Raw genomic sequence first — 54,238 nt, forward strand, 5'->3', positions numbered from 1 at the left:
CGCTCCATGGCCACAGCCAGGCCACGCCCAGGCCGCCATCGGTGGCCGCATCCAGCAGGCTGTGCGAGGCACAGGCCAGGGTGATCCAACAGAAGGCCTTGAGCGGGCCGCAGCCCAGCAGGCGGCAGCCCAGTGCGCCCAGGGTTCCGCAGATTGCGGCAAACAACAGCGAGTGACTGAAACCGCGATGGCCGAAGGCGTCGGCATAGGCGATGCCGAACTTGAAGGCCAGAACGTCGGCATCCGGCAGCAGGGTGAAGAGCAACCCGGCCAGCAGCAGGCGCGGGGGAATTACCCGCGGCCCGAGTGCCAGTCCCAGGGCCAGGACCGGCAGCGGGTGGGTGATCAGCGTGGTCACGAGTGCTCGTGCATGCGCGCCAGCTGGCGCTCCAGCAGCGAGGGGTAGGGCTCGAGCAGGCGCTCGACGCAGCTCGCGCCTTCCGGGCTGGCGATGGCGCGGATGCGTGCGCGCTGGCGCAGCAGCGGGTCGTCGGCGACGCTGCGCTGTACCAGCAGCAGGTTGCGGCTGTGCTGGGCCAGAGCCAGGGCGTCCTGGGCGACTTCGCTGAGCAGCAGCTCGGCCTGGCTCGGGCTGATTTCCTCGTCGGTCTTGGTCAGGCCCAGCTGCAGCTGCAGGGTGATGCCGCTGTCAGCCACCTCGATCTGCAGGGCGTGGCCGAGGGCGCGCATCAGCTCGCCGCAGCACAGGGCGTGGGTCAGGTAGTCCTCGTCGCTGTGCTCGCTGGAGAACAGCATCAGGCTGCTGCCGTCATTGAGGGTGAACAGCTTGCCCTGGTACAGCGCGGCGGCCCGTTCCAGGCAGTCACGGTAGCGCTGCAGCAGTTCCAGCAGGCGGGTGCGCGGCAGGTGGCGTAGCTGCTCCTGGGCGCCGAGCTGGATAGCCAGCACGGCGCTGCTGACATTCTGCTCCGGCTGCGGCGGCTGGTAGGCAACCGGCGCGGGCTGTGGCTCGAGTTCAGGCTCGACGTTGGCAGGCGCGACCGGTTGCAGGTCGCGCAGGTCGGCGAACGGGTCATCTTCCTCGTGCTGGGCCACCGGCTTGGCAGCCGGAGTGGGCGGGGCGAGCTCTTCGTCGTAGTCGTAATCCGCGTCGGCGCGCAGGTTCGGCATGTCGAAGCCCGGCTCGCGGACCTCGTCTTCATGGAAGTCGTGCTCGTCGCCGAGGTCGGCGTAGTCGTCCTGTTCCTCGTACTGCGGCTCGGGCTCCGGCTTCTCCGGCACCAGACGGGCCTGCAGCTGGCGGGCCAGGTCGCCGATCTCGTCCTGGCGGCCAGCGCCGGGGGCAGGGTCGTCCGGATCGCGCAACCACACGCGCAGCTGCATCAGCGGCATGGAGATATGGCGGCCGAGGCGCAGGCTGAGCGACATGGCCAAGGCCAGCAGGATCAGGCTGAGCAGGCCCATGCTCTGCAGGCTGATGGTCATTGGCTGCTGGAACTGCTGCATGTCCAGGCTGATGCGCAGCTGGCCGGCGATCACTTCCTGGAAGGTGATGGGCGTGGAATACAGGCCTTCGGTCTCGCCGAGAATGCTCTGGGTCGGGCGCGAGCCGGCCTCGGCAAGGATGCGGTTGTCCACGCTGTAGATGGCGGCATGGGCCACCAGCGGGTTCTTCGCCAGGTTGCTGAGCAGCACGTTGAGGCTGAGGATGTCGTTGGACACCAGCAGCTCGGTGGCCGAGGCAGCGGTCTGCACGGTCAGGCTCTGGCCGAGGGCGTCGGCCTGCTGCTGCATGGCCTGCTTGAACTGCATGCCCATCACCCAGGCGTAGATCACCAGGGCCAGGGCGACCAGCAACAGGCTATGGCTGGCGATGCGCAGGGCGAGCGGCACGCGGCGCTGGCGCAGGGCATTGAACAGCAACAGGAAGAAATTGTCGGGTTTGACCTGGACGGGCCGGTTCACAGAGCGCGGCTCTTCTTGAATGGAATTGCCGCGCAGTATAACCAGCGTCCCCAGGCCGGCAAAGCGCCGCCCGTGCCCAGCGCGGCGGGAATAGGGGTAGAATGTGCGCCTTTTCGCCGACCCATTTGTACGCCTGGAGTGAAGCCTTGCGCGAAATCGTCCTGATCAACATCACCGGGGAAGATCGTCCCGGTCTGACCGCAGCCATCACCGGTGTGCTGGCGCAGGGCGGGGTGAACATCCTCGACATCGGCCAGGCGGTGATCCACGACACCCTGTCGTTCGGCATCCTGGTCGAGATTCCGGACACCGAGCGCGGCTCCTCCGTGCTCAAGGACGTGCTGTTCACCGGCTACAAGCTGGACCAGCAGGTGCGTTTCACCCCCGTCTCCGAGGCCGACTACCAGCAGTGGGTTGGCGGCCAGGGCAAGAGCCGCTACATCGTCACCCTGCTGACCCGCAAGGTCAGCGCCGAGCAGCTGCAGCGCGTCAGCTCGATCACCGCCAAGTACGGCCTCAACATCGACCAGATCGACCGCCTCTCCGGGCGCATGCCGCTGGACACCCCGGCTGACCAGGGCAAGGGCTGCATCGAGTTCTCCGTGCGCGGCGAGCCGGCCGATGTCGATGCGCTGCGCGCCGAGTTCCTCAGCGTGGCCCAGGAGCTCAACGTCGACATCGCCTTCCAGCGCGACTCGGTATTCCGTCGCAATCGCCGCCTGGCGGTGTTCGACATGGACTCGACGCTGATCGAGGCCGAGGTGATCGACGAGCTGGCCAAGGCCCATGGCGTGGGCGAGCAGGTGGCCGAGATCACCGAGCGTGCGATGCGTGGCGAGCTGGACTTCCGCGCCAGTTTCAAGGAGCGCATGGCGCTGCTGCAGGGGCTGCCGGAGAGCGTGCTGGCCGAGATCGGCACCTCGCTGCGCCTGACCGAAGGCGCCGAGGTACTGTTCGCCGAGCTCAAGCGCCTGGGCTACAAGACCGCCATCCTCTCTGGTGGCTTCACTTATTTCGCCAAGCAGCTGCAGGCCAAGCTGGGCATCGACTATGTGTTCGCCAATGAGCTGCAGATCGTCGATGGCAAAGTCACCGGCGTGGCCGTCGAGCCTATCGTCGACGCCCTGCGCAAGGCTGACCTGCTGCGCGAGCTGGCCGAGAAGGAAGGCCTGCGCTTGGAGCAGACCATCGCCGTGGGCGACGGTGCCAACGACCTGCCGATGCTTGGCCTGGCCGGTCTCGGCGTGGCCTTCCGTGCCAAGCCGCTGGTCAAGCAGTCGGCCAAGCAGGCCATCTCTACCCTGGGCCTGGACGGCATCCTCTACCTGCTCGGTTTCCGTGATCGCGACGGCCAGGACTGACTGGCGCCGTAATGAAAAAGCCCCGCTAGCGCGGGGCTTTTTTGTGCGGCTGGATCACTCGTCGCCGGCGGAGAAGTCGTAGTCCATCGACTGGCTGGGGCCCTGCAGGTAGTGGCCCTGGATGTAGTTGACCCCGGCCTGCCAGAGGGTGGCCAGCACGCTGGCGCTCTCGACGAAGGGCACGATGGTCAGCTTGGCCTGGGCGTGCAGGCTGGCGAGCAGGGTCTTCAGGGCTTCCTGATTGTCGGCGTTGGAGAGGTCCTGGGAGAAGGAGCCGTCCACCTTCACGAAGTCGACATTGAGGTGCTTGAGCGTGTTGAACGGGTTCAGTGCGCAGCCGAACTGGACCAGAGCGATCTTGCAGTGCAGCTCCGCCAGTCCCTGGGAAAGAGCCTTGGCCTGTTTGAGGTAGGTCACGGCATCGGTTTCGCTGATCTGGAACACCAGGGCGTCGGATGGCAGGCGCGCCGCTTTCAGTGCCACGCTGAGCCACGGTAGCAGGGTCTGGTCCTGCAGGCTGTTGGCCGACAGGTGCACGAACAGACGGGTGCTGTGGCCCTTGCTGCGGTGCTCGGAGAGCAGCTTGACCGAATTGAGGATGACCCAGCGGTCGAGCTTCTCGGCCAGGCCGGCGTCCTTGGCGGCGCTGAGGAACTCTGCAGCCGGCACTTCCTCGCCCTGTGGGCTGAGCAGGCGCAGTAGCACTTCGTAGTGCTCGTCGCTGTCGCCGCGCAGGCTGATGATCGGCTGGAACAGCAGGCGGAAGCTGTTGTTCTCCAGCGCCTGCTGGATCATCGCGACCAGGCTGCCACGGTTGGCCGCTGCGGCCAGTTCGTCGGCTGGGTTGTAGACCTTGATCGCGTTGCCTTCGAGTTCGTCGGCGCAGCGGTGGGCGCGGTCGATGACTTCCTGGGCCTTGCTGGTCTGCTCGCTGAGGCCGGCGACGCCGATCGACAGAGTGGTCTGCACGGTACGCCCGGCGACGTCGAACAGGTGCCCTTCGACTTTCTTCAATAGCGGCTGCAGCTGTTCCGGCAGCTGTTGCGGGGTAACTCCTGGCAGCAGCGCGGTGAAGACGTCGTCGCCGAAGCGGGCCAGCGCGACGCTGTCGCCGAAGTGGGCGCGCAGCAGGTTGGCCAGGTCGGTCAGCAGGATGTCGATGCCGGCCAGGCCGACCTCGCCGATGGCGTCGCTGTAACGGTCGAGGCGGATATAGGCGAGGCTGGAGGGCTGGCTTTCGTTGACCGCGCGCTGGGCGGCGCCATCCATCAGTTCGAGGAAGTAGGTGCGGTTGTACAGGCCGGTCACCAGGTCCTGGCTGCTGATCTCGCGCAGCTTTTCTTCCAGCTCGGCGTTGTCGCTCTCGGCGCGGATCACCGCCTGGATGCAGGGCTCGCCATCATAGGTGGCCGGGGAGAAGGACATGCGCGCCTGGAAGCGCTTGCCGTCCGGGCGCACGCCGCCGCAGCTCAGCTCGGCATTGCCTTCGTGGCTGGCGTAGCTCTTGAGGAAGTCCTTGAAGCGGGCCTGATCCTCGCTGGCGATCAGGTCGATCATCGGCATGCCTTCCAGCTCATCGGCATCCTCGTAATCGAACAGCTTGAGGTAAGCGCGGTTGGCGTAGATGTGCATGCCATCGTGGACGTAGGTGATGGCGTCGACCGAGCTGTCGAGCAATAGCTGGCAGCGCTTCTCCGCTTCGCGCAGGGCCACTTCGGCGCTGCGGCGGGCGCGGCGTTCTTCGAGGTTGGCCAGTTCGCGGTTGGCGACCAGGATCAGGCGCTCGTCCTCGCCTTGCGGCAGGGCATCCTGGGCGCCAAGCATCAGCGCTTCGGTGACGGCATCGGAGTCGTTGTCGGCGATCAGCTGGATCACCGGGATGTCCTTGGCCTGGCGGCGGATGGCACTGATCGCCTCGCTGGGCTCGAGGTGCTCGCTGCTGGGGGCGTTGATCAGCAGGTCCCAGCTCTGCTGCAGCGCTTCGGCCAGGTTGTCGCTGGACGTGATGCGATGAACGCGGGTAGCCCGTCCGGAGTTACGGAACAGGCTGACCAGGCGTTCGGCCTCGTTCTGCGAATCCTCGAGGATCAGCAGGCGTATGGTTTTTTTCTCGATGGCCATTGCAGAACTTGCTTGGAAAGCGCCGAAGAACGGGCGAAAAAAGGCGACAGATGGTCGTTTCCGGCAATCTACAGCGACTTCCAGAGTGAGTCAAAGTCTTCCTCGCCAGGCTTGGCGGGGGCTTTCGCCGCTGTGACGGAGGTCCCGGAAGGTGGCTGGGTTTCGGTCAGGGCGCGATATTCGAACTGGCTGAAGCTGCCGGTGCTGGTCTGCTTGCGGCTGAGCACCGCGCGTGTTTCGTCGCCGTTGTGATTGATCAGTACCTTGTTGCTCTCCTGGAACGGCAGGCGCGGCGTGATCACTGTGGCGGGGCGCGAGATCACGCTGATTTCCGGCAGCAGCAGGGCGCGCAAGAACTGGCTGTTCTGCTCGCTCTTGCGCACCAGTTGCACGCCGCAGGGCTGCGCATGGGGGGCGATGAGCTCGATGCCCATCTGTGTGCCGCCGCCGCGGACCTGACGAATCCAGCGCACCACGGCCACGCTCCAGGCCTGGCCGGGGCTGTCCTGCACGCCCAGCAGCTCGCCGGCTTGCAGCTGGGCCGGAACCTCGCGGGGCCAGGTCAGGCAGTAGCCGCCGGGGCTGTGGTTGACGATTGGCAGCTCGTGGCTGGGATAGCCCTCCGCCGTTTCCTCGACAGACTGTTCGCCCGGTTTGATGGCGGCCTTGTACTGGATGTCCTCCATTGGAATGCCGTGTTCCCACTGGCTATTGCGCTGGGCGTCGAAGGCGCCGGCCCAGACGTCCGGGCCAGTGCCTTCGCCAAGCTTGCTGGCCTTGAACTGGGCACTGCGGGGCACATCTTCGCGCTTGAGCACGTCGGCGAAGCTGCGCTGGCCGGCCAGGTTGAAGTGCAGCGCCGACATGCCGATGCACAGGGTCAGGCTGCCGCGTCCCGGGCTGCGGTTGAAGGTGCGTTCGGCGATGTCGCCCCAGGCCGAGGCCAGGTGCTGCAGCAGGTCGATCGACATGCCTTCCGTCACTGGCAGGCGGCGCGGCTCCTTGCTGTCCGGCGGTAGCAGTAAGTACTCCTTGATCGCGTCGACCAGGCTGTGCGGGTCCAGCCCCAGCAGACTGTGCAGCTCGGCTTCGCCGAACAGCGACTTGTAGCGGGGTGGGCCATCCAGCTGCGGTGCCACGGCGAACAGGCTGTTCGGCGCATCGGCGCGTTCCAGGCTGGCCAGGTTGCTCCAGTCTTCCAGGGCTTCGGCCAGGCGGGCGATGCTGCTCTGGCGCATCTGGTTGCAGCGCGCGCAGCCGAGCAGCAGGGCGCCGAGATAGATCTGTTGCTGGCTCAGGCTCTGGCCATTGCGGGCCAGGCCGTCGCGTACCTGGACCTTATGCAGGCCGTGCTGGCGGGCGATCAGCGAAATCTGGTGCAGCTCCAGCCAGAGGCCTTCTGGTACCGGGCAGTACAGCTGGCTGGCGCGAATCAGTGGGCCGAGCAGGGCATGGCTGGCGCGCTGCAGGCCGACGGTGAGCAGTTGCGCGCGCTCCTTGCTCAGGCGTGGCAGCTCCTGGGCGATGATCAGCTTGTAGCCGATCGCCATGTGGTTCTGCAGAGCCTGGCAGAGGTTGGCGACCTTGCGTGGGCGCTCATCGAGGACGATGGACTGGTTGAGGAAGTGGCGCTCGAGATGGCTGCACACGAACTGCACTTCCGGGCGGAGCAGTTCGAGCAGCTGCAGGCGGTTCTCGCTGGGAGTGACCAGCTGATTCAGTTCGATCAGGCCTTGATAGAGCTGACGGGCAGTCTCGCCGATGTTTGCCTTGGGCAGCCCGGCGATCCAGCGCTTCATTTCACGGGGAGTGGCCTCACAGAACGACAGACCCTGTCGGTCGGGGGTAGGTACACGCAGGAGCAGGTGAGGGCTCTGTTTTTCCATACCGGAAAGGGATCCGTAGCAGGCGGTAAGGCATCCGTGCCGCCGGGTTTTTTCGGAACTCTAGCAGCATCGCGGCAGCGTCGCAGCACGGCTGCGAACATTTGCAGAGTCTTGCCGATTTGGACTGCGCTCTCGGCGGGATGTTCCTTGCGGCCATCCCGCCGAGAGGGCGAGGTAAAGGTCTGCGAGCCTCAGCTGCGCGGCAGTGCCAGGGCCTGGCCCATGCGTACCGGGCTGCCGGCGACGAGGCCTTCGGCCCACTGTACCTGCTCAGGGCCGAACAGCACGATGGCGGTGGAGCCCAGCTTGAAGCGGCCCAGCTCGCCGCCCGTGCTCAGCTCGATTGCGGCACGCGCCGCTTCGTCGTAGCGGGTGGTCTTCAGCTCGCGCTTGGGCGGCGTGACCAGACCGGCCCAGACCGTCTCGATGCTGGCAACGATCATGGCGCCGACCAGCACCACGGCCATCGGTCCGCGCTCGGTGTCGAACAGGCAGACCACGCGTTCGTTGCGGGCGAACAGCTCGGGCACGTTCTCCGCGGTGGTCTGGTTGACCGAGAACAGGCGGCCCGGCACGTAGACCATCTCCTTCAGGGTGCCGGCCAGCGGCATGTGCACGCGGTGGTAGTCCTTCGGCGACAGATAGATGGTGGCGAAGTCGCCGCCCATGAAGGGAGCGGCGCGCTCGGCGTCGCCGCCGAGCAGTTCCAGCACGCTGAAGCTGTGGCCCTTGGCCTGGAAGCAGCGGCCCTGCTCGATCGGGCCGAGCTGGCTGACTGCGCCGTCGGCCGGGCAGAGGATGGCGCCGGGAGTTTCATCCAGCGGGCGCGCGCCATCTTTCAGGGCACGGGTGAAGAAGGCGTTGAAGTGCTCGTAGGCGGTCAGGTCTTCGACCTGGGCTTCGGCCATGTTGACCTGATACTGCTTGGCGAACCAGCCGATCAGGCGATCCTTGAACCACGCGGCGCGGCATTCGGCGGCGCAGCCGATCAGGCGCGACAGCAGGTGGTGCGGCAGCAGGTACTGGCTGAGGATAAACAGGCGTTCTTTCATGGGTGTTCCTTACATCAGTATTCGATCGGGGTGTCGGGCAGGTTGCCCCACTCGGACCAGGAGCCGGCATAGGCGCGGACTCGCGGATAACCCAGCGCCTTGGCCACCAGATAGGTGAAGCCGGAGCGGCGATGGGTCTGGCAATGGGTGATCACTTCCTTGTCTTTACTGATGCCGAGGCTTTCCAGTACCTCGGCCATGTCGGCGCGAATACGCAGCCCGCGCTGCGGATCCATGCCGGCGGTCCATTCGAAGTTGACCGCGCCAGGCACGTGCCCGCCGCGGGTAGCGAGCACCTTCTCGCCGCTGAACTCGGCCGGCGAACGGGCGTCCCACACGGCCAGGTCTGCAGCGCCCAGTCGGCTCTGCAGATAGTCGCGGCTGGCGGTGGGCTCATCATGCAGCTGCAGCTTCACGGTTCTGCTGGCCGGTGCCGGCTCGGCCTGGCTCAGCTCGCGCCCTTCAGCCATCCAAGCCTGCAGGCCGCCATTGAGGAAATGGTAATGAGGGTGGCCGATGACATCGAGCAGCCAGATGAAGCGCCCGGCCCAGCCGCCGCCCTCGTCGTCGTAGATCACATAGACGGCGTCTTCGCGATGCCCCAATTCACCGAACAGTGCCTCGAGCTGCGCCAGTTCCGGCAGCAGGCCGGGAGCGGGCGGCTGGCCGAGCTGAGTGCGTTTGCTGTCGAGCCAGCGGGCGCCGGGGATGTGGCCCTCGGCATAGCGTGCAGCCGGGCTGAGATCTACCAGGATCAGTTCGGGCGCCTGCAGGCGCGTCGCCAGGTCGGCCGGTTCTATCACCAGCGACAGGCCGGAGAAGGCAGACATGCGGAGCCTCCGAGGTGAAAAGTGGGAAAACGGCGATTGTAGCGGAAAGGTCAGGCGCCGCGGCGGGCAAAGGTGGCCAATGCGCGCTCGATACATTGCACGGTCTTGCCGAAGATCTGCAGCGGGGTTGCCCCGATGTCGCCGCCGCCCTGGTCGGCCACCAGCAGCATCACCACCCGACCATTGCTGGCCAGCGAGCGGAGGATCAGGTGCTCGCCGTTGAACAGCGCCTTGAGGCTGCCCGGCAGCAGGGCGGAGACCTGCGCCAGGTTGGCCGGCGACAGGCGCAGCTGGCCGGGCTCGGCCAGCAGACGGCGCAGTACCTGGCTCTGTGTCGGGTCCAGGCGCAGCTGCGCCGCGGCGTCCGGCAGGCCTGCCACTTGCTGGGCCATCAGCCGGCTGTGGGTGCGGTCCGCCAGCAACACCAGCACGCGCTGCATGCCGCCTGCCTGCAGGGCCTGGCAGGCACTGTCGGTCAGCTGCAGCACGTTGGCGAAGGGGGAAGGTTGGGCCAGCAGCTGGGCGCAGTGCTGCTTCCATAGATCCAGCTGGGTGTTGATCTTGGGCGCGGCTGGCGCTTGCAGATCCTTCAGGCGGCAGGCCTCCCAAGGCCACAGTAATGCTTCGGCCGGATGCCAGAGGCCTGGCTGGGCATGCTGACGGGCACTCAGGGCGGCCTGCTGATGGATCAACTGCTGCAGGTCCGGCAGTTCCGTCTGCAGATACAGGCCGGCCAGGCGCTGCCAGCGCAGGTGGTGCTGGCAACTCCAGTTGTGGTGGCTGGATAGCGCCAGACCATTGGCCAGCAGGATGCTGTTGCCGGGCTGGGTCAGCCAGCGGCGCAGGTTGCTGTCTTCGTCGAGCACCTGCTGCTGGTGCAGCGTATGTTCATTGTCGCGGGCGATGTGCAGGGCCTTGACCAGCAGGCGGCGATCCTCGACCAACAGGCGGTAGCCCTGGACGATCCACTCCGGCAGGCGCCAGTGCCGTGCCAGCGCCAGGCACAGGGCATTCAGGGATACGCCGAGCAGCTCGCGCTCGACCTTTCCGGCTGGCTCGCCGCGGCCTAGCACGCGGCGCTCCCAGGCTTCGAACAACTCCGGTTGGCTGGCCGCCAGTGGCCACAGGGGGGCTAGGAACAGCAGGCTGCCCCAGTGGATTTCCTGCCACAGGCGAGCCAGGCGCCCGGCGAACAGGCCGTTGGCCTGCTGCGAGGCATGCAGGCTGATCAGCTGCAGCTGGCACAGCGCCAGGGGGATTTGTGCCTCATCCAGCACCGTCATCTGGCCGAGAAGCGTTTCCGCGCGTTTCAGGCCCAGGCGGTTGAGCGCCATCTCCAGGCTTTCCGCTGGTTCGCTGAGACCGCCGGTGTTGCGGTTGGCCTCGCGCAGCACGGCCAGGGCTACGGCGGGGCTGTCCTGCATGCGCTCGGCGATGTCGCGCAGCGACCTGCGGCTGTCGAGCAAGACCCGCCGGATGGCCTCGTGATGATGGCCGGCGATAGGCAGGCGAACCTCATCCAGCTGCTTGAGCCAGGCATCGATACTGCGGGGGAGGTTTTTCGTAGTGGGCATGCGGGTTGAGCCAAACTGGCTTTTCGCCTTTACTGCCTATAGTCTGGCGCAATACTTCCGATAAATAGAAGGGTTATTGCAAACAACCCTTTCGACTGGTTTCTTCAAGCTAAATTCCCATGGTCAAGATCATCGGCATCCTGGTTGTATTCGGCTGTGTTTTTGGCGGCTTCGTCTTGTCTGGCGGCAAGATCATGGCGCTGGTGCACCCGTTCGAAGTAATGATCATCGGCGGCGCGGCTCTGGGGGCCTTCCTCCAGGCCAACCCTGGCAGCGCCTTCATGACGGTGTTCAAGAAGTCGCTGAAGATGTTCAGCAGCCGCTTCACTCACGCTTTCTATCTGGAAGTGCTGAAGCTGCTCTATGAAATCCTCAACAAGAGTCGCCGCGAAGGCATGATGGCCATCGAGGCCGACGTCGAGGATCCCAACGCCAGCCCGATCTTCAGCAAGTACCCGGGCATCCTCAAGGATGCACAGATGACGGCGTTCATCTGCGATTACCTGCGCATCATGTCCTCCGGCAACATGGCGCCGCACGAGCTGGAAAACCTCTTCGACATGGAGATATCCAGCCTGAAGGAAGAGCTGGAGCATCCGGCGCATGCGGTGTCCAAGATAGCCGACGGCATGCCGGCGATGGGTATCGTGGCGGCGGTGCTGGGTATCGTGATCACCATGTCCATCCTCGCTACCGCCGACAACGCCCAGATCGGTGAGAAGGTCGGTACGGCGCTGGTCGGTACCTTCCTCGGTATTCTCGCCTCCTACGGCTTCTTCGCCCCGCTGGCCGATGCTCTGACGCACGATGCCAAGGAAGAGCTGAACCTGTACGAGTCGATCAAGGCGACCCTGGTTGCTTCTGCCTCGGGCATGCCGCCTACGCTTGCCGTGGAATTTGGCCGCAAGGTGTTGCTGCCGGCGCATCGGCCGAGCTTCAGCGAGCTCGAACAGGCCATGCGTGGCAGCTGAGTTGGATCGCTGAGCCATGGAAAACAATCAGCCGATACTGGTCAAACGGGTCAAGAAGATCGCCGGCGGTCACCACGGTGGTGCCTGGAAGATCGCCTTCGCCGACTTCGCCACCGCGATGATGGCGTTCTTCATGGTGATGTGGCTGATGTCCTCGGCCACCCCGGAGCAGAAGAAGGCGATTTCCGGCTACTTCCAGGACCCGATCGGTTTCACCGAGAGTGCCAGTCCCTATGTCATCGACCTCGGTGGTACGCCGACGCCGGCGCCGGACCGCACCCTCAACCCCGAACTGAAGGATGCGCCGGATTCGGCCGAGGCGGCGGTCGACGCGAAGAGCGACCAGGCCGAGAGCGACTCCGAGAAAATCAACGAGAACATGGCCGAGAAGCTCGCCGAGCAGGTCGAGCGTGAGCGCCTGGAGCTGCTGCTGCAGGAGCTGCAGACCAAGGTCGACGAGGACCCCGAGCTGCAGAAGTTCAAGGACCAGATCCTCTTCGAGATCACCCAGGACGGCCTGCGCATCCAGATCATGGATGCCGAGAACCGGCCCATGTTCGACCTCGGCAGCGCCCGCCTGCAGCCGTATTTCGAAGACATCCTGCTGATCCTCGCCGAGACCATCAAGGCGGTACCGAACAAGATCAGCGTCAGCGGCCATACCGATGCCAAGCCGTTCGCCGGAGCCGGCGATTTCGGCAACTGGGAGCTGTCGGCGAACCGTGCCAACGCGGCGCGGCGGGCGCTGGTCGCCGGTGGTTATCCGGACGAGAAGGTGGCGCGGGTGGTTGGCTATGCCTCGTCGGCACTGTTCGATCGCAACGATCCGTTCAATCCGGTGAACCGCCGCATCGACATCATCGTGCTGACCAAGAAAGCCCAGCGCGCCATCGAGGGCGAGCAGGACGGCGACGGCACGGCCGAGTCCGCCGAGGCGCCGGCACCGACCGAGGCCGTGGCGCCTGGTTCTGCGGCGCCGGGTGATCCGGCGCAGGCCGAGGAGCTACGCCAGCGCCTGAATATCTTCGAGGATGGCGCGCTGCAGTTCGACCAACCTCAAGAGTGAAATGAAAAGGCCGCGATCATCGCGGCCTTTTCATTTCAGCGCTTCATCAGTATTCGGATTCGGGCAGGCTGGCCAGGATGTGCCGGTAGCTGGCCATGCGCTGTGGCTGGATGCGGCCATCTTCGAGCGCCTGCAGCAGGGCGCAGCCGGGCTCGCGGTCGTGCTTGCAGTCGCGGAAGCGGCAGGTGCCGAGCAGGTCGCGGAACTCGATGAAGCCGGCTTCCACGTCGTCACGGCTGACATGCACCAGGCCGAATTCGCGGATGCCGGGGGAGTCGATCAGCTCGCCGCCACCCGGGAAGTGGAACAGCCGTGCGGTGGTGGTGGTGTGGGTGCCCTTGCCGGTGACTTCCGACAGGTCGCCGACGCGGGTATCCACGCCCGGCAGCAGGCTGTTGACCAGCGACGACTTGCCCACGCCGGACTGGCCGACGAAGACGCTGACGTGCCCGTCCAGCCTGCCCTGTAGCAGTTCCATGCCGCCGCCATGATGCGCCGAGACTTCCAGCATCTCGTAGCCGAGTTGGCGATAGGTGGTCAGCAGGTTGTTCACGTGCGTGCCGTTTTCCTCATCGATCAGGTCGGCCTTGTTCAGCAGCAGCAGCGGGCGAATGCCGGCATGCTCGGCGGCGATCAGGTAACGGTCGATCAGGTTGGCGTGCGGGTGCGGCAGCGGGGCGAAGACGATGACGATCTGGTCGACGTTGGCCGCTACCGGCTTGAGCAGGCCGCGCATGTCCGGGCGGCACAGTTCGGTGTTACGCGGCAGCTGAGCGACGATCACGCCGTGGCCCTGGTTGCCGGAGCGCCACACCACCTTGTCGCCGGTGACCAGCGCCGGCAGGTTGGCGCGCAGATGGCAGCGCTGTACCTGGCCGGCCAGCTCGCCTTCCAGTGCTTCGACCTCGACCTGTACGCCGAAGTGGGCAATCACCAGGCCGGTCTGTTCCGGGCCCAGGTCGCCGCCTTCCAGCTCCTCGAGCAGGCGTGACTCACGCTTGGCCGCGCGAGCGGCGCGCTCTTCCTGGACTTTCTCGATGCGCCAGTTCTGGCGGCGGGTCAGTTGGCGTTTGGCCATGGCCTTTCCGATGAATAAGAAAACGGCGGCGAGTTTAGCACGGGCTCCGACTGGCCCCGGCCTCGGCCTGCTGGTACAACAGGCGCCATGCTCGAACTCCTGCGCTCCCGTTACCCCGCCGTTCTCGCCCTGCTGGCCCAGTTGCTGGCCGTGCTGGTGATCGCCCTGCTGCTGTTCGCTTCGGTGCGCTTGGCTGGCTGGCGGCCGACCCTGTGGCAGGCGGCGCTGGCGCAAGGCGTGCTGGCCGCTGGCTTGGGCCGCTGGCTGGGGCTGCGCAGTTGGTGGCTGGCGCTGAACCTGGCCTTTGTACCCGGTTTGCTGGCGCTGCAGAGCCGACAGTGGCCGGCCTGGTGGTTTTTTGCGGCCTTCCTGCTGCTCCTGTTGATCAACTGGAACAGCTTCCGCGAGCGGGTACCGCTATACCTCAGTGGCGCCCGCACTCGCCAGCGCCTGAGCGAGCGCCTGGCGGGGCTGTCGGCGGATTTCCGCTTCGTCGACCTGGGGTGCGGCCTGGGCGGTACCCTGGTGCAGTTGGCGCGAGATTATCCACAGGCGCGCCTGTCCGGGGTCGAGACGGCGCCGCTGGTGTTCCTACTGGCCTGGCTGCGCTGCCTGCCCTATAGCAACTGCCGGGTGCGCTACCGCAGCCTGTGGGCTGAACCGCTGGGCGATTACGACGTGGTCTATTGCTTTCTCTCGCCGGCGCCCATGGCCGAGCTGTGGGTCAAGGCGCGCCGGGAGATGCGCCCTGGCGCGCTGCTGGTCAGCAACAGCTTCGAGATTCCGGATGTGCCGGCCGGCGAGATCATCGAGTTGAACGACTGGCGTGATTCACGCCTGCTGTTCTGGCAGCTGTGAGCGGCTAAACTGGCGCCAATCTAGAAGGAGCCGAACTCATGTCGCAGAACCCCAACAACCTGATCTGGATCGACCTGGAAATGACCGGGCTGGAGCCGGAGCAGGACGTGATCATCGAGATCGCCACCATCGTCACCGACAGCGAGCTGAACATCCTCGCCGAAGGCCCGGTGATTGCCGTGCATCAGAGCGATGCGGTGCTGGCCGGCATGGACGAGTGGAATACCCGCACCCATGGCGACAGCGGCCTGACCCAGCGCGTACGCGACAGCAAGATCGACACCGCCGCCGCCGAGGCGCAGACCATCGCCTTCCTCGAGCAGTGGGTGCCCAAGGGCAAGTCGCCGATCTGCGGTAACAGCATCGGCCAGGATCGCCGCTTCCTCTACAAGTACATGCAGAACCTGGAAGCCTACTTCCACTACCGCTACCTGGACGTGTCGACCCTGAAGATCCTCGCCGGCATGTGGGCGCCGCAGGTCAAGGACTCGTTCCAGAAGCAGGGCACCCACCAGGCGCTGGACGATATCCGCGAGTCCATCGCGGAGCTCAAGCACTACCGTCAGCACTTCCTCAAGGTCTGACCTCGAACGAAAAGGCCCGCCTAGTGCGGGCCTTTTTCATGCTGCCGGGCTAGCGCCCAGGCCACGTGCTCGCGTACCAGCTCCGATGGGTAGTCGCGGCGCGCCTCCAGCGCTTGCAGCACCGGAATGGTCGGCGGCGCGTTGCCCAGGCCCACGGCCAGGTTGCGCAACCAGCGTTCGTAGCCGGCGCGGCGCAGCGGCGAGCCCTCGGTGCGGCTCAGGAACTCTTCTTCGCTCCACAGGAACAGCTCGACCAGGCCGCCGCTGTCCAGGCCGTGACGCGGCTGGAAATCACCCTGCTCGGTGGGGCGGGCGAAGCGGTTCCACGGGCAGACGATCTGGCAGTCGTCACAGCCGAATACGCGGTTGCCGATCGGTGCGCGCAGCTCCTCGGGAATCGGGCCCTTGAGTTCGATGGTCAGGTAGGAGATGCAGCGCCGCGCGTCCAGCACATAGGGGCCGACGAAGGCGTTGGTCGGGCAGATGTCCAGGCAGGCGCTGCAGCGCCCGCAGTGCTCGGTTGCATGTGGCTGGTCTACCGGCAGGGGGATGTCGACGAACAGCTCGCCGAGGAAGAACCAGCTGCCGGCCTTGCGGTTGAGTACCAGGGTGTTCTTGCCGATCCAGCCGAGCCCGGCTTTTTCCGCAATGGCCTTCTCCAGCACTGGTGCGCTGTCGACGAAGGCGCGATGGCCGAATGGGCCGATGGCCGCCTGGATGCGTTCGGCCAGCTGCTGCAGGCGTTTGCGCACCAGCTTGTGGTAGTCGCGGCCCAGTGCGTAGCGCGACACATAGGCGCTCTCCGGCTCGGCCAGGCGCTGGGCCATCTGCGTGTCGCCGGGCAGGTAGTCCATGCGCAGCGACACCACGCGCAGGGTGCCGGGCACCAGTTCGTCGGGGTGCGAGCGCTTGCTGCCATGGGCGGCCATGTAGTCCATCTCGCCCTGGTAGCCGGCATCCAGCCAGCGCTGCAGATGTTGTTCGTGCTCGCCCAGCTCCACGTCGGCGATGCCGACCTGCTGGAAGCCCAGCTCGCGCCCCCAGTCCTTGATGGACTGTGCCAGTTGAGCGAGGTCGAGGTTCGAATCGGGCATGACGGGACGGCAGGGCAGGGGAGATGGGTATAATTCTGCCAGACCTCGCTCGAATCGCCGAACATGCCCGCCAATCACGACCTGCCCCTTCCTCTATATAGCGCCGCTCAGGTGCGCGAACTGGATGCCCGACTGATCGCCGCCGGCATGCCTGGCTTCGAGCTGATGCAGCGCGCCGCCCATGCCGCCTGGCGCGCGCTGCGCCAGCGCTGGCCGCAGGCTGGTGTGCTCACGGTGCTGGCCGGCGCCGGCAATAACGCTGGCGACGGCTACCTGGTCGCCGAGCTGGCGCACAAGGCCGGCTGGGCAGTGCGCGTGCTGGCGGTCGGCGCGCCGGAACAGCTGAAAGGCGATGCCGCCAGCGCATACGCGGCAGCCCTGGCGGCTGGCGTGGCCGTCGAGGCCTGGAGCGAGGATGCCGAACTGCGCGGCGTGCTGGTCGATGCGCTGCTCGGCACCGGATTGCAGGGCCAGTTGCGCCCTGCCTATGCCGCCGCCGTCGAGGCAATCAACGCATCTGGCCTGCCGGTGCTGGCGGTAGATATCCCCACTGGCGTGAGCGCCGACACCGGTTGCGTCGCCGAGCTGGCGGTGCGCGCCGACGTCACCGTGACCTTCATTGGTCTGAAGCTCGGATTGTTCACCGGAGATGCGCCGGACTGGGTCGGCGAGCTGGTGTTCGATGACCTGCAGGCTGATCCAGTCGTGGTCGCGCAGCAGCCTTGCCAGGTCCAGCGCCTGGCTGGTGCTGCCGTGCCGCAACTGGCGCCGCGCGCGCGTACTGCGCACAAGGGCAGCTTCGGCCATGTGCTGGTGATCGGCGGCGACCGTGGCTTCGGTGGCGCGGCGCTGCTCAGTGCAGAGAGCGCTCTGCGCGCCGGTGCGGGCCTGGTGTCGCTGGCGACGCGCCCGGAACACCTGGGCGCCAGCCTGGCGCGCCTGCCTGAGGTGATGTGCCAGCCCACCGAATCCACTTATCAACTACCCGGCCTGTGCGAGCACGCCGATGTGCTGGTGGCGGGGCCTGGTCTCGGCCAGCGAAGCTGGGGGCGCAGCCTGCTGAGCGTGGCGCTGGCCAGTGGGCGGCCGCAGGTATGGGACGCCGATGCACTCAACCTGCTGGCGGCGGGTATCGTCGAGTTGCCTGGTGACAGCGTGATCACCCCGCACCCGGGCGAAGCCGCACGTTTGCTCGGCATCGCCACCGCAGAGGTGCAAGCCGACCGCCCAGCAGCGGCCCTGGCGCTGGCGCGTAAATACCAGGCGGTGGTGGTGCTCAAGGGCGCCGGTAGCCTGGTGGCTGCGCCGGATGGCCGCCTGCTGCTGTGCGACCTCGGCCATCCAGCCATGGCTACCGCCGGCCTCGGCGACGTGCTCGCCGGCCTGATCGGTGCCTTGCGCGCCCAGGGCCTGGATGCCTTCGATGCTGCTGCGCTAGGCGTTTGGCTGCATGCGGGTGCCGGTCAGCGTGAGGGCGCTCTGGGCCGCGGGTTGGCAGCCAGCGATCTGATTCCGGCCATTCGTCAGCTATTACAGGAGCATGCACCGTGTCTCAGGTAACCCCGTCGAAGGCGACCCCGCCTGAAGTAACCCTCTATGCCGAAGGCGAAGACGCCATGTATGCACTGGGTGTGCGCATCGCCCAGGCGACCGGCGGTCGCGGGGTGATCTACCTGCACGGTGACCTGGGCGCCGGCAAAACCACCCTGTCGCGCGGCATTCTGCGTGGTCTGGGGCATGTCGGCGCGGTGAAGAGTCCGACCTTCACCCTGGTCGAGCCCTACGAGTTGGGCGAGGTGCGCGTGTTCCACTTCGACCTGTACCGCCTGGCCGATCCGGAGGAGCTGGAGTTCCTCGGCATCCGCGACTACTTCGAGGGTGACGCCCTGTGTCTGATCGAGTGGCCGCAGCGCGGCGCCGGCGTTTTGCCAAAGGCGGACCTGGACATTACCATTAGCCCGCAAGGAGTCGGTCGCGCGCTGCAGTTGCAGCCACATGGCGCGCGGGCCGAGGCGTGGTGTGCTGCCTTATAAGAGTTTAAGAAAGAAGATGGGGAAGGCTATGCGCATGCGGGCGCTGTTGGGTGGTGTGGGGCTATTGTTGGCGACCTTGGGCGCCGACGTGTTGGCCGCCGCCACGGAAATCCGCAGTGTGCGCCTGTGGCGTGCTCCGGATAACACGCGCCTGGTCTTCGACCTGTCCGGGCCGGTGCAGCACAGCGTGTTCACCCTGGCTGCGCCCAATCGCATCGTCATCGACGTCAACGGCGCCCAGCTGTCTACCAAGCTGGATCAGCTGTCGCTGAGCAACACACCGATCACCGGCGTGCGCGCCGCGCAGCGCTCGCCGACCGACCTGCGCCTGGTCCTCGACCTGTCCGCCGTGGTCACGCCGAAGAGCTTCACCCTGGCACCCAACCAGCAGTATGGCCACCGCCTGGTAGTCGATCTGTTCGACCAGGAATCCGCCGCGCCGGGCGCGCCCCAGGCTCCGCAGGTCACTCAGCCGCCTGTCGGTACTACGCCGCCGGTACCGGTGATTGCCGCCCCCGGCACTGCGCCAGCCAAGCTGCCGCCAGTACCGGGCGGCAAACGCGACATCGTGGTCGCCATCGACGCCGGTCACGGCGGCGAGGACCCGGGTGCCCTCGGCCCTGGCCGCAAGATCTTCGAGAAGAACGTGACCCTGGCCATTGCCAGGGAGCTGCAGCGCCAGATCAATGCCGAAAAGGGCTTCCGCGGCGAGTTGGTGCGGACCGGCGATTACTTCATCCCGCTGCGCAAACGCACCGAGATCGCCCGCAAGAAGGGCGCCGACCTGTTCGTCTCCATCCACGCCGACGCCGCACCGCGTGCCGCCGCCTTTGGCGCCTCGGTGTACGCCCTGTCCGAGCGTGGCGCGACTTCCGAGACCGCGCGCTGGCTGGCCGACGCCGAGAACCAGTCCGACCTGATCGGTGGTGCCGGCAACGTCAGCCTGGATGACAAGGACCGCATGCTCGCCGGCGTGCTGCTCGACCTGTCGATGACCGCCTCGCTGTCGTCCAGCCTCAACGTCGGGCAGAAGGTGCTGAGCAACATGGGCCACATCACCCCGTTGCACAAACGCCGCGTCGAGCAGGCCGGTTTCATGGTGCTGAAGTCGCCGGACATCCCCTCGATCCTGGTGGAGACCGGTTTCATCTCCAACCCCAACGAGGCGCAGAAGCTGTCCACCCTCGGCCACCAGCAGGCCCTGGCGCGCTCGATCACCTCCGGCGTGCGGCAGTTCTTCCAGCAGAATCCGCCGCCCGGCACCTACATCGCCATGCTGCGTGACTCCGGCAAGATCGCCGCCGGCCCACGCGAGCACGTGGTCACCTCCGGCGAGAGCCTGGCGCTGATCGCCCAGCGCTACCAGGTCAGCCTGTCCGCGCTGCGCAGCGCCAACTCGCTGAAGAGCGACACCATCAAGGTCGGCCAGACCCTGAGCATTCCGGCGACCGCCCTGGCGGCGCAGCCATGAGTGAGGCGCGTCGCATCCAGTTGCTGAGTCCGCGGCTGGCCAACCAGATCGCCGCCGGTGAGGTGGTCGAGCGCCCGGCCTCGGTGGCCAAGGAACTGCTGGAGAACAGCCTGGACGCCGGCGCCCGCCGCGTCGACGTCGAGGTCGAGCAGGGTGGCATCAAGCTGCTGCGCATCCGCGACGACGGCGGCGGTATTGCCGCCGACGACCTGCCGCTGGCCCTGGCCCGCCACGCCACCAGCAAGATCCGCGAGCTGGAAGACCTGGAAGCGGTGGCCAGCCTCGGTTTCCGTGGCGAGGCGCTGGCCTCGATCAGCTCCGTCGCGCGCCTGACCATGACCTCGCGCACCGCCGATGCCGAACAGGCCTGGCAGGTGGAGACCGAGGGTCGCGACATGGAGGCCCGGGTGCAGCCCGCGGCGCACCCGGTCGGCACCTCGGTGGAGGTGCGCGACCTGTTCTTCAATACCCCGGCGCGCCGCAAGTTCCTGCGCGCCGAGAAGACCGAATTCGATCACCTGCAGGAAGTCATCAAGCGCTTGGCCCTGGCGCGCTTCGACGTGGCCTTCCACCTGCGCCACAACGGCAAGACGGTGTTCGCCCTGCACGAAGCGCCGGACGCCATCAGTCGCGCGCGCCGTGTGGCCAGCGTCTGCGGTCCGGCCTTCCTCGAACAGGCCCTGCCGATCGAGGTGGAGCGCAGCGGCCTGCGCCTGTGGGGTTGGGTCGGTCTGCCGACCTTCTCGCGCAGCCAGGCGGACCTGCAGTATTTCTACGTCAACGGCCGCATGGTGCGCGACAAACTGGTCGCCCACGCCGTGCGCCAGGCCTACCGCGACGTGCTGTTCAACGGTCGTCACCCGACCTTCGTGCTGTTCCTCGAGATCGATCCGGGCGTGGTCGATGTCAACGTGCACCCGACCAAGCACGAGGTGCGCTTCCGCGACAGCCGCATGGTCCACGACTTCCTCTATGGCACCCTGCACCGGGCGCTTGGTGAGGTAAGGCCGGAAGACCAGTTGGCGGCGCCGGCGGCGGTGGGGCAGATCGTCCGCCCGACGGGGCTGGCGGCTGGCGAGTTCGGCCCGCAGGCAGAGATGGGCCTGGCGGCCCAGGTGCTGGAGCAGCCGGTGACCCAGGGATCGGTCTGGAGTTCGCCTGGCGCCGGTTACCAGGCACCCCGCCCGCAATCCGCGATTCCTCAGGCGGAGGCTCAGGGCGCCTATCGCGAGTACTTTTCGCCGTTGCCCGAGTCGCCTGCTCCGGCCGGATTACCGCAGACCCAGGGCGATATCCCGCCGCTGGGCTATGCCCTGGCGCAGCTCAAGGGTGTGTACATCCTCGCCGAGAATGCCCAGGGCATGGTGCTGGTGGACATGCACGCGGCTCATGAGCGCATCACTTACGAGCGGCTCAAGACCGCCATGGCCAGCGAAGGCCTGCGCGGCCAGCCGCTGCTGGTGCCCGAGTCCATCGCCCTGAGCCAGCGCGAGGCCGATTGTGCTGAGGAACATGCTCAGTGGTTCCAGCGCCTGGGCTTCGAGCTGCAGCGTCTGGGCGAGGAGAGCCTGGCGATCCGCCAGATCCCGGCCCTGCTCAAGCAGGCAGAGGCCACGCAGTTGGTGCGCGACGTGCTCGCCGACCTGTTGGAGTACGGTACCAGCGACCGCATCCAGGCCCATCTCAACGAACTGCTGGCGACCATGGCCTGTCACGGCGCGGTACGCGCCAACCGGCGCCTGACCCTGCCGGAGATGAACGCCCTGCTGCGCGATATGGAACACACCGAACGCAGTGGCCAGTGCAACCACGGCCGTCCGACCTGGACCCAGCTCGGCATGGACGATCTGGACAAGCTGTTCCTGCGCGGGCGCTGAGGTCGCGATTCCATCATGAGCGATCGCCTGCCTCCCGCCATCTTCCTGATGGGGCCCACTGCTTCCGGTAAGACCGACCTAGCGCTGGCGCTGGCCGATGCGCTGCCCTGCGAGCTGATCAGTGTCGACTCGGCGCTGATCTATCGCGGCATGGACATCGGTACGGCCAAGCCGGACAAGGCCACGCTGGCGCGTTATCCACACCGTCTGGTGGATATCCGAGACCCGGCCGAGAGCTATTCGGCGGCAGAGTTCCGCGCCGATGCCCTGGCGGCCATGGCTGAGATCACCTCTCGCGGCCGCATTCCCCTGCTGGTCGGCGGCACCATGCTTTATTACAAGGCATTGCTGGAAGGGCTGGCAGATATGCCCAGTGCCGATCCAGCGGTGCGTGCCGAACTGGAAGTCTGGGCGGCGGCGGAGGGCTGGGAGGCGCTGCATCGCGAGCTGGCGCGCGTCGATCCTGAGTCGGCGGCGCGCATTCATCCCAACGATCCGCAGCGCCTGACCCGGGCGCTCGAAGTGCAGCGTGTCAGCGGTCTGAGCATGACCGAGCATCGCAAGCGCCAAACGGCTCAAAATAGCGGCTCGGAGGCGCCTGGCGCGGGGCATTTGCCTTATACTGTGGCGCAATTTGCCATCGCCCCCGAGCAGCGTCAGGTCCTGCACGAGCGGATCGCTCGCCGATTTCACCTGATGTTGGAACAGGGCTTTGTCGAAGAGGTCGAAGCGTTGCGTATGCGGGGTGACCTGCATGCGGGGCTGCCATCGATCCGCGCAGTGGGCTATCGCCAGGTATGGGATTACCTGGAAGGTCGCCTGAGCCGCGAGGAAATGGCGGAGCGCGGCATTATCGCCACGCGTCAGTTGGCCAAGCGCCAGTTCACCTGGCTGCGCAGCTGGGAAAGTCTGCACTGGCTGGATAGCCTGGCGAGTGACAATCTACCTCGTGCCTTGAAATACCTGGAGGCGGTCTCCATATTGTGATGAGACCCGCCTATTCGCCGTCTATCCTTGCTTGAAAGGTTGTTACGGCATAAAGCCATATTGGCGTTACTACTATTTGACCCTGAAGGAGTGCGGCACATGTCAAAAGGGCATTCGCTACAAGACCCTTACCTGAATACCCTGCGTAAGGAACGCGTACCGGTTTCCATCTATCTGGTTAACGGTATCAAGCTGCAAGGACAGATCGAATCCTTCGACCAGTTCGTGATTTTGCTGAAAAACACTGTCAGCCAGATGGTCTACAAGCACGCCATTTCCACCGTGGTGCCGAGCCGCCCAGTGCGCCTGCCGAGTGCGACCGAAGGCGAGCAGGTCGAGCCGGGCAACGCCTGATAGGAGCCTGACTTGTTCTTCGAGCGTCACGGCGGCGGTGAGCGAGCGATCCTCGTTCACCTGGAAGGCAGTAACCCCGAGGCGGCCGAAGATCCGCAGGAATTCCAGGATCTGGCCCTGTCGGCCGGTGCGGACACGGTGGCTTTGGTCACCGTGTCTCGCCACATGCCCACGGCCAAGTTCCTGATCGGTAGCGGCAAGGTCGAAGAGTTACGCGACCTGGTCAAGGAAGCCGAAGCCGAACTGGTCATCTTCAACCATACCCTCACGCCCAGTCAGGAGCGCAACCTCGAGCGCGTCTTCGAGTGTCGCGTGCTTGATCGTACCGGCCTGATTCTCGATATCTTCGCCCAGCGTGCCCGTACCCACGAAGGCAAGCTGCAGGTCGAACTCGCTCAGCTGGACCACATGAGCACGCGCCTGGTGCGTGGCTGGACCCACCTCGAGCGGCAGAAGGGCGGTATCGGCCTGCGCGGCCCGGGTGAAACCCAGCTGGAAACCGACCGCCGCCTGCTGCGTGTGCGTATTCGCCAGATCAAGCAGAAGCTGGAGAAGGTCCGTAGCCAGCGCGAGCAGGCCCGTCGCGGCCGCCGTCGTGCGGATATCCCCTCGGTTTCCCTGGTCGGCTACACCAACGCCGGCAAATCTACCCTGTTCAACGCCCTGACCACTTCCGAGGTCTACGCGGCCGACCAGCTGTTCGCCACCCTCGATCCGACCCTGCGTCGCCTGGAGCTGGACGATCTGGGGCCGGTGGTGCTGGCCGATACCGTGGGCTTCATTCGTCATCTGCCGCACAAGCTGGTGGAGGCGTTCCGTGCCACTCTGGAAGAGTCGAGCAATTCCGATCTGTTGCTGCACGTGATCGACTCGCACGAGCCGGAGCGCGACCAGCAGATCGAGCAGGTCATGGCGGTGCTCGGTGAGATCGGTGCCAACGAGTTGCCGATGCTCGAGGTGTACAACAAGATCGATCTGGTCGAAGGCGTCGAGCCGCAGATCCAGCGCGACGGTGACGGCAAGCCCGAGCGGGTGTGGCTGTCCGCCCGCGATGGTCGGGGCCTGGAGCTGTTGCGCCAGGCGGTGGCCGAGTTGCTCGGCGAGGACATGTTTGTCGGTACCCTGCGTCTGCCGCAGCGCCTTGGGCGCTTGCGTGCACAGTTCTTCGCCCTCAACGCGGTGCAGAACGAGGCGCACGATGAAGCCGGGGATACCCTGCTTGCCATTCGTCTGCCGCGCGCCGAGCTCAACCGGCTGGTCAGTCGCGAAGGGTTGGCGCCGCAGGACTTTCTTGAGCAACACACTTTGCAATAAAGCCTGAGCCGTGCTTTTTGCGGCGGCTCGGGCGCTTTCGGTAGCATGGGCGGCGCGCCGTGGGCGCGTCTTTGCTTTATCAGATGGAGAGCGCTATGGCTTGGAATGAGCCGGGTGGCAACTCGAACAACCAGGATCCCTGGGGCGGCCGCAAAGGCGGTGGACGCCAGGGCCCGCCTGACCTCGACGAAGCCTTCCGCAAGCTGCAGGAGAGCCTGAACGGCATCTTCGGTGGCGGTAAGAAACGTGATGGCGGAAGCCAGGGCGGTGGCTGGGGTTTGCTCGGCATCGGCGTGGCACTGCTGTTCGCAGTCTGGCTGTGGAACGCGATCTACATCGTCGATGCCCAGGAGCAGGCGGTGATCCTGCAACTCGGCAAGTACGACAGAACCGTCGAGCAGGGTCTGAACATCTATTTCCCGCCGCTCGAGAAGAAGTTCCAGGAGAACGTCACTCGCGAGCGCTCCTTCTCCAAGGAAGGGCAGATGCTCACCGAAGACGAGAACATCGTCGAAGTGCCGCTCACCGTGCAGTACAAGATCAGCAACCTCAAGGACTTCGTGCTCAACGTCGATGCACCTGAGGTCAGCCTGCAGCACGCCACCGAGAGTGCCCTGCGCCATGTCGCCGGTTCCACTTCGATGGACGAGGTAATCACCCTCGGTCGTGAACAGATGGGTCTGGAGGTGAGCAAGCGCCTGCAGAGCTTCCTCAACGATTACGGTACCGGCATCACTGTCACCCAGGTCAACATCCAGCGCGCCACGGCTCCGGCCGAGGTCAAGGATGCCTTCGATGACGTGATTCGTGCCCGTGAAGACGAGCAGCGCGAGAAGAACCAGGCCGAGACCTACGCCAATGGCGTGGTGCCGGAAGCCCGCGGTCAGGCCCAGCGCATCATCGAAGATGCCAATGGCTACCGCGACGAAGTGGTCGCTCGCTCTCAGGGTGAGGCGGATCGCTTCACCAAGCTGGTGGCCGAGTACCGCAAGGCGCCCGAGGTAACTCGCCAGCGTCTGTATCTGGACACCATGCAACAGGTCTTCAGCAGTACTAGCAAGGTCCTGGTGACCGGCAAGGAAGGGCAGAACAACCTGCTGTACCTGCCGCTGGACAAGATGATCGACAGTCGCGGCAACGGCGGTAGCAACGCGGCGAGCATTCCGAGCGCCAGCGGCGACTCCGCTGCCCGCAGCATCAACAACGTCGAGCGTGGCGACCTGCGTTCTAGGGAGAGCCGCTGATGAGCAATAAATCGCTGTTTGCCCTGATCGCCGGGGTAATCGTCGCGGTGCTGGCCTGGAACAGCCTGTACATCGTCACCCAGACCGAAAGGGCTGTCCTGCTGCGCTTCGGTAAGATCCAGAACCCGAACGTTGAGCCTGGCTTGCACGTGAAGATTCCGGTGATGAACCAGGTTCGCAAGTTCGACGCGCGCCTGCTGACTCTGGAATCGCCGATCCAGCGCGTGCTGACCCTGGAGAAGAAGGCGGTGATGGTCGATGCCTACGCCAAGTGGAAGGTGGCTGACGCCCAGCGTTACTACACCGCTACTTCGGGCATTCGCCAGATCGCCGACGACCGTCTGTCCCAGCGTCTGATTACCGCCCTGGCCAACCAGTTTGGTACCCGCACCCTGCACGAGGTGGTGTCCGGCGAGCGTGATGCGCTGATGGCTGCCATCACCAAGTCGCTGAACACCATGGCGCAGAAGGAACTCGGCATCGAGGTGGTGGACGTTCGCGTCAAGGCCATCGACCTGCCGAAAGAGGTCTACCGCAGCGTGTTCGATCGCATGAGTTCGGAGCGTGAGCGTGAGGCCCGCGAGCACCGCGCCAAGGGCCGCGAGCTGGCCGAAGGTATTCGCGCCGATGCCGACCGGCAGAAGCGTGTGATCCTCGCCGAGGCGTATCGCGAGGCCGAGGAGATCCGCGGTGATGGCGACGCCAAGTCGGCCGCCATCTACGCAGCCGCTTATGGTCAGGACGCCGAGTTCTACTCGTTCTACCGTAGCCTGGGTGCCTACCGCGACAGCTTCTCGAGCAAGAGCGATGTGCTGGTGCTGGATCCGGATAGCGAGTTCTTCCGCTATCTGCAGCAGCCCAAGCCCTGATGCAGCCACTCCGGCGTGGCCGTTCGGCCGCGTCGGGGTGACCTCCGGGGAAAACGTGTTATCATGGGTCAGCCGGGAAAAATCCCGGCTTTTTTGCGTCTGGGAATCATGTGGCAGGAACTTGGCATCGCCTTTTGTCTGATGTTGGTGCTGGAAGGCATCCTGCCCTTCCTCTATCCGCGACGTTGGCGCGGAGCGATCTCGCAGCTGATACAGCTGCCTGACCGTCAGCTGCGCATCATGGGGCTGGCCAGCATGCTGCTGGGGACCACCCTCCTGTATCTGCTTCACTGAAGGCTTGCCGCCCGTACCGAGAGGGGAATGGCGAAATGGCAACGGTAGACCGCTGGCTCCTGCCAGATGGCATCGAAGAAGTACTGCCGCCGGAAGCGGCACTGATCGAGGCGGCACGCCGCCAGGTCCTGGATCTCTTCCAGCGTTGGGGCTACGAGTTCGTCGTAACCCCGCACATCGAATATTTGGAATCCCTGCTCACCGGTGCCGGCCAGGACCTGGATCTGCGCACCTTCAAGGTGACCGATCCGCTGTCGGGTCGGCAGATGGGTTTCCGTGCCGACATCACCCCGCAGGTGGCGCGGATGGATGCGCATACCCTGCGTCGCGAAGGCCCGAGCCGCCTGTGCTACGCCGGTAGCGTGCTGCATGCCAACCCGCGTGCTCTGGCCACCTCGCGCAGCCCGATCCAGTTGGGCGCCGAGCTGTACGGCGACGCCAGCCCGGCCAGCGACGTGGAAGTCATCAGCCTGATGCTCGACACCCTGGCCCTGGCCGGTGTGCCTGATGTGCACATGGACCTCGGTCATGTTGGCATCTATCGCGGTTTGGCCCGCGCCGCCGGCCTGTCCGGCGAGGCCGAGCAGCAGCTGTTCGACGCCCTGCAGCGCAAGGCCGTCGATGAAGTCGACGCGCTCACCGAATCACTGCAACCGCACCTGGCCAGCATGCTGCGCGCATTGGTCGAGCTGTGTGGCGGTCGTGAAGTGCTGGACCTGGCCCAGGCTTGCCTGGTCGAGGCGCCGGCCGAGGTGCATGCCGCACTGGACCAGCTGGTGGCCATCGCCGACCAGCTGGAGTTGCGTTACCCCGAGCTGCCGCTGTATTTCGACCTCGGCGAGCTGCGTGGCTACCACTACCACACCGGTGTGGTGTTCGCCGCCTTCGTACCGGGCGTCGGCCAGTCCATCGCCCAGGGTGGCCGCTACGATGATGTCGGTGGCAACTTCGGCCGTGCGCGTCCGGCCACCGGTTTCTCTACCGACCTGAAGACCCTGGTCACCCTCGGTGACATGCAGGTCGAGGCGCTGGCCGCTGGCGTCTGGGCGCCAGATCATCACGACCTGTACCTGTGGCAGGCCGTGCAGCGCCTGCGCAGCGAGGGCGTGCGCGTGGTCCAGGCTCTGCCCGGGCAGGATGTGAGCGCGGCGAGCGAGGCGGGTTGTGATCGCCTGCTGCAGCTGCGCGATGGACGTTGGCAAGTGGCGCCGCTGGCGTCCTGACGAGATTTCCGCCGGCCGTGGCCGGCATCGAGCTTCCGAGAGAGGACAAGTGTTATGGGTAAGAATGTCGTGGTCCTGGGCACCCAGTGGGGTGATGAGGGCAAGGGCAAGATCGTCGACCTGCTGACCGAGCAGGCCGCCGCGGTAGTGCGCTATCAGGGCGGCCACAACGCCGGCCACACCCTGGTCATCGACGGCGAGAAGACCGTGCTGCACCTGATCCCGTCCGGCATCCTGCGCGAAGGCGTACGCTGCCTGATCGGCAACGGTGTGGTCGTCGCCCCCGACGCCCTGATGCGCGAGATCACCAAGCTGGAAGAGAAGGGCGTACCGGTGCGCGAGCGCCTACGCATCAGCCCGTCCTGCCCGCTGATCCTGTCCTACCACGTGGCCCTCGACCAGGCCCGTGAGAAGGCTCGTGGCGACGCCAAGATCGGTACCACCGGTCGTGGCATCGGCCCGGCCTATGAAGACAAGGTGGCTCGTCGCGGCCTGCGCATCGGTGACCTGTTCCACCGCGAGCGCTTCGCCTCCAAGCTGGGCGAGCTGCTGGACTACCACAATTTCGTGCTGGTCAATTACTACAAAGAGCCGGCGATCGACTTCCAGGCCACCCTGGACGAGTGCATGGCCTATGCCGAGCAGCTGCGCCCGATGATGACCGACGTCACCTCCGAGCTGCATGACCTGCGCCGCGCCGACAAGGACATCATGTTCGAAGGCGCCCAGGGCTCGCTGCTGGACATCGACCACGGCACCTACCCGTACGTCACCAGCTCCAACACCACCGCTGGCGGCACCGCCACCGGCTCCGGTTTCGGCCCGCTGTACCTGGACTACATCCTCGGTATCACCAAGGCCTACACCACCCGTGTCGGCTCCGGCCCGTTCCCCACCGAGCTGTTCGACGAGACCGGCGCCTACCTGGCCAAGAAGGGCCATGAGTTCGGCTCCACCACCGGTCGTGCCCGTCGTTGCGGCTGGTTCGACGCCGTGATCCTGCGCCGCGCCATCGAGATCAACAGCATCTCCGGCCTGTGCCTGACCAAGCTGGACGTGCTCGACGGCCTGGAAACCATCCGCATCTGCACCGGTTACAAAGATGCCGCCGGCAACCTGCTGACCGACGCTCCGACCGATGCCGACAGCTACATCGGCCTGCAGCCGGTGTATGAGGACATGCCGGGCTGGACCGACTCCACCGTCGGCGCTAAGAGCCTGGAAGAGCTGCCGGCGGCCGCTCGTGCCTACATCAAGCGCGTGGAAGAGCTGGTCGGTGCGCCGATCGACATCATCTCCACCGGCCCGGACCGCAACGAGACCATCGTGCTGCGTCACCCGTTCGCCTGATCGCTTGAGCGATGAAAAAAGGCCGCGCAAGCGGCCTTTTTTCTGCCCGCAGGAAATGGCCTAGAGAATGCGCGCCTCGGTACTGGCCGGTTGCAGGCGGATGGCGACGAACTTCGAAGTCGGCGTATGGCTGCCCTCGCCGATGCTGGCCAGCGGCACCAGCGGGTTGGTCTCCGGGTAGTAGGCGGCGGCCTGGCCCCGGGGGGTGTCGTAGGCGAGCAGGGTGAAGCCGCGCACCTTGCGCTCGATGCCGTCGTCCCACAGCGAGACGATGTCGACCTTCTGCCCCGGCTCATAGCCGAGCCGCTGGATATCCTCGGGATTGATGAAGAGCACCTCGCGCATGCCGCGCACGCCGCGGTAGCGGTCGTCCAGGCCATACAGCGTGGTGTTGTACTGGTCGTGAGAACGCAGGGTCTGCAGCACCAGGTCGGGGGTCTCGCCGCTGTTGCGCGCCTGCGCCGGCAGCAGATGCTCGGGCAGCGCATGGGCCGCGAAATGCGCCTTGCCGCCGACGGTATTCCACTGCCGGCGTGCCGCGCTGTTGCCCAGGTAGAAGCCGCCGGGCTGGGCCAGCTTGTCGTTGAAGCCGGCGAAGCCGGGAATGGTGTCGGCGATCAGCTCGCGGATGCGCCCGTAGTCCTCGGCCAGGTGCAGCCAGTCCACCGGACGGGCGCCGAGCAGGGCGTTGGCGATGCCGGCGACGATGGCCGGCTCCGAGCGCATCTGTGTCGACAGCGGCGCCAGCTGGCCCCAGGACGCATGCACCATGCTGAACGAGTCTTCCACCGTCACCGCCTGCGGGCCGGCGGCCTGCTGGTCGATGTCGGTGCGACCCAGGCACGGCAGGATCAGCGCCTGGCGGCCGTGCATCAGGTGGCTGCGGTTGAGCTTGGTGCTGATCTGCACGGTCAGCTCGCACTGCTGCAGCGCCGCGTGGGTGCGCGGGCTGTCCGGGGTGGCCTGGGCGAAGTTGCCGCCTAGGCCGATGAACACCTGGCTGCGCCCGGCGAGCATGGCCTCGATGGCCTCCACGGTGTTGTGCCCCTGGGCGCGTGGCACGTCGAAGCCGTAGCGGCGCTGCAGGGCGTCGAGCAGGCTGGCCGGCGGCCGCTCGTTGATGCCCATGGTGCGGTCGCCCTGCACGTTGCTGTGGCCGCGCACCGGGCACAGCCCCGCACCCGGTCGGCCGATGTTGCCGCGCAGCAGCATCAGGTTGGTGATTTCCTGGATGGTCGCCACCGAATGGCGGTGCTGGGTGATGCCCATGGCCCAGCAGGCGATCACCCGCTCGGCGCGCACGTAGAGGCGCGCCGCCTGTTCTATCTCGGCCCGGCTCAGGCCGGATTGCTGCTCGATCTGCGCCCATTCGCTGCGCTGTACCGCGTCCAGCCAGCTATCCAGCCCGTCCGTGTGTTCGGTGATGAAGGCATGGTCGAACACGCTGCCCGGTGCTTCTTGCTCCCACTGCAGGAGGAACTTGGCCATGCCGCGCACCGCCGCCATGTCGCCGCCCAGGTGCGGGCGGAAATAGGCTGTGCTGGTCGCCTTGGCGCCGTTGGCGAGCATCTCCAGGGCGTGTTGCGGGTGTTGGAAGCGTTCCAGTCCACGCTCCTTGAGCGGATTGAAGCAGACCACGCTGGCGCCGCGCTCCACCGCCTCGCGCAGTGGTTCGAGCATGCGCGGATGGTTGGTGCCGGGGTTCTGGCCGAACACCAGGATGACGTCGGCCTCGGCGAAGTCGCTGAAGGTGACGCTGCCCTTGCCCACGCCGACGCTCTGGCCCAGGGCCACGCCGCTGGCCTCGTGGCACATGTTCGAGCAGTCGGGGAAGTTGTTGGTGCCATAGGCGCGCACCATCAGCTGGTACAGGTAGGCGGCCTCGTTGCTGGCCCGGCCGGAGGTGTAGAACTCGGCCTGGTCGGGGCTTTCGAGGCCCTTGAGTACCTCGGCGATCAGGGCGAAGGCGGCGTCCCAGGTGATCGGCACGTAGCGGTCGCGCTCGGCGTCATAGCGCAGCGGCTCGATCAGCCGGCCCTGATGCTCCAGCCAATAGTCGCTCTGCGCGCGCAGCTGGGCGACGCTGTAGCGGGCGAAGAAGTCGCGGCCGATGCCGCGCTTGGTGGCCTCCCAGTTCACCGCCTTGGCGCCGTTCTCGCAGAACTTGACCATGTGTCGCTCGGGCGAGTCGCCCCAGGCGCAGCCGGGGCAGTCGAAGCCGCCGTTCTGGTTGGTCTTAAGCAGGGCGCGCAGGTTCTTGAATGGCTGTTTGCTGTCCAGCCAGTGGTGGGTCACGCTGCGCAGCGCGCCCCAGCCGGCGGCGGGGCCGGCATAGGGCTGGTAGCGGGCTTGGTCGTTCATGCGGGTACTTCTTCGCTGGTGGGCGCCGGGCTGTAGACCCGCGGCGCGCTGCTGTGGGGCAGGTGGATCAGGTTGAGGCGATGGCGACGCGCCCAGTCGACGGTCAGTGCGGTGGGTGCGGACAGGCTGACCAGGGTCGGTATGCCGGCGCGCACGGCCTTGTGCAGCAGCTCCAGGCTGCAGCGGCTGGTGATCACGGCGAAACCGGCATCGGCATCGAGGCGCTGGCGGGCGAGGGCGCCGATCAGCTTGTCCAGGGCGTTGTGGCGGCCGATGTCCTCGCGGCACAGGCGGATCTCGCCGCTGCCATCGACGAACAGCGCGGCGTGCATGGCGCCGCTGGCCTGCGCCTGCAGTTGGGCGGCGGCGACGCGGGCGCGCAGTTCGTGCAGGTGCTCGGGCGGCGGCAATGCTGCACCCGGCAGCGCCGCCAGCTCGGGCAGCGCCTGCTCCAGCGCCTCGACGCCACACAGGCCGCAACTGCTGTTGCCGGCCAGTTGCCGACGCTGCTGCTTGAGGGCCCAGAAGGCGCGGCTGGCGATCTCGACCTCGGCCCGGCGCGCCTCGCCCGAGCCGCTGAGGTGAATGTCGTACAGCTCGGCCGGACTCTCGATCAGGCCGTTGCTCAGGCTGAAGCCGAGGACGAAGTCTTCCAGGTCGCCCGGCGAGACCATCATCACCGCCTGGTTCAGGCCGTTGTAGCCGATGGCCAGGGCGCACTCGTCGGCCAGTGGGCTGGCGCCGGTGAGGTGGGCGGGGCCGAGTTCGCTGAAGCTGTAGGAGATGGCGCTGGCGGCCGGCATGGGCTGGGCCCTCCGCGAGAGAGAGGAGTCCAGCCTAGGGCGCGTGCGGCGGGCTGTCTAATCGCTGCTGGCGATGGAGTGATCGAGCCCATCTATCGGCCGGGCATTAGCCTCGGCGATGGCGAAGCAGGCTTCGGCCAGGGCCGAGCGTGGTTCGCTGCGGCGCATGATCAGGCCCAGCGGCGCCAGGGTCTGGGCGTTGGCTATGGGCGTCAGGCACAGGTTGGCGTCGAGCTCGCCGAGGCCGTGGTGCAGCGGCAGGATGCTGCAGCACAGGCCCTGGCCCACGGCCTGCAGCAACTGGTGCACGGCATCGGTCTCCAGCCAGGGCTGCGGGCTCAGGCCGCTGCTGCGAAAGCCGTGGTCGATTGACTGGCGGAAGTGCATCTCGCTGCTCAGCAGGCCCAGCGGCAACTCGGCCAGGGATTCCCAGCTCAGCGCGGCGCCGGCGAAGTCGAAGTGGCGGCGGTCGTGCAGCAGGCCCATGCGCGTCTCGGCCAGCTCCAGGGCGGTGAAGTGCTGGCGGTCCAGGCGTTCCAGGTAGGACAGGCCGAGGTCGAGCTGGTTGCGACCCAGGCGTTCGAGGATCTCCTCGCTGCTCAGGGCGAACAGCTGGAAGCGCAATTGTGGATAGGCGGCGCTGAAACTGGCGATCAGGCGCATCGGGTCGAAGCCGGACAGCGGCACCACGCCCAGGCGCAGGGTGCCGATCATCTGCCCGCGGCAGGCGGCCGCCTCGGCCAGCAGGCCCGCCTCGGCGGCCAGCAGGCTGCGTGCCCAGGCCAGGATGCGCTGGCCGGCGGCGGTGAAGCCCTCGAAGCGCTGGCCGCGTTGCACCAGCTCCACGCCCAGCTCGTCCTCCAGGTTGCGCAGGCGCATGGACAGCGTCGGCTGGGTCACGTGGCAGCGCTCGGCGGCCTGGCCGAAGTGGCGGGTTTCGTCGAGGGCGACGAGGAATCTGAGCTGCTTGATGTCCATGGCGCTCTGGCGGTGGTTCGCGGTGGCGCCCGTTATCTCACGAATGCGCGGCGCAGCGCGCCGGGGCGGGCAGCTTTTTCCTAGCCAGCGAGTACAAAAAACATAATTTCGCGAATGCCCCGCGCTGAACAGAATGCGGCCAACAGAAGCTGCAACTGATCGTAGTCAGAGGACGCAGGCCATGACCGAGCTGAATCGAACCGCCTTCTCCAAGCAAGCGGAGCGGGCACTGGAAATAACCGAGATTGATACCCTGGTGATCGGCGCCGGGCAGGCCGGTGTGGCCATGAGCGAGCACCTGAGCAAGCTCGGCGTGCCGCACCTGGTGCTGGAGAAGAACCGCATCGCCGAGGCCTGGCGCACCGGGCGCTGGGATTCGCTGGTGGCCAACGGCCCGGCCTGGCACGACCGCTTCCCCGGCCTGGAATTTCCCATCGACCCCGATGCCTTCCCGTCGAAGGACATGGTCGCCGACTACTTCGAGGACTACGCCCGCCAGTTCAACGCGCCGATCCGCACCGGTGTTGAGGTCAAACGCGTGGTGCGCAACAGCGCCGGCGCCGGCTTCACCGTGGAGACCTCCGAGGGCGTGATCCAGGCGCGCCGCGTGGTCTCCGCCACCGGCCCGTTCCAGCGTCCGGTGATCCCGGCCATCGCCCCGCAGGACGGTGCCATCCAGCAGTTGCACTCGGCGGCCTATCGCAACCCGCAGCAGCTGCCCGAGGGCGCGGTGCTGGTGGTTGGCGCCGGCTCCTCCGGCGTGCAGATCGCCGACGAGCTGAACCGCGCCGGCCGTCGCGTCTATCTCTCGGTCGGCGCTCATGACCGCCCGCCGCGCAGCTACCGTGGCCGCGACTTCGTCTGGTGGCTGGGCGTGCTCGGCCTGTGGGACCTGGAGGCGGCGCAGCCGGGCAAGGAACACGTGACCATCGCCGTCAGCGGCGCGCGTGGTGGCGAGACCATCGACTTCCGCCGCCTGGCGGGCGAGGGCATCACCCTGGTCGGCCTGACCCAGTCCTTCGCCGGCACTGTGGCACGCTTCCAGAATGACCTGGCGGACAACCTGGCGCGTGGCGACGAGAACTATCTGTCGCTGCTCGACGCCGCCGATGCCTATATCGAGCGCAATGGCCTGGATCTGCCGGAAGAGCCGGAGGCGCGCCGCGTGTTCGCCGAGCCGGCCTGTGTGCGCGAGCCGATCCTCGAACTGGACCTGGCCGCCGCCGGCGTCGGCTCGGTGATCTGGGCTACCGGCTACTCCGTCGATTTCAGCTGGCTGCAGGTGGATGCCTTCGACGCCAAGGGCAAGCCGCAGCACCAGCGCGGCGTGTCCAGCGAGCCGGGCGTGTACTTCGTCGGCCTGCCGTGGCTGTCGCGGCGTGGCTCCACCTTCATCTGGGGGGTGTGGCACGACGCCAAGCACGTCGCCGACCACATCGCCACCCAGCGTAAGTACCTCGAATACCGCGATGCCACGCAGCGCCAGGCCGAGGCCGACGCACCGCTGGCCAAAGTCAGTCTGCCAGGAGTTCGCTGATGCCCACCCATACCCGCATCCGCATGTTCAACACCAAGGACACCTACCCCAACCAGTCCCTGGACAACGACCTGTGCCAGGCCGTGCGCGCCGGCAATACCGTGTACGTACGCGGCCAGGTCGGCACCGACTTCGACGGCAACCTGGTCGGCCTGGGTGATCCGGCGGCGCAGGCCGAGCAGGCGATGAAGAACGTCAAGCAACTGCTCGAAGAGGCCGGCAGCGACCTCTCGCACATCGTCAAGACCACCACCTACATCATCGACCCACGCTACCGCGAGCCGGTCTACCGCGAGGTCGGCAAGTGGCTCAAGGGCGTGTTCCCGATCTCCACCGGTCTGGTGGTATCGGCTCTCGGTCAGCCGCAGTGGCTGATGGAGATCGATGTGATCGCGGTCATCCCTGACGATCAGCTTTAAGGAGCGCCCATGACCTTCTCCATCGTCGGCCGCTGCGCCGAGACCGGCCAGCTGGGCATCGCCATCAGTTCGTCGAGCATCGCCGTCGGCGCCCGCTGCCCCTGGCTGCGCGCCGGGGTCGGCGCGGTGTCGACGCAGAACATCACCCTGCCGGCGCTCGGCCCGCAGGTGCTCGACCTGCTGGAGTCCGGCCTGGAGCCATCGGCCGCGCTGGACAAGGCGCTGGGCAGCAACGGCTACGGCCAGTATCGCCAGGTGACGGTGATCGACAGTCACGGCGGCACCGCGCTGTTCACCGGCAGCCAGGCACTCGGCGTGCACAACGCACGGGCCGGCGAGCAGTGCGTGGCGGCCGGCAACCTGCTGAGCTCGCCGGCGGTGATCGACGCCATGGTCGAGGCCTTCGAACAGGCCGCCGGCTGCCTGGCCGAGCGCCTGTTGGCGGCCATGCACGCGGCGATGGCGGCCGGCGGCGAGGCCGGGCCGGTACATTCGGCGGCGCTCTCGGTGGTCGGCGAGCTGACCTGGCCGATCGCCGACCTGCGTGTCGACTGGGCCGAAGAGGACCCTATCGGCGTGCTCGACAAGCTGTGGCAGGCCTACCAGCCGCAGCTGCAGGATTACCTGACCCGCGCCCTCGACCCCACTGCCGCGCCGAGCTACGGCGTGCCGGGTGACGAGTAGTTTCTTTCCCGATACCCGGAACGCCCATGTCCACTAGCCGCGCCATCCTCGCCGACCTGATCGCCTTCGACACCACCAGTCGCGAGTCCAACCTGGCGCTGATCGAATACGTGCGCGACTACCTGGGTGGGCTCGGCGTCGCCAGCCAGCTGCTGTTCAACGCCGAGCGGACCAAGGCCAACCTGCACGCGCGCCTGGGCCCGAACGGGGCGGGCGGGGTGATGTTGTCCGGGCACAGCGACGTGGTACCGGCGGACGGCCAGGCCTGGAGCGTGCCGGCCTTCGCACTGACCGAGCGCGATGGTCGCCTCTACGGCCGTGGCACGGCGGACATGAAGGGCTACATCGCCTGCGTGCTGGCCGCCGTGCCGGCCTTCCTCGCCCAGCCGCTGCGCCTGCCGCTGCACATCGCTATCTCCTACGACGAGGAAGTCGGCTGCCTCGGCGTGCGCAGCCTGATCGAACAGCTGCGCGCCAGCCCGGAGCGGCCGGGCATCTGCATCATCGGCGAACCCACCGAGATGCGCCCGGTGCTCGGCCACAAGGGCAAGCTGGCGATGCGCTGCGAGGTGCACGGCGCGGCCTGCCACTCGGCCTATGCGCCGCAGGGCGTCAACGCCATCGAATACGCAGCGCGGCTGATCGGCAAGCTGGGCGAGATCGGCACGCGCCTGGCGGCTCCCGAGCGGCACGATGAGCGCTTCGATCCGCCGTACTCGACGGTGCAGACCGGGGTGATCCAGGGCGGTCGTGCGCTCAACATCGTGCCGGCCGAGTGCCGCTTCGACTTCGAGATGCGCGCGCTGCCGGCCGACGACCCGCAGCAGGTCGCCGCCGAGCTGCGCGACTATGCCGAGAGCGAGCTGCTGCCGCGCATGCGTGCGGTGAGCGCGGCCAGCGACATCCGCTTCAGCGAGCTGTCCAGCTACCCCGGCCTGTTCACCGAGGCCGGCAGCGAAGCCGCGCAGCTGCTGGCGCTGATCGCCGGCTCGGACGACTTCTCCACCGTGGCCTACGGCACCGAAGGCGGCCTGTTCGACGAGGCCGGCATCGCCACCGTGGTCTGCGGCCCCGGAAGCATGGACCAGGGCCACAAGCCGGACGAGTTCGTCAGCCTGGCCCAGCTCGACGCCTGCGATGCCATGCTGGCCCGGCTGACGCAGTGGATGCGCCAGACCGCCTGAGTCGCATTGCCAGCCGTCGGTGGGGTTCTGCTTCCGTGTGCTGCTGAGGCAGACTGGTCGGCGATGCCGGTTGGCGACGAGCCGTCCGGCGCGCACCGATCTTCACCAGGGACAGGACATGACCGAGAGCGCAACGCCCATCACTTTCAGTGCAACCCTGCAGCGCCCGGCCAAGCCCGACGGCGACGCCTTCTGGGCCTTCGTCCTGTTGCCCAAAGAGATCAGTGAGCAGCTGTCCCGTCGCGGCCGGGTGACGGTGGCCGCATCGCTCAACGAGCAGAACTTTCAGGTGACGCTCGAGCCGGATGGCCAGCTCAGCCATTGGCTGCGGCTCAGCCGGCAGCTCTGCGAGATGGCCGGGGTGCAGGCCGGCGATAGCGTCAGCCTGGAGGTCATGCAGTTGTCGCAGGAGCCGGAGCCCGAGGTGCCGGCCGATCTGCACGAAGCCTTGCAGGCCGCCCCGGCGGCGCTGGCGGTGTGGAACGGCACCACGCCCCTGGCGCGGCTGGACTGGATTCACTGGATCACCTCCGCCAAGCAGCTCAAGACCCGCAGCAAGCGCATCAACGACGCCTGCGACATGCTCGCCTCCGGCAAGCAGCGGGTGTGCTGTTTCGATCCTTCCGGCTACTACAGCAAGGCCTTCTGCGCGCCCGCTGCGGCGGATTGAGGCGCAGCCGCTACTCAGTCCTGAGTAGCGGGCGGGCCCAGCTGCTCCTTGCAGAAGTCGACGAACAGCTGCGCCGGTTTGGTCAGGTGCGCGCGCTTGAGCCAAGCGGCGACCAGGCCGGAGCCGGTGACGTCCTCGACGATATCCACGCAGACCACGCGCTTGCCGTCGTAGGTGATGTCCGACTGTGGGCGGGTGACCAGCACCGAGAAGCCGAAGCCCTGGCCGACCATGCCGCGCACCATCTCGATCGAGGGCGAGCTGAAGACGATGTTCGGGCTCAGGCCGAGCTCTTCGAAGATGCTCACGAAGTAGGTGCGGCTCGGCAGCACGTCGAGCAGGATCATCGGCTCCAGCGCCAGGTCGCGCAGCGACACTTCCTTCTGCCCGGCGAAGCGATGGCCTTCCGGCAGCAGGGCGTAGGGGCGCTGCGGCGGCATCAGCGGATCGGTCTCGATGGTGCCGTCGAGGTCGTGCTCGTAGAAGATCGCCAGGTCGAAGCGGCCGCCGGTCAGGCCCTGCACCAGCTCCTGCTGCTCGCCGTCGTGCAGGCGGATTTCCACCCCCGGGTAGCGCTCGCGGAAGCCAGCGATCAGCTTGGGCAGGTAGAGCGGGGCGACGGTCTCGAAGCAGCCGATATCGATCTGCCCGGCCACCACGTCATTGTCGGCCAGGGCGTTCTGTTCGAACTCCTTGGCCATGCGCAGCAGTTCCTGGGCCTTGCGGTAGAAACGCGCGCCGCCAGGGGTGAGCGACACGCCCTGGGCATGGTGGCGGATGAACAGCTGCACGCCGAAGCTCTCTTCCAGGCCCTTGATGGCGGTGGAGATGGAGGGCTGGGCGATGTACAGCTTGCGCGACGCCTCGGCGACGCTGCCGCATTCCACGGTGGTGACGAAGTACTTCAGTTGACGCAGGGTATAGGAAGCCACGCAAAACCTCTGAGCATCATTCTTTTTTGTGCCCACCATAGCCGCGCAATGGGGCCGGGTGGGCGAGCTTTTTGCTCGGCACAGGCGATATTTTTCCTGGCTCGCCGCGCCAAGGGGATGCGTATCCTGCTTGCAAGAGCCGTACACGAACCATGATAGGAGTACTCCGAATGCGCCTGGCCCTGTGGCAGACCCAAGGTTTCCCCGCCGATATCGAGGCCAACCTGGCGGCCCTGGAACCCCAGCTGCGCGCCGCGGCCGCCGCGGGTGCGCGCCTGCTGCTGTGCCCCGAGCTGTGGCTGGGCGGCTACCACGTGCCGCAGCAGATGGCGGCGTTGGCCGAGCCCGCCGACGGCCCGGCGGCGCAGCGCATCGCCGCGCTGTGTCGCGAGCATGGCGTGGCGCTCTGCTATGGCTACGCCGAGCGCGATGCGGCCGGCGGCAAGCCGTTCAATTCGGCGCAGGTGATCGACGCCGAAGGCCGGCGCGTGGCGCACTACCGCAAGACCCACCTGTTCGGCCCCATGGAGCATGAGCTGTTCCAGGCCGGCGATAGTCTGGAGGCGCCCTTCGAACTGGATGGCTGGCGCATCGCCCTGCTGATCTGCTTTGACGTGGAGTTCCCCGAAAACGTGCGCAGCCACGCCCTGGCCGGCGCCGAGCTGGTGCTGATCCCCACTGCGCTGACCCCGGAGTACCGCGCCGTACCGGAGCTGATCGTGCCGACCCGTGCGGTGGAGAACCAGCTGTTCGTTGCCTACTGCAACCACAGTGGCGTGGAGAATGGCCTGGTGTTCCTCGGCGGCTCCTGCGTGGCCGCGCCGGACGGCCAGCGCCTGGGCGCGGTGGCTGGCGGCGAGGCGCAGTTCACGGTCGATCTGGATCGCTCGCAGCGGGCGCAATGGGCCGAGACATTTCCCTATCTGCAGGGCCGCCGCCCGCAGCTGTATGGCGCCTTGACCGAGGGTTGAGGCGGTCCGTGATGGTGCGCTGGCGCCGCGCCTGGGCATGTCCGGATTGCCTGCGATGGGCCTGGGGCCATTGCGGTCCTTTCCTGGCTCAGCCAGGTGCGGCGCAGGCTGCACGCCGATTGCGGTAGAGCGGGGAGCAGACACGCCTGGCGTCAGGGTGTGGCTGTGCACGCAAAGCTGGCGCGTTGCCCTGATCTGGTGCGCTCGTAGCCAGCTTTTTCGTATGTCCCGATGACATTTTTAATAATTTTCCTAACCCCTGCCTTGGGCCACCATCGGTTCGCATCAAGCCACAGGATCGGTTCGGGAGAATCAGGGTGCTGCAACTCAACGACTGGCAACGCCGCGCAAGCGAACAGCGTTTCATCGACCAGGCGCTCATCGGCGGTCGCCGCGTCGCCGCAGCTTCCGGCGCCACCTTCGCCTCCATCGATCCGGCCACCGGCCGCCTGCTGGCCAACGTCGCCGCCTGTGGCGAGGCCGAGGTCGATCTGGCGGTGCGCAGTGCCCGCGCCAGCTTCGAGTCCGGTGTCTGGTCGCGTTGTGCGCCGCGTGAGCGTCAGCAGAAGCTGCTGCGCCTGGCCGAGCTGATCCTGGCCAATCGCGACGAACTGGCGCTGCTCGACTCGCTGAACATGGGCAAGCCGGTGATGGATGCCTGGAACATCGACGTGCCCGGCGCTGCCGGTGTGTTCCGCTGGTACGCCGAGAGCATCGACAAACTCTACGACCAGGTCGCGCCGACCGCGCCGGACGCCCTCGCCACCATCACCCGCGAAGCCCTCGGGGTGGTCGCTGCCGTGGTGCCGTGGAACTTCCCGCTGGATATGGCGGCCTGGAAACTGGCCCCGGCCCTGGCCGCCGGCAACTCGGTGGTGCTCAAGCCCGCCGAGCAGTCGCCGTTCTCCGCCCTGCGCCTGGCCGAACTGGCCCTGGAGGCCGGCATTCCCGAGGGCGTGTTCAACGTGGTACCTGGTCTCGGCGAGAGCGCCGGCAAGGCCCTCGGCCTGCACATGGACGTCGACTGCCTGGCCTTCACCGGCTCCACCGAAGTCGGCAAATACTTCATGGGCTACTCGGCGCAATCCAACCTCAAGCAGGTCTGGCTGGAGTGCGGCGGCAAGAGCGCCAACCTGGTGTTCGCCGACTGCCAGGACCTCGATCTGGCGGCGAGCAAGGCCGCCTTCGGCATCTTCTTCAACCAGGGCGAAGTCTGCTCGGCCAACTCGCGCCTGCTGGTCGAGCGCTCGATCCACGACGAGTTCGTCGAGCGCCTGCAGGCCAAGGCCCGCGACTGGCAGCCGGGCGACCCGCTGGACCCGGCCAGCCGCGCCGGTGCCATTGTCGATACGCGGCAGACCGCGCGGGTCATGGACTTCATCCGCGGCGCCCAGGCCGAGGGCGCGAGCCTGGTCTGCGGCGGTAAGCAGCTGAGCTTCAACGGTTCGGACAACTTCGTCGCGCCGACCATCTTCACCGGCGTGGCCGCCGACAGCCGCCTGGCCCGCGAGGAAGTGTTCGGCCCGGTGCTCGCCGTGCTGCCGTTCGACTCCGAGGAGCAGGCCGTGGCCCTGGCCAACGACAGCATCTACGGCCTGGCTGCCTCGCTGTGGAGCGACGACCTCAACCGCGCCCATCGCGTGGCCCGTCGTTTGCGTGCCGGCACCGTGTCGGTCAACACCGTCGATGCCCTCGATCCCTGCACCCCCTTCGGCGGCGGCAAGCAATCCGGCTTCGGCCGCGACCTGTCGCTGCACTCGTTCGACAAATACACCCAGTTGAAAACCACCTGGTTCCAATTGCGCTAAGCAGCGGCCATAGAGCCGGAACCCGGATAAGGAGCCTTGCGATGACTGCCCAGAAACACACCACCAAGGAATACCAGGCGCTGGATGCGGCCCACCACATCCATGCCTTCCTCGACCAGAAGGCGCTCAACGAAAAGGGCGCCCTGGTGATCGCCAAGGGCCAGGGCCTGAACCTCTGGGACACCGAGGGCAAGCGCTACCTCGATGGCATGTCCGGTCTCTGGTGCACCGCGCTGGGTTACGGCCGCGAAGACCTGAATGCCGCGGCCACCCGCCAGCTGGCCGAGCTGCCGTACTACAACCTGTTCTTCCACACCACGCATCCGCGTGTGGTCGAGTTGTCCGAGCTGCTCTTCAGCCTGCTGCCCAAGCACTACAGCCACGCCATCTATACCAACTCCGGCTCCGAGGCCAACGAGGTGCTGATCCGCGCCGTACGCCGCTACTGGCAGGTGGTCGGCAAACCGCAGAAGAAGATCATGATCGGCCGCTGGAACGGCTACCACGGCTCCACCCTGGGCAGCACCGCGCTCGGCGGCATGGGCTTCATGCACGAGATGGGCGGCATGCTGCCGGACTTCGCCCACATCGGTGAGCCGTACTACTTCGCCGAGGGTGGCGACCTGAGCGAAGAAGCCTTCGGTCTCAAGGCCGCCCGCGAGCTGGAAGCGAAGATCCTCGAACTGGGCGCCGAGAACGTTGCCGCCTTCGTCGCCGAGCCGTTCCAGGGCGCCGGCGGCATGATCTTCCCGCCGGCCAGCTACTGGGCCGAGGTGCAGCGCATCTGCCGCCAGTACGACGTGCTGCTCTGCGCCGATGAAGTGATCGGCGGCTTCGGCCGCACCGGCGAGTGGTTCGCCCACCAGCACTTCGGCTTCGAGCCGGACACGCTGACCATCGCCAAGGGCCTCACCTCCGGCTACATCCCCATGGGCGGCCTGGTGCTCGGCAAGCGCATTGCCGACGCGCTGGTGCAGGAGGGCGGCGTGTTCGCCCACGGCCTGACCTACGCCGGCCACCCGGTGGCCGCCGCCGTGGCCATCGCCAACCTCACCGCGCTGCGCGACGAGGGCATAGTCAGTCGGGTCAAGAACGACACCGGCCCGTACCTGCAGCAGTTGCTGCGCGAGACCTTCAAGGACCACCCGCTGATCGGCGACGTGCAGGGCGCCGGCCTGGTCGCCGCGCTGCAGTTCGCCGAGGACAAGGACAGCCGCAAGCGCTTCGCCAACGAGAACGACATCGCCTGGCACTGCCGCACCGTCGGCTTCGACGAGGGCCTGATCATTCGCTCCACCCTCGGCCGCATGATCATGGCCCCGGCCCTGGTCGCCACTCGCGCCGAACTGGAGGAGCTGGTCGACAAGACCCGCCGCGCCGTGGACCGCACCGGCCGCGAACTGAACCTGCTGTAACGCCATATCCGCTGTAAGTCAGAAAAGCCCCGCAGAGGGCGCTGCAACGAAGAGAGCCGCCGGCCGTTTGCGGGCCGGCGTGGGGACGCATTCGGCCACTGGCCAGCCCTGCCACACATACACCAACAAATCTGCCGTCAGGCTGTGGAGAGCTCCATGATCAACACCTTGCGCAACCGTTTCGCCCGTACCGCCCTCGGCGCCGGCCTGGCCCTGGGCCTGGCCGCCACCGCGCAGGCGGGCACCCTGTCCCTCGGTCACACCACCTGGGTTGGCTACGGCACCCTGTACCTGGCCCGCGACCTCGGCTACTTCAAGGAGCAGGGCCTGGACGTGGAGTTCACCGTGATCGAGGAATCGGCCATGTATATGGCCGCCCAGGCCTCCGGCAAGATATCCGGCTCCGCCTCGACCATCGACGAGATCCTCAAGTACCGCTCCAAGGACTTCTGCTTCAAGGCCGTGGCCGCGCTCGACGAATCCCACGGCGGCGACGGCGTGCTGGTGGGCAAGGACGTGACCAGCCTGGACCAGCTGAAAGGCCAGGCGGTGGCGGTCAACGAGGGCTCGGTGTCGCAGTTCTGGCTGAGCTACCTGCTCAAGCAGAAGGGCATGAACATGAGCGACCTGGAGGTCCAGAACATGACCGCCGACGACGCGGCCACGGCCTTCATCGCCGGCCGCGTACCGGCGGCGGTGACCTGGGAGCCGCACCTGTCGCTGGTCAAGCAGAAGGGCCAGGGCAAGGTGCTGATCGACTCCAGCGAAACCCCCGGCGTGATCGTCGACGTGGTGGCGCTGTCCTGCGACGTGATCGAGAAGCAGCCGGAGGATGTGAAGGCGCTGGTCAAGGGCCTGTACAAGGCGGTCGAGTTCGCCAAGCAGAACCCGGACAAGGCCCACGAGATCATGGCCAAGGGCGTCGGCGGCTACCTGGCCGATCCCAAGGACCTGGCCGAGGCCGCCAAGGGCGTGAAGTTCTACGACCAGGCGATGAGCGAGAAGCTGCTCGGCACCCCGGGTAAAGAGGGCGACATCGCCGGCATCATCAAGCTGGCCAACGAGACCTGGACCCAGCTGCAGGGCAAGACCTACGACGTGAAATACGAAGACCTGGTCGACACCCGCTTCGTCACGCCGTAACGCGCCTACCGGGAGCGGCCGTGCGCCGCTCCCGTCGTTCAATTTCCGTTTCGAGAGGTGGCAGCATGGCCACGCAAAAATCCTGGCTGCAGCGCTGCCTGACCCCCAAGGTCGAGCTGCCCGGCCGACTCATTGTGGGCGCCAGCACCCTGTGCTGGCTGCTGGTGATCGGCCTGTGGGCCGGTCTGTCCTACGGCGGCGTGGTGCAGTCGATGTTCCTGCCGACCCCTGGCGCGGTGGTCGACGCCGCCGTGCGCCTGGCCGGTGACGGCACCCTGGGCAAGCACGTGTGGGCGAGCATCGAGGTGGTGATGATCGGCTTCATCGTCTCCTCGCTGGTGGCGGTGCCGCTGGGCCTGCTGATGGGCAGCTTCCGCATCGTGCAGGCCTTCATCGAGCCGCTGGTGAACTTCATCCGCTACCTGCCGGTGACCAGCTTCGTGCCGCTGTTCATCCTGTGGATCGGCATCGGCCTGGAACAGCGCGTGGCGGTGATCATCTTCGGCGTGTTCTTCCAGCAACTGGTGATGATCGCCGACGTCTCCAAGGGCGTGTCCAAGGACCTGATCAACGCCAGCTACACCCTCGGCGCCAGCCGCCGCGACGTGGTCCTCCACGTGCTCGGCCCGGCATCCTTGCCCGGCGTGCTCGACACCCTGCGCGTGACCATGGGCTGGGCCTGGACCTACCTGGTGGTGGCCGAGCTGGTCGCCGCGTCCAGCGGCCTGGGTTACATCAGCCTGAAGGCCATGCGTGGCTTCCAGGTCGACGTGATCTTCCTCGCCATCGCCATCATCGGCTTGCTCGGGCTGATCACCGACCAGCTGTTCCGTCTGCTTCGACTGAGGATTGCCGCATGGGCGCAGTAGCCAGCAAACCCTACATCATGCCGGCGCTGGACCAGTACGCCGACGTTCCTGCCCGGCTCAAGGTCGAGAACGTCAGCCTGCGCTACCGCTCGCCCAAGGGCGAGACATTCACCGCACTGGACAACGTGTCCTTCGAGGTGCCGGACCAGCAGTTCGCGGTCATCGTCGGCCCGTCCGGCTGCGGCAAGTCGAGCCTGCTGTACCTCACCGCCGGCCTGGCCGAGCCGAGCGACGGCGCCATCTACGTCGGCGGGCAGAAGGTCGACGGCCCCGGCGCCGACCGCGGCATGGTGTTCCAGAGCTACACCCTGTTCCCCTGGCTGACGGTGCGGCAGAACGTCGAGTTCGGCCTCAAGCGCCGCGGCCTGCCGCAGGACGAGATCCGCACCATCGTCGAGTTCTACCTGGGCGAAGTGGGCCTGGCCAAGTTCGCCGAGCATTATCCCAAGCAGCTCTCCGGCGGCATGATGCAGCGCGTGGCGATTGCCCGTGCGCTGGCCAACGACCCGCAGATCCTGCTGATGGACGAGCCGTTCGGCGCGCTGGACAGCCAGACCCGCCTGCAGATGCAGCAACTGCTGCTGCAGGTGTGGGGCAACAGCAAGAAGACCGTGGTGTTCGTCACCCACGACATCGACGAGGCCATCCTGCTCGCCGACCGCATCTATGTGATGGGCGCGCGTCCCGGGCGGATCAAGGAAATCCTCGAGGTGCCGATCGAGCGTCCGCGCAGCCTTGAGGTGGTGATGGAACCGGAGTTCATCCGCATGAAACGGCACATCCTCGAACTGCTGCACGACGACCTCGAAGAGGTGCACTGAGTGCCACGCGCGGCGGGCGCTGGTCGCCCGCCGCTCGCCTTTCCCCGGGGCGGCGTGCCCACAAGGCGCGAGCCCGCCCGTGAACCATGAGGCTTCTCCCATGGCTACAGATTCCTACGACTACCTGATCGTCGGCGCCGGCTCGGCCGGCTGCGTGCTGGCCAACCGCCTGAGCGCCGATCCGAGCGTGCGCGTGTGCCTGATCGAGGCCGGCGGCAGCGACGCCAGCCCGCGGGTGCAGACCCCGGCCGGTACCATCACCCTGTACAAGAGCCGCGAGTTCAGCTGGAACTACTTCTCCGCGCCGCAGAAGAACCTCGCCGGGCGCAGCCTGCACACCCCGCGCGGCAAGGCCCTCGGCGGCTCAAGTTCGATGAACAGCATGATCTACATTCGCGGCGACGCCAGCGACTACGACCGCTGGGAAGCCGCCGGTTGCCCTGGCTGGGGCTGGGCCGACGTGCTGCCGTACTTCCGGAAATCCGAGGGCAACCGCCTCGGTCAGGCGCTGCAGTACCACGGCACCCAGGGCGAGCTGCTGGTGGACAAGCCGCGTGATCCCAACCCGCTGTCCGAGCTGTATGTGCGCGCCGCAGGGCGTATCGGCCTGGCGCGCAACGACGACTTCAATGGCGGCACCCTGGAAGGCGCGGGTATCTACAACGTCACCCAGAAAAACGCCAAGCGCCTGTCCAGCTACCGCGCCTTCGTCCACCCGGTGCGCGAACGTAGCAACCTCGAGGTGCTGACCAGTTGCGAGGTGGAGCGCCTGTTGCTCGACGGCGATCGCGTGACGGGCGTGGAGCTGCGTCAGAACGGCCAGTGGCGCACCCTGCAGTGCACGCGCGAGGCCATCCTCTGCGCCGGCTCGCTGGGCTCGCCGCATATCCTGCTCAAGTCCGGCATCGGCCCGCAGGCCGAGCTGGCAGCTGCCGGCGTGGCCTGCAGCGTCGACCTGGCGGGAGTGGGCAAGAACCTGCAGGACCATATCGACGGCCTGGTCACCGTGCGCTCGAAGAGCCCGCTGTCGCTGGGTTTCTCCATTGGCGCGCTGCCGAAGATCATCGCCTCGCCGTTCAAGTACCTGGCGCAGAAGATGGGCTGGCTGACCACCAACTACGTCGAGGCCGGCGGCTTCGCCCGCACGCCGCTGGCGGAGGCGCTGCCGGACGTGCAGATGCACTTCGTGCCCGGCTACCGCAGCCATCGCGGCCGCCTGTTCGAGTGGGGCCACGGCTACGCCATCCACACCTGCGTGCTGCGGCCGAAGAGTATCGGCGAGCTGCGCCTGGGCGCCGGGCGCAGCCTGTCCATCGACTTCAACTTCTTTGCCGACGAGGAGGACGCGCGGGTGCTGGTGGAGGGCGTCAAGCTGGCGCGACGCATCCTCGCCCAGCCAGAGTTCGACGACCTGCGTGGTGCCGAGATGCTGCCGGGGCCGGATGTGCAGAGCGATGAACAACTGCGGGCGCACCTGCGCGACTACGCGGCGACCGTGTTCCACCCGGTCGGCACCTGCAAGATGGGCACGGACGAGCAGGCGGTGGTCACGCCGGAGCTGAAGGTACGCGGCCTGGCCAACCTGCGCGTGGCCGATGCCTCGATCATGCCGACGCTGATCAGCGGCAATACCAATGCGCCGTGCATCATGATCGGTGAGAAGGCCGCCGACCTGATTCTCGCCAGCGCCAAGGCGCCAAAGCCGGTGGAGCAGGCCGCCGAGCTCAGCCCGGCTTGAATCGCAGGCAATAAAAAGGCCGGCTTGTGGCCGGCCTTCAGGGGGTGGTTTTGGCTTACTTCTGGTAAGCCGCTACCGCCTTCAGAATTGCTTGGCGGGCTTCGTCAGCGTTGCCCCAGCCTTCGACCTTGACCCACTTGCCCTTCTCGAGATCCTTGTAGTTCTCGAAGAAGTGCTTGATCTGCTCGATCAGCAGCGGAGGCAGGTCGGTGTATTCCTGTACGTCTTTGTAGATGGTGGTCAGCTTATCGTGCGGGACGGCGATCAGCTTGGCGTCACCGCCGGCTTCGTCGGTCATGTTCAGCACGCCAACCGGACGGCAGCGGATCACGGAGCCCGGAGCTACCGGATACGGGGTCACTACCAGCACGTCCAGGGGGTCGCCGTCGTCGGCCAGGGTGTGCGGGATGAAGCCGTAGTTGGCCGGGTAGAACATCGGGGTGGCCATGAAGCGATCAACGAACAGGCAGTCGGTGTCGTGATCGATCTCGTATTTGATCGGCGCGTGGTTGGCCGGAATCTCGATGGCGACGTAGATGTCGTTCGGCACGTCTTTGCCGGCCGGGACTTTGCTGTAGCTCATGGTGGACACCCCAGGTTGGGCCAAAAAAAGTGCGCGGATTATAGGCACATTCCCAGGGCGTTACTACGCCCGCGTGCTCATCCGTTGGTCGTGTCGCGGTAGGCTGGGTGCTCTGCCAGGAGCCGTTGCAGGCGTGTCAGCGGGTCCTGGCGGTAGAAACCGACCAGTTGCTGGTACACGGATGGAAAGGCCTGCTGCAGCAGGTCCGGCGCGGTGAAGAAGTATTCGCTGGTGACGGCGAAGAACTCGGCGGGGTTCTCTGCGGCATAGGGATCGATGGCCGTGTGCGCCTCGGGGTTGGCGTCCAGCGCGGCATTCATCTCGTCGTAGGCGGCCTGCATGGCGCCGGCCCAGTCGCCGATACGCATGTCGCGGTGCAGCGGCGGCAGGCCGTTGGCGTCGCCGTTGAGCATGTCCAGCTTGTGCGACAGCTCGTGGATCACCAGGTTGTAGGCGTCCCAGCCGCCACCGCTCTGCACGCCAGGCCAGGCCATGATCACCGGGCCCTGGTGCCAGGCCTCGCCGCTGCGCTCGTCGTCCCACTCGTGTTCGATGCCGCTGGCGTCGCGATGGCGCTGCGGGCTGACGAAGTCATCCGGGTACAGCACGATCTCGTGGAAGCCCTGGTACCAGTCGAGATCGGCCAGGTGCAGCAGAGGCAGTTCGGCCTGGGCGGCCAGGGTCAGGCGGTCGGCTTCATTCAGTTCGACGCCGGGCAGGGCGGTCAGACGCTTGTGGTGCAGGAACAGGATGGCGCGTTGGAACAGGCGCTGCTCCTCGGCCTCGCTCAGGCCATCGAGGATCGGCAGGCGCGCGCGGACCTCATGCCAGTGGCGGGTGGTGTAGGGCGAGCGGGAGAGAATGCGCCGGCGGCGCCAGGCGCGGAATGACCACATGAATCTGTCTCGGGGTGGGCGGCGAACGCGCAGGCGTTCGCCTGCCTGATCAATCGCCCAGTTCGAGGATGTAGTTCTTGAACTTGGTGTCTTCGCGGAAGCCGATGGACTCGTAGGTCTTCTGCGCCACCTCGTTGCTGATGCTGGTGGCTACGCGCATGCGCACGGCGTTGGTTTCCTTGGCCATCTGCTTGGCGGTCTGCAGCAGGCGGTCGGCGACCAGCATGCGGCGGGCGTCTTCGGCGACATAGATGTCGTTGAGAATCCACACGCGCTTGAGCGACAGCGAGGAGTAGCTGGGGAACAGCTGGCAGTAACCGAGCAGCTTGTCCTCATCGTCGGCCATGGCCAGGTAGATGATCGATTCTTTGCGCTTGATGCGCGTCTCGAGGAACTTGCGCGACGAGTCCGGGAAGGGCAGCTCGCCATAGAACTCACGGTACTTGATGAACAGCGGGGTCAGCAGGTCCAGGTGCTCCAGGGTGGCTTGGACAATGCGCATGGCGGGCCTCGGCGTCTATGGAGTGTGAGTGGGCAGTTGCAGTTGCTGTGCCAACGGTCAACCCGATGCTGCCCAAAGATGCTGGAAAGCGCAATCCAAGCGAGCGTTTGATCTTGGCGTGGCTTGCTGCCCTGGTACGTCGAGGGGCGGATTCTCCCCTTTACTGGTGTCCGCAACTTACCCCCAGAGGCTGTGGGTGATGCTGTGGATAAGCTGTCGGCAGCTGGTGCCTGGGCAGAACCCGCGCGGTCTGCCTGCGGTTGGTTGAATTTCGATCTTGATCAGTGACTTACGTCACGGGTTAGGCACAGTAACTGTGGGCTTTGCTGTGGATAAGCTGTGCGCTCCGGCGGCGGAAGCGCAACGGCCGTGGGCTGGAGCCAGATGGGCGTTTTCTGTGCAGTTGGCGGGCGCTGTTCAGGGCGAAAAGTTTGTCCACAGAAGCCTTGGGCAAAGTTGTGGACAAGCTGTTCGGCTATCGCCACGAGCGCCGCCAGGCGCGCCTTGCAGCAGCCGGGCGGTTTTTTATCCAGCGCTCAGAGGCGGCCGTGCAGGGCGGCGGTGAACAGCTGGCTGACGTTCTCCTCGGTCAAGGGCAGCGGATTGCCGCCGGCAGAGGGGTCGACCACGGCCATCTGCGCGATCAGCGCGGTCTTGCTGTCGTCGACACCGAGCTCGGCCAGGCTGTGCGGCACGCCGGTGTCGCTGCGCAGTTGCAGGACCAGTTCGAGGAAGCTGTCGAAGCCCGGGTTGGCCAGTTGCAGGTAGGCGGCCAGGCGGGTGATGCGCTCCTCGATGGCGCTGCGGTTGAACTTCAGCACGTAGGGCATCAGCGTGGCGTTGGTCATGCCGTGGTGGGTGTCGTACAGCGCACCGATCGGGTGCGCCAAGGCGTGCATGCCGCCGAGGCCCTTCTGGAAGGCGGTGGCGCCCATGGCGGCGGCGGCGAGCATGTCGGCGCGGGCGTCGAGGTCGTCCGGCTGCTTGACCGCTCTGACCAGCGCGCCCTTGACCAGGCGCATGCCCTCCACGGCGATACCGTCGGCCATGGGGTGGAAGCCTGGGGCGCAGTAGGCCTCCAGGCAGTGCGAGAAAGCGTCCATGCCGGTGCCGGCGGTGATGAAGGCCGGCATGCCGACAGATAGTGCAGGGTCGCTGATGACGATGCGCGGCATCATCTGTGGGTGGAAGATGATGCGCTTGGTGTGGCTGCGCTCGTCGGTGAGGATGCCGGCGCGGCCGACCTCCGAGCCGGTGCCGGCGGTGGTCGGCACGGCGATCACCGGGGCGATGCCGCGCGGGTCGGCGCGGGTCCACCAGTCGCCGACATCTTCGAAGTCCCACACCGGTCGTGCCTGGCCACTCATGAAGGCGATCAGCTTGCCCATGTCCAGGCCGCTGCCGCCGCCGAAGGCGACCACGCCGTCGTGCTTGCCGGCGCGGTAGGCGGCCAGGCCCGCAGCGAGGTTGCTCTCCACCGGGTTGGGCTTGAGGTCGCTGAACAGCGCGGCACCGAGGCCGGCTTCCTTGAGCGAGTCGAGGGCGGCGGTGGTGATTGGTGCGCTGCCCAGGCCGCGGTCGGTGACCAGCAGCGGGCGCAGCATGCCGATGCTCCTGCACAGTTCCGGCAGTTCCTGGATGCGGCCGGCACCGAAGCGCACCGAGGTCGGGTAGTTCCAGTTGGCGGTCTTGCTCATGGTGGACTCCTGGTCAGAGCTGCTGGCGCAGGTGGAAGGACTTGGGCCGGGTCAGGTGCTCGTAGCCCAGGCGCGACAGCGTGGCGCCGCGCCCGGTGTGCTTGACGCCGGTCCAGGCCAGGGCCGGGTCCAGGTAGTCGCAGCGATTCATGAACACGGTGCCGGTTTCCAGCTGTTGGCCGATGCGTTCGGCGGCGTCCAGGTCCTCGGTCCAGATGGCCGCGCTGAGGCCGTAGGGGCTGTCGTTCATCAGGGTGATGGCCTCGGCTTCGCTGGCCACCGGCATGATGCCGACCACCGGGCCGAAGCTCTCGTCGCGCATCACCGCCATCTCGTGGTTGACCCCGGTCAGCACCTGCGGCGCCATATAGGCGGTGCCAGGCGCGTCGTTGGCGAAGCTGGCGGGGTCGATCAGCGCCTTGGCACCCTTGGACCTGGCCTCGGCGATCTGCCCGCGGACGAATTCGGCGGCGCTGCTGCGCACCAGTGGGCCGAGGGTAGTGGCCTCGTCCAGTGGGCTGCCCAAGGTGTACTGTTTAGTCAGCTCGACGAAGCCCTCGACGAAGGCCGGATACAGGGCCTTGTCCACATAGATGCGCTCGATGCCGCAGCAGCTCTGCCCGGAGTTGAAGAAGCTGCCGTCCACCAGGTTTTCCACCGCGTGGGCCAGGTCGGCGTCGCTGCGCACGTAGGCCGGGTCCTTGCCGCCCAGTTCCAGGCCGACGCCGATGAAGTGGCCGGCGGCGGCGCTCTCCATCAGACGGCCGCCCTCCACCGAGCCGGTGAAGTTGACCTGCTGCACCTGGCCGGAGGCGATCAGGGTGGCGGTCTGGCCGTGGTCCAGCACCAGGTTGTGGAACAGCCCGGCCGGCAGTCCGGCGCGCTTGAAGGCCTCGGCGAAGCGTTCGCCGACCAGCAGGGTCTGGCTGGCGTGCTTGAGCAGCACGGCGTTGCCGGCCATCAGCGCCGGGATGACCGCGTTCACTGCGGTCAGGTAGGGATAGTTCCACGGCGCCACCACCAGCACGGTGCCCAGTGGCTCGCGGCGGATATAGCGGCGGAAGCCTTCTTTGGGATCAGGTACTACGTCGGCCAGGGCGCTCTCGGCGATGCCGATCATGTGGCGTGCGCGTTCCTCGAAGCCGCGCAGCTCGCCTGCGCCGAAGCGGATCGGGCGTCCCATCTGCCAGGCCAGTTCGGGGACGATTTCGTCCTTCATCGCCAGCATGGCGTCCACCGCCTTCAGGCAGTAGGTGGCGCGCTGGCCGATGGCGAGTTCGCGCCAGGCTCGCTGGGCCTGGGTGGCAGCGGCCAGGGTCTGTTCCAGAGCGCTGCTGCTGGCGATGGCGCGCTCGGCGTAGAGGCTGCCGTCCACCGGTGAAATCAGGCGAATGCTGTTCATCTGCTGCTCTCCCTGTCAGTAGCGCTCGAAGCCGCGGCGCAGTTCCCAGTCGGTCACCCGGCGGTCGTATTCCATCTGCTCCCAGCGCGCGGTGTGCAGGTAGTGTTCGACCACGTCGTCGCCCAGGGCCTTGCGCAGCAGTTCCGAACGGTCGAGGGCTTCGGCCGCGCCGCGCAGGGTCTTGGCCACTTCCGGCAGTTCGTCGTCGGCATAGGCGTCACCGGAGAAGGGCGCCGGCAGCTCCAGCTGTTCGTCGATGCCGGCCAGGCCGGCGGCGATCAGCGCGGCGTAGGCCAGGTAGGGGTTGAGGTCGGCGCCACCGATGCGGCATTCGATGCGGATGCCCTTGCTGCCGGCGCCGCACAGGCGGAAGCCGGCGGTGCGGTTGTCGCAGCTCCACACCGCGCGGGTTGGAGCGAAGGTGCCAGCCTGGAAGCGCTTGTAGGAGTTGATATAGGGCGCGAGGAAGTAGGTGATGTCGCTGGCGTACTTGAGCTGGCCGGCGACCCACTGGCGCATCAGCTTGGACATGCCGTACTCGCCGGCCGGGTCATGGAACAGCGCCTGTTCGCCATCGAGGCTGAACAGCGAGTTGTGGATATGGCTGCTGGAGCCGGCCAGGTTGTAGTTCCACTTGGCCATGAAGGTGACGGCCTTGCCCTGCAGCAGGGCGATTTCCTTGCAGGCGTGCTTGATGATGCTGTGCCGGTCGGCCATCACCAGCGCCTCGGCGTAGCGCACGTTGATCTCTTCCTGGCCCGGCCCCCATTCGCCCTTGGAGTTTTCCACCGGGATGCCTGCGGCCTGCAGGTGCTTGCGGATCGCCCGCATCACCGGCTCCTCGCGGATGGTCTGCAGGATGCTGTAGTCCTCGATGTAGTAGTTGGCCGTCTTGGGGTTCTGGTAGTGCCCGGTGTGGATGTCCTCGTAGCTCTGGTCGAACAGGTAGAACTCCAGCTCCGAGGCGAACATGCCCTTGTAGCCGCGCTCGGTGAGGCGCTCGATCTGCCGCTTGAGGATGCCGCGCGGGCTGTGCGGCAGGTCGTGGTGGTGGTGGTCCTGCACGTCGCACAGCACCAGGGCCGTGCCTTCCAGCCAGGGCACCACGCGCATGGTGGACAGGTCGGGCTTGAACACGAAGTCGCCGTAGCCCTGTTTCCAGCTGGCGGCGGCGTAGCCGGGCACCGGTTCCATGTCGATGTCGTCGGCCAGCAGGTAGTCGCAGCCGTGGGTTTCTTCATAAGCGCTGTCGAGGAAGAACTCGACCTGGAAGCGCTTGCCGATCAGGCGGCCCTGCATGTCGACCATGCAGGCCAGGACGGTGTCGATCTTGCCGGCCACGGCGAGTTCGCGCAGGCCGGCCAGGGTGAGGTGGGCAGTCATTCCGTTGGTCTCCGGAAAAGGTCGG

48 protein-coding genes (1 of these 48 running past the window's edge) are annotated in these 54,238 nt (G+C 66.6%); 29 read left to right on the forward strand and 19 right to left on the reverse strand.

The annotated features are described in order from the left end of the window. Positions 1-358 carry the 5' portion of a metal-dependent hydrolase gene (locus tag PTT45_RS09205; RefSeq protein WP_273812864.1) on the reverse strand. Its footprint begins 185 nt before the window's first position, so 358 of the gene's 543 nt are visible here — the first part of the coding sequence; it begins with the start codon at positions 356-358; its stop codon lies beyond the left edge, outside the window. After that, positions 355-1,926, reverse strand: a complete 1,572-nt coding sequence (locus PTT45_RS09210) for a histidine kinase (RefSeq protein ID WP_273812866.1) — start codon at positions 1,924-1,926, stop codon at positions 355-357. Before PTT45_RS09210 ends, PTT45_RS09205 begins: the two co-directional genes overlap by 4 nt. Before the next feature lie 146 nt (positions 1,927-2,072). Here PTT45_RS09210 and serB point away from each other — a divergent pair, with 146 nt between their 5' ends. Beyond that, positions 2,073-3,287, forward strand: a complete 1,215-nt coding sequence (serB, locus tag PTT45_RS09215) for a phosphoserine phosphatase SerB (protein WP_273812867.1) — start codon at positions 2,073-2,075, stop codon at positions 3,285-3,287. 54 nt (positions 3,288-3,341) lie between these two features. Here serB and PTT45_RS09220 read toward each other — a convergent pair whose 3' ends face one another. The 5 genes from PTT45_RS09220 to PTT45_RS09240 form a co-directional block, all read right to left on the reverse strand. Then, complete coding sequence (locus tag PTT45_RS09220) at positions 3,342-5,408, reverse strand: EAL domain-containing response regulator (protein WP_273812868.1); 2,067 nt, start codon at positions 5,406-5,408, stop codon at positions 3,342-3,344. A 68-nt stretch (positions 5,409-5,476) separates the two neighbouring features. Beyond that, complete coding sequence (locus PTT45_RS09225) at positions 5,477-7,294, reverse strand: molecular chaperone (RefSeq protein WP_273812869.1); 1,818 nt, start codon at positions 7,292-7,294, stop codon at positions 5,477-5,479. A 191-nt stretch (positions 7,295-7,485) separates the two neighbouring features. Then, a complete protein-coding gene (gene asd, locus PTT45_RS09230) occupies positions 7,486-8,346 on the reverse strand; it encodes an archaetidylserine decarboxylase (protein ID WP_273812870.1) in 861 nt (286 codons plus the stop codon). Positions 8,347-8,360: 14 nt separating this feature from the next. Then, the gene (locus tag PTT45_RS09235; protein WP_273812871.1) at positions 8,361-9,176 is read right to left on the reverse strand and encodes a rhodanese-like domain-containing protein; all 816 of its coding nucleotides are present in this window, start codon (positions 9,174-9,176) and stop codon (positions 8,361-8,363) included. Between the two features lie 50 nt (positions 9,177-9,226). Continuing rightward, complete coding sequence (locus PTT45_RS09240) at positions 9,227-10,750, reverse strand: HDOD domain-containing protein (protein WP_273812873.1); 1,524 nt, start codon at positions 10,748-10,750, stop codon at positions 9,227-9,229. Positions 10,751-10,869: 119 nt separating this feature from the next. On the opposite strand from PTT45_RS09240, the gene motA reads away from it, so the two are divergent. Together motA and motB are read left to right on the forward strand one after the other, a co-directional pair. Continuing rightward, positions 10,870-11,721 carry a flagellar motor stator protein MotA gene (gene motA, locus PTT45_RS09245; protein WP_043308449.1) on the forward strand — a complete coding sequence of 284 codons (852 nt, stop codon included), beginning with the start codon at positions 10,870-10,872 and terminating at the stop codon, positions 11,719-11,721. Positions 11,722-11,737: 16 nt separating this feature from the next. Further along, positions 11,738-12,787, forward strand: a complete 1,050-nt coding sequence (gene motB / locus PTT45_RS09250) for a flagellar motor protein MotB (RefSeq protein ID WP_273812875.1) — start codon at positions 11,738-11,740, stop codon at positions 12,785-12,787. Between the two features lie 46 nt (positions 12,788-12,833). Here motB and rsgA read toward each other — a convergent pair whose 3' ends face one another. Next, entirely contained in the window at positions 12,834-13,865 is a 1,032-nt protein-coding gene (rsgA, locus tag PTT45_RS09255) for a small ribosomal subunit biogenesis GTPase RsgA (protein ID WP_273812876.1), read from the reverse strand. Between the two features lie 87 nt (positions 13,866-13,952). On the opposite strand from rsgA, the gene PTT45_RS09260 reads away from it, so the two are divergent. Next, positions 13,953-14,723 carry a class I SAM-dependent methyltransferase gene (locus PTT45_RS09260; protein ID WP_273812878.1) on the forward strand — a complete coding sequence of 257 codons (771 nt, stop codon included), beginning with the start codon at positions 13,953-13,955 and terminating at the stop codon, positions 14,721-14,723. 38 nt (positions 14,724-14,761) lie between these two features. Continuing rightward, positions 14,762-15,307: an oligoribonuclease gene (gene orn, locus PTT45_RS09265; protein WP_273812879.1), complete on the forward strand. Its 546-nt coding sequence runs from the start codon at positions 14,762-14,764 to the stop codon at positions 15,305-15,307. Positions 15,308-15,327: 20 nt separating this feature from the next. On the opposite strand, the gene queG is transcribed toward orn, so the two are convergent. Then, positions 15,328-16,401: a tRNA epoxyqueuosine(34) reductase QueG gene (gene queG / locus PTT45_RS09270; RefSeq protein WP_273812880.1), complete on the reverse strand. Its 1,074-nt coding sequence runs from the start codon at positions 16,399-16,401 to the stop codon at positions 15,328-15,330. A 63-nt stretch (positions 16,402-16,464) separates the two neighbouring features. On the opposite strand from queG, the gene PTT45_RS09275 reads away from it, so the two are divergent. The 12 genes from PTT45_RS09275 to PTT45_RS09330 all read left to right on the forward strand — a co-directional run bounded on the left by PTT45_RS09275 (position 16,465) and on the right by PTT45_RS09330 (position 29,417). Beyond that, positions 16,465-17,961: an NAD(P)H-hydrate dehydratase gene (locus PTT45_RS09275; RefSeq protein WP_273812881.1), complete on the forward strand. Its 1,497-nt coding sequence runs from the start codon at positions 16,465-16,467 to the stop codon at positions 17,959-17,961. Between the two features lie 56 nt (positions 17,962-18,017). Continuing rightward, the gene (gene tsaE / locus PTT45_RS09280) at positions 18,018-18,434 is read left to right on the forward strand and encodes a tRNA (adenosine(37)-N6)-threonylcarbamoyltransferase complex ATPase subunit type 1 TsaE (RefSeq protein WP_273813013.1); all 417 of its coding nucleotides are present in this window, start codon (positions 18,018-18,020) and stop codon (positions 18,432-18,434) included. Between the two features lie 16 nt (positions 18,435-18,450). Further along, the gene (locus PTT45_RS09285; protein WP_273812882.1) at positions 18,451-19,905 is read left to right on the forward strand and encodes an N-acetylmuramoyl-L-alanine amidase; all 1,455 of its coding nucleotides are present in this window, start codon (positions 18,451-18,453) and stop codon (positions 19,903-19,905) included. Beyond that, positions 19,902-21,782, forward strand: coding sequence for a DNA mismatch repair endonuclease MutL (gene mutL, locus PTT45_RS09290; protein ID WP_273812884.1), 1,881 nt, complete (start codon positions 19,902-19,904; stop codon positions 21,780-21,782). Before PTT45_RS09285 ends, mutL begins: the two co-directional genes overlap by 4 nt. Positions 21,783-21,797: 15 nt before the next feature. After that, the gene (gene miaA / locus PTT45_RS09295; RefSeq protein ID WP_273812886.1) at positions 21,798-22,769 is read left to right on the forward strand and encodes a tRNA (adenosine(37)-N6)-dimethylallyltransferase MiaA; all 972 of its coding nucleotides are present in this window, start codon (positions 21,798-21,800) and stop codon (positions 22,767-22,769) included. 99 nt (positions 22,770-22,868) lie between these two features. Then, positions 22,869-23,123: an RNA chaperone Hfq gene (hfq, locus tag PTT45_RS09300; RefSeq protein ID WP_021701802.1), complete on the forward strand. Its 255-nt coding sequence runs from the start codon at positions 22,869-22,871 to the stop codon at positions 23,121-23,123. Between the two features lie 12 nt (positions 23,124-23,135). Continuing rightward, positions 23,136-24,437 (forward strand): ribosome rescue GTPase HflX, encoded by a 1,302-nt coding sequence (gene hflX / locus PTT45_RS09305; RefSeq protein ID WP_273812894.1) that lies wholly within the window; start codon positions 23,136-23,138, stop codon positions 24,435-24,437. Between the two features lie 95 nt (positions 24,438-24,532). Further along, positions 24,533-25,681, forward strand: coding sequence for an FtsH protease activity modulator HflK (gene hflK / locus PTT45_RS09310; RefSeq protein WP_273812895.1), 1,149 nt, complete (start codon positions 24,533-24,535; stop codon positions 25,679-25,681). Further along, on the forward strand, positions 25,681-26,550 hold the full coding sequence (gene hflC, locus PTT45_RS09315) for a protease modulator HflC (RefSeq protein ID WP_273812896.1): 870 nt from the start codon (positions 25,681-25,683) through the stop codon (positions 26,548-26,550). The genes hflK and hflC overlap by 1 nt, the downstream gene beginning before the upstream one ends. Positions 26,551-26,658: 108 nt before the next feature. Further along, on the forward strand, positions 26,659-26,844 hold the full coding sequence (locus PTT45_RS09320; protein ID WP_273813014.1) for a DUF2065 domain-containing protein: 186 nt from the start codon (positions 26,659-26,661) through the stop codon (positions 26,842-26,844). 35 nt (positions 26,845-26,879) lie between these two features. After that, a complete protein-coding gene (locus PTT45_RS09325) occupies positions 26,880-28,067 on the forward strand; it encodes an ATP phosphoribosyltransferase regulatory subunit (RefSeq protein ID WP_273812897.1) in 1,188 nt (395 codons plus the stop codon). 54 nt (positions 28,068-28,121) lie between these two features. Continuing rightward, positions 28,122-29,417 (forward strand): adenylosuccinate synthase, encoded by a 1,296-nt coding sequence (locus PTT45_RS09330; RefSeq protein ID WP_273812898.1) that lies wholly within the window; start codon positions 28,122-28,124, stop codon positions 29,415-29,417. Positions 29,418-29,477: 60 nt separating this feature from the next. Here the strand turns inward: PTT45_RS09330 and PTT45_RS09335 are convergent, their stop codons facing one another. Genes PTT45_RS09335 through PTT45_RS09345 form a run of 3 tightly spaced genes read right to left on the reverse strand, consistent with a single transcriptional unit; the run spans position 29,478 to position 33,559 of the window. Beyond that, positions 29,478-31,778: an FdhF/YdeP family oxidoreductase gene (locus PTT45_RS09335; protein WP_273812899.1), complete on the reverse strand. Its 2,301-nt coding sequence runs from the start codon at positions 31,776-31,778 to the stop codon at positions 29,478-29,480. After that, a complete protein-coding gene (gene fdhD, locus PTT45_RS09340) occupies positions 31,775-32,581 on the reverse strand; it encodes a formate dehydrogenase accessory sulfurtransferase FdhD (protein ID WP_273812900.1) in 807 nt (268 codons plus the stop codon). Before fdhD ends, PTT45_RS09335 begins: the two co-directional genes overlap by 4 nt. Positions 32,582-32,638: 57 nt before the next feature. Beyond that, entirely contained in the window at positions 32,639-33,559 is a 921-nt protein-coding gene (locus PTT45_RS09345) for a LysR family transcriptional regulator (protein WP_273812901.1), read from the reverse strand. 181 nt (positions 33,560-33,740) lie between these two features. Between PTT45_RS09345 and PTT45_RS09350 the strand changes: the two genes are divergently transcribed. From PTT45_RS09350 to PTT45_RS09370, 5 genes are all read left to right on the forward strand, one after another. Beyond that, positions 33,741-35,096, forward strand: coding sequence for a flavin-containing monooxygenase (locus PTT45_RS09350; RefSeq protein WP_273812903.1), 1,356 nt, complete (start codon positions 33,741-33,743; stop codon positions 35,094-35,096). Next, on the forward strand, positions 35,096-35,515 hold the full coding sequence (locus PTT45_RS09355) for a RidA family protein (protein ID WP_043308415.1): 420 nt from the start codon (positions 35,096-35,098) through the stop codon (positions 35,513-35,515). The genes PTT45_RS09350 and PTT45_RS09355 overlap by 1 nt, the downstream gene beginning before the upstream one ends. Positions 35,516-35,524: 9 nt before the next feature. Next, positions 35,525-36,199, forward strand: coding sequence for a DUF1028 domain-containing protein (locus PTT45_RS09360; RefSeq protein ID WP_273812904.1), 675 nt, complete (start codon positions 35,525-35,527; stop codon positions 36,197-36,199). 26 nt (positions 36,200-36,225) lie between these two features. Next, positions 36,226-37,383 (forward strand): acetylornithine deacetylase, encoded by a 1,158-nt coding sequence (gene argE, locus PTT45_RS09365; protein WP_273812905.1) that lies wholly within the window; start codon positions 36,226-36,228, stop codon positions 37,381-37,383. A 118-nt stretch (positions 37,384-37,501) separates the two neighbouring features. Further along, on the forward strand, positions 37,502-38,053 hold the full coding sequence (locus PTT45_RS09370) for a YdeI/OmpD-associated family protein (protein WP_273812906.1): 552 nt from the start codon (positions 37,502-37,504) through the stop codon (positions 38,051-38,053). Positions 38,054-38,067: 14 nt separating this feature from the next. Here the strand turns inward: PTT45_RS09370 and PTT45_RS09375 are convergent, their stop codons facing one another. Then, positions 38,068-38,985, reverse strand: a complete 918-nt coding sequence (locus tag PTT45_RS09375) for a LysR family transcriptional regulator (protein ID WP_273812907.1) — start codon at positions 38,983-38,985, stop codon at positions 38,068-38,070. Positions 38,986-39,155: 170 nt separating this feature from the next. Between PTT45_RS09375 and PTT45_RS09380 the strand changes: the two genes are divergently transcribed. The 7 genes from PTT45_RS09380 to PTT45_RS09410 all read left to right on the forward strand — a co-directional run bounded on the left by PTT45_RS09380 (position 39,156) and on the right by PTT45_RS09410 (position 47,750). Beyond that, a complete protein-coding gene (locus tag PTT45_RS09380; RefSeq protein WP_273812908.1) occupies positions 39,156-39,956 on the forward strand; it encodes a carbon-nitrogen hydrolase family protein in 801 nt (266 codons plus the stop codon). A gap of 317 nt (positions 39,957-40,273) precedes the next feature. Further along, positions 40,274-41,764: an aldehyde dehydrogenase gene (locus PTT45_RS09385; protein WP_273812909.1), complete on the forward strand. Its 1,491-nt coding sequence runs from the start codon at positions 40,274-40,276 to the stop codon at positions 41,762-41,764. 41 nt (positions 41,765-41,805) lie between these two features. Beyond that, positions 41,806-43,179, forward strand: coding sequence for an aspartate aminotransferase family protein (locus PTT45_RS09390; RefSeq protein ID WP_273812910.1), 1,374 nt, complete (start codon positions 41,806-41,808; stop codon positions 43,177-43,179). Between the two features lie 156 nt (positions 43,180-43,335). After that, complete coding sequence (locus PTT45_RS09395) at positions 43,336-44,322, forward strand: ABC transporter substrate-binding protein (protein WP_273812911.1); 987 nt, start codon at positions 43,336-43,338, stop codon at positions 44,320-44,322. 65 nt (positions 44,323-44,387) lie between these two features. Next, a complete protein-coding gene (locus PTT45_RS09400; RefSeq protein WP_273812912.1) occupies positions 44,388-45,191 on the forward strand; it encodes an ABC transporter permease in 804 nt (267 codons plus the stop codon). After that, positions 45,179-46,012 (forward strand): ABC transporter ATP-binding protein, encoded by an 834-nt coding sequence (locus PTT45_RS09405; RefSeq protein ID WP_273812913.1) that lies wholly within the window; start codon positions 45,179-45,181, stop codon positions 46,010-46,012. The genes PTT45_RS09400 and PTT45_RS09405 overlap by 13 nt, the downstream gene beginning before the upstream one ends. Positions 46,013-46,112: 100 nt before the next feature. Next, a complete protein-coding gene (locus tag PTT45_RS09410) occupies positions 46,113-47,750 on the forward strand; it encodes a GMC family oxidoreductase (RefSeq protein ID WP_273812914.1) in 1,638 nt (545 codons plus the stop codon). 55 nt (positions 47,751-47,805) lie between these two features. Here PTT45_RS09410 and ppa read toward each other — a convergent pair whose 3' ends face one another. From ppa to PTT45_RS09440, 6 genes are all read right to left on the reverse strand, one after another. Beyond that, positions 47,806-48,333, reverse strand: a complete 528-nt coding sequence (ppa, locus tag PTT45_RS09415) for an inorganic diphosphatase (protein ID WP_273812915.1) — start codon at positions 48,331-48,333, stop codon at positions 47,806-47,808. Positions 48,334-48,410: 77 nt separating this feature from the next. Continuing rightward, on the reverse strand, positions 48,411-49,229 hold the full coding sequence (locus PTT45_RS09420) for a zinc-dependent peptidase (protein ID WP_273812916.1): 819 nt from the start codon (positions 49,227-49,229) through the stop codon (positions 48,411-48,413). A 49-nt stretch (positions 49,230-49,278) separates the two neighbouring features. Further along, complete coding sequence (locus PTT45_RS09425) at positions 49,279-49,731, reverse strand: GNAT family N-acetyltransferase (protein WP_273812917.1); 453 nt, start codon at positions 49,729-49,731, stop codon at positions 49,279-49,281. 536 nt (positions 49,732-50,267) lie between these two features. Continuing rightward, complete coding sequence (locus PTT45_RS09430; RefSeq protein ID WP_273812918.1) at positions 50,268-51,428, reverse strand: iron-containing alcohol dehydrogenase; 1,161 nt, start codon at positions 51,426-51,428, stop codon at positions 50,268-50,270. Between the two features lie 13 nt (positions 51,429-51,441). Next, positions 51,442-52,830: an aldehyde dehydrogenase family protein gene (locus tag PTT45_RS09435; protein ID WP_273812919.1), complete on the reverse strand. Its 1,389-nt coding sequence runs from the start codon at positions 52,828-52,830 to the stop codon at positions 51,442-51,444. Positions 52,831-52,845: 15 nt separating this feature from the next. After that, complete coding sequence (locus PTT45_RS09440) at positions 52,846-54,213, reverse strand: glutamine synthetase family protein (RefSeq protein ID WP_273812920.1); 1,368 nt, start codon at positions 54,211-54,213, stop codon at positions 52,846-52,848. Between the last annotated feature and the right edge of the window lie 25 nt (positions 54,214-54,238).

This window comes from Pseudomonas sp. Gutcm_11s (assembly GCF_028649395.1).
Taxonomy (GTDB): domain Bacteria; phylum Pseudomonadota; class Gammaproteobacteria; order Pseudomonadales; family Pseudomonadaceae; genus Aquipseudomonas.

What these genes read in the sequence shown, in the direction of transcription:
- PTT45_RS09220 (WP_273812868.1), bottom strand. Translation starts at nt 5,408, where the DNA reads ATGGCCATCGAGAAAAAAACCATACGCCTGCTGATCCTCGAGGATTCG.
- PTT45_RS09225 (WP_273812869.1), bottom strand. Translation starts at nt 7,294, where the DNA reads ATGGAAAAACAGAGCCCTCACCTGCTCCTGCGTGTACCTACCCCCGAC.
- asd (WP_273812870.1), bottom strand. Translation starts at nt 8,346, where the DNA reads ATGAAAGAACGCCTGTTTATCCTCAGCCAGTACCTGCTGCCGCACCAC.
- PTT45_RS09235 (WP_273812871.1), bottom strand. Translation starts at nt 9,176, where the DNA reads ATGTCTGCCTTCTCCGGCCTGTCGCTGGTGATAGAACCGGCCGACCTG.
- PTT45_RS09240 (WP_273812873.1), bottom strand. Translation starts at nt 10,750, where the DNA reads ATGCCCACTACGAAAAACCTCCCCCGCAGTATCGATGCCTGGCTCAAG.
- motA (WP_043308449.1), top strand. Translation starts at nt 10,870, where the DNA reads ATGGTCAAGATCATCGGCATCCTGGTTGTATTCGGCTGTGTTTTTGGC.
- motB (WP_273812875.1), top strand. Translation starts at nt 11,738, where the DNA reads ATGGAAAACAATCAGCCGATACTGGTCAAACGGGTCAAGAAGATCGCC.
- rsgA (WP_273812876.1), bottom strand. Translation starts at nt 13,865, where the DNA reads ATGGCCAAACGCCAACTGACCCGCCGCCAGAACTGGCGCATCGAGAAA.
- PTT45_RS09260 (WP_273812878.1), top strand. Translation starts at nt 13,953, where the DNA reads ATGCTCGAACTCCTGCGCTCCCGTTACCCCGCCGTTCTCGCCCTGCTG.
- orn (WP_273812879.1), top strand. Translation starts at nt 14,762, where the DNA reads ATGTCGCAGAACCCCAACAACCTGATCTGGATCGACCTGGAAATGACC.
- queG (WP_273812880.1), bottom strand. Translation starts at nt 16,401, where the DNA reads ATGCCCGATTCGAACCTCGACCTCGCTCAACTGGCACAGTCCATCAAG.
- PTT45_RS09275 (WP_273812881.1), top strand. Translation starts at nt 16,465, where the DNA reads ATGCCCGCCAATCACGACCTGCCCCTTCCTCTATATAGCGCCGCTCAG.
- tsaE (WP_273813013.1), top strand. Translation starts at nt 18,018, where the DNA reads ATGTATGCACTGGGTGTGCGCATCGCCCAGGCGACCGGCGGTCGCGGG.
- PTT45_RS09285 (WP_273812882.1), top strand. Translation starts at nt 18,451, where the DNA reads ATGGGGAAGGCTATGCGCATGCGGGCGCTGTTGGGTGGTGTGGGGCTA.
- mutL (WP_273812884.1), top strand. Translation starts at nt 19,902, where the DNA reads ATGAGTGAGGCGCGTCGCATCCAGTTGCTGAGTCCGCGGCTGGCCAAC.
- miaA (WP_273812886.1), top strand. Translation starts at nt 21,798, where the DNA reads ATGAGCGATCGCCTGCCTCCCGCCATCTTCCTGATGGGGCCCACTGCT.
- hfq (WP_021701802.1), top strand. Translation starts at nt 22,869, where the DNA reads ATGTCAAAAGGGCATTCGCTACAAGACCCTTACCTGAATACCCTGCGT.
- hflK (WP_273812895.1), top strand. Translation starts at nt 24,533, where the DNA reads ATGGCTTGGAATGAGCCGGGTGGCAACTCGAACAACCAGGATCCCTGG.
- hflC (WP_273812896.1), top strand. Translation starts at nt 25,681, where the DNA reads ATGAGCAATAAATCGCTGTTTGCCCTGATCGCCGGGGTAATCGTCGCG.
- PTT45_RS09320 (WP_273813014.1), top strand. Translation starts at nt 26,659, where the DNA reads ATGTGGCAGGAACTTGGCATCGCCTTTTGTCTGATGTTGGTGCTGGAA.
- PTT45_RS09325 (WP_273812897.1), top strand. Translation starts at nt 26,880, where the DNA reads ATGGCAACGGTAGACCGCTGGCTCCTGCCAGATGGCATCGAAGAAGTA.
- PTT45_RS09330 (WP_273812898.1), top strand. Translation starts at nt 28,122, where the DNA reads ATGGGTAAGAATGTCGTGGTCCTGGGCACCCAGTGGGGTGATGAGGGC.
- PTT45_RS09335 (WP_273812899.1), bottom strand. Translation starts at nt 31,778, where the DNA reads ATGAACGACCAAGCCCGCTACCAGCCCTATGCCGGCCCCGCCGCCGGC.
- fdhD (WP_273812900.1), bottom strand. Translation starts at nt 32,581, where the DNA reads ATGCCGGCCGCCAGCGCCATCTCCTACAGCTTCAGCGAACTCGGCCCC.
- PTT45_RS09345 (WP_273812901.1), bottom strand. Translation starts at nt 33,559, where the DNA reads ATGGACATCAAGCAGCTCAGATTCCTCGTCGCCCTCGACGAAACCCGC.
- PTT45_RS09350 (WP_273812903.1), top strand. Translation starts at nt 33,741, where the DNA reads ATGACCGAGCTGAATCGAACCGCCTTCTCCAAGCAAGCGGAGCGGGCA.
- PTT45_RS09355 (WP_043308415.1), top strand. Translation starts at nt 35,096, where the DNA reads ATGCCCACCCATACCCGCATCCGCATGTTCAACACCAAGGACACCTAC.
- PTT45_RS09360 (WP_273812904.1), top strand. Translation starts at nt 35,525, where the DNA reads ATGACCTTCTCCATCGTCGGCCGCTGCGCCGAGACCGGCCAGCTGGGC.
- argE (WP_273812905.1), top strand. Translation starts at nt 36,226, where the DNA reads ATGTCCACTAGCCGCGCCATCCTCGCCGACCTGATCGCCTTCGACACC.
- PTT45_RS09370 (WP_273812906.1), top strand. Translation starts at nt 37,502, where the DNA reads ATGACCGAGAGCGCAACGCCCATCACTTTCAGTGCAACCCTGCAGCGC.
- PTT45_RS09380 (WP_273812908.1), top strand. Translation starts at nt 39,156, where the DNA reads ATGCGCCTGGCCCTGTGGCAGACCCAAGGTTTCCCCGCCGATATCGAG.
- PTT45_RS09390 (WP_273812910.1), top strand. Translation starts at nt 41,806, where the DNA reads ATGACTGCCCAGAAACACACCACCAAGGAATACCAGGCGCTGGATGCG.
- PTT45_RS09395 (WP_273812911.1), top strand. Translation starts at nt 43,336, where the DNA reads ATGATCAACACCTTGCGCAACCGTTTCGCCCGTACCGCCCTCGGCGCC.
- PTT45_RS09400 (WP_273812912.1), top strand. Translation starts at nt 44,388, where the DNA reads ATGGCCACGCAAAAATCCTGGCTGCAGCGCTGCCTGACCCCCAAGGTC.
- PTT45_RS09405 (WP_273812913.1), top strand. Translation starts at nt 45,179, where the DNA reads ATGGGCGCAGTAGCCAGCAAACCCTACATCATGCCGGCGCTGGACCAG.
- PTT45_RS09410 (WP_273812914.1), top strand. Translation starts at nt 46,113, where the DNA reads ATGGCTACAGATTCCTACGACTACCTGATCGTCGGCGCCGGCTCGGCC.
- ppa (WP_273812915.1), bottom strand. Translation starts at nt 48,333, where the DNA reads ATGAGCTACAGCAAAGTCCCGGCCGGCAAAGACGTGCCGAACGACATC.
- PTT45_RS09420 (WP_273812916.1), bottom strand. Translation starts at nt 49,229, where the DNA reads ATGTGGTCATTCCGCGCCTGGCGCCGCCGGCGCATTCTCTCCCGCTCG.
- PTT45_RS09425 (WP_273812917.1), bottom strand. Translation starts at nt 49,731, where the DNA reads ATGCGCATTGTCCAAGCCACCCTGGAGCACCTGGACCTGCTGACCCCG.
- PTT45_RS09430 (WP_273812918.1), bottom strand. Translation starts at nt 51,428, where the DNA reads ATGAGCAAGACCGCCAACTGGAACTACCCGACCTCGGTGCGCTTCGGT.
- PTT45_RS09435 (WP_273812919.1), bottom strand. Translation starts at nt 52,830, where the DNA reads ATGAACAGCATTCGCCTGATTTCACCGGTGGACGGCAGCCTCTACGCC.
- PTT45_RS09440 (WP_273812920.1), bottom strand. Translation starts at nt 54,213, where the DNA reads ATGACTGCCCACCTCACCCTGGCCGGCCTGCGCGAACTCGCCGTGGCC.